General features: G+C 34.6%; 66 protein-coding genes and 1 riboswitch (2 of these 67 running past the window's edge). Of the genes, 56 read left to right on the top strand and 10 right to left on the bottom strand.

What is annotated here, in order from left to right:
• The 21 genes from G8Y84_RS02830 to gcvPB all read left to right on the top strand — a co-directional run.
• A protein-coding gene (locus G8Y84_RS02830; RefSeq protein WP_037573932.1) for a PstS family phosphate ABC transporter substrate-binding protein crosses the window boundary here: on the top strand, nucleotides 1-955 show its 3' portion. Its footprint begins 17 nt before the window's first position; 955 of the gene's 972 nt are visible here — the last part of the coding sequence; its start codon lies beyond the left edge, outside the window; its stop codon occupies nucleotides 953-955.
• A gap of 82 nt (nucleotides 956-1037) precedes the next feature.
• The gene (gene pstC, locus G8Y84_RS02835; protein WP_037573930.1) at nucleotides 1038-1964 is read left to right on the top strand and encodes a phosphate ABC transporter permease subunit PstC; all 927 of its coding nucleotides are present in this window, start codon (nucleotides 1038-1040) and stop codon (nucleotides 1962-1964) included.
• Nucleotide 1965: 1 nt separating this feature from the next.
• Nucleotides 1966-2844, top strand: coding sequence for a phosphate ABC transporter permease PstA (gene pstA / locus G8Y84_RS02840; RefSeq protein ID WP_037573927.1), 879 nt, complete (start codon nucleotides 1966-1968; stop codon nucleotides 2842-2844).
• 33 nt (nucleotides 2845-2877) lie between these two features.
• Nucleotides 2878-3750: a phosphate ABC transporter ATP-binding protein PstB gene (pstB, locus tag G8Y84_RS02845; RefSeq protein WP_037573925.1), complete on the top strand. Its 873-nt coding sequence runs from the start codon at nucleotides 2878-2880 to the stop codon at nucleotides 3748-3750.
• A 4-nt stretch (nucleotides 3751-3754) separates the two neighbouring features.
• Nucleotides 3755-4402 (top strand): phosphate signaling complex protein PhoU, encoded by a 648-nt coding sequence (phoU, locus tag G8Y84_RS02850; protein WP_037573922.1) that lies wholly within the window; start codon nucleotides 3755-3757, stop codon nucleotides 4400-4402.
• Nucleotides 4403-4457: 55 nt separating this feature from the next.
• On the top strand, nucleotides 4458-4622 hold the full coding sequence (rpmG, locus tag G8Y84_RS02855) for a 50S ribosomal protein L33 (protein WP_255201399.1): 165 nt from the start codon (nucleotides 4458-4460) through the stop codon (nucleotides 4620-4622).
• A gap of 195 nt (nucleotides 4623-4817) precedes the next feature.
• Nucleotides 4818-5357, top strand: coding sequence for a 5-formyltetrahydrofolate cyclo-ligase (locus tag G8Y84_RS02860; RefSeq protein WP_037573917.1), 540 nt, complete (start codon nucleotides 4818-4820; stop codon nucleotides 5355-5357).
• A gap of 17 nt (nucleotides 5358-5374) precedes the next feature.
• On the top strand, nucleotides 5375-6814 hold the full coding sequence (locus tag G8Y84_RS02865; protein WP_037573914.1) for a rhomboid family intramembrane serine protease: 1440 nt from the start codon (nucleotides 5375-5377) through the stop codon (nucleotides 6812-6814).
• 1 nt (nucleotide 6815) lies between these two features.
• Nucleotides 6816-7019, top strand: coding sequence for a YqgQ family protein (locus tag G8Y84_RS02870; RefSeq protein ID WP_037573910.1), 204 nt, complete (start codon nucleotides 6816-6818; stop codon nucleotides 7017-7019).
• Nucleotides 7016-8002: an ROK family glucokinase gene (locus tag G8Y84_RS02875; protein ID WP_037573907.1), complete on the top strand. Its 987-nt coding sequence runs from the start codon at nucleotides 7016-7018 to the stop codon at nucleotides 8000-8002. The genes G8Y84_RS02870 and G8Y84_RS02875 overlap by 4 nt, the downstream gene beginning before the upstream one ends.
• Entirely contained in the window at nucleotides 8003-8314 is a 312-nt protein-coding gene (locus G8Y84_RS02880; RefSeq protein WP_037573905.1) for an MTH1187 family thiamine-binding protein, read from the top strand.
• A gap of 13 nt (nucleotides 8315-8327) precedes the next feature.
• Nucleotides 8328-8951, top strand: a complete 624-nt coding sequence (locus tag G8Y84_RS02885; protein WP_037573902.1) for an MBL fold metallo-hydrolase — start codon at nucleotides 8328-8330, stop codon at nucleotides 8949-8951.
• Nucleotides 8952-9003: 52 nt separating this feature from the next.
• Nucleotides 9004-9978: a competence type IV pilus ATPase ComGA gene (comGA, locus tag G8Y84_RS02890; RefSeq protein ID WP_037573899.1), complete on the top strand. Its 975-nt coding sequence runs from the start codon at nucleotides 9004-9006 to the stop codon at nucleotides 9976-9978.
• Nucleotides 9947-11014: a competence type IV pilus assembly protein ComGB gene (comGB, locus tag G8Y84_RS02895; protein WP_103158615.1), complete on the top strand. Its 1068-nt coding sequence runs from the start codon at nucleotides 9947-9949 to the stop codon at nucleotides 11012-11014. The genes comGA and comGB overlap by 32 nt, the downstream gene beginning before the upstream one ends.
• A gap of 14 nt (nucleotides 11015-11028) precedes the next feature.
• Nucleotides 11029-11346, top strand: a complete 318-nt coding sequence (comGC, locus tag G8Y84_RS02900) for a competence type IV pilus major pilin ComGC (protein WP_037573894.1) — start codon at nucleotides 11029-11031, stop codon at nucleotides 11344-11346.
• Complete coding sequence (gene comGD / locus G8Y84_RS02905; RefSeq protein WP_051604961.1) at nucleotides 11336-11767, top strand: competence type IV pilus minor pilin ComGD; 432 nt, start codon at nucleotides 11336-11338, stop codon at nucleotides 11765-11767. The genes comGC and comGD overlap by 11 nt, the downstream gene beginning before the upstream one ends.
• Nucleotides 11768-11911: 144 nt before the next feature.
• Entirely contained in the window at nucleotides 11912-12445 is a 534-nt protein-coding gene (locus tag G8Y84_RS02910) for a competence type IV pilus minor pilin ComGF (RefSeq protein WP_037573888.1), read from the top strand.
• A gap of 164 nt (nucleotides 12446-12609) precedes the next feature.
• Entirely contained in the window at nucleotides 12610-13134 is a 525-nt protein-coding gene (locus G8Y84_RS02915; protein ID WP_103159095.1) for a shikimate kinase, read from the top strand.
• Nucleotides 13121-13214, top strand: a riboswitch (glycine riboswitch). Its footprint overlaps the gene before it by 14 nt.
• Before the next feature lie 72 nt (nucleotides 13215-13286).
• Nucleotides 13287-14378: a glycine cleavage system aminomethyltransferase GcvT gene (gene gcvT, locus G8Y84_RS02920; RefSeq protein ID WP_103159094.1), complete on the top strand. Its 1092-nt coding sequence runs from the start codon at nucleotides 13287-13289 to the stop codon at nucleotides 14376-14378.
• 12 nt (nucleotides 14379-14390) lie between these two features.
• Nucleotides 14391-15740 carry an aminomethyl-transferring glycine dehydrogenase subunit GcvPA gene (gene gcvPA, locus G8Y84_RS02925; RefSeq protein ID WP_103159093.1) on the top strand — a complete coding sequence of 450 codons (1350 nt, stop codon included), beginning with the start codon at nucleotides 14391-14393 and terminating at the stop codon, nucleotides 15738-15740.
• A complete protein-coding gene (gene gcvPB, locus G8Y84_RS02930; protein ID WP_165806099.1) occupies nucleotides 15730-17205 on the top strand; it encodes an aminomethyl-transferring glycine dehydrogenase subunit GcvPB in 1476 nt (491 codons plus the stop codon). Before gcvPA ends, gcvPB begins: the two co-directional genes overlap by 11 nt.
• 156 nt (nucleotides 17206-17361) lie before the next feature.
• Here gcvPB and G8Y84_RS02935 read toward each other — a convergent pair whose 3' ends face one another.
• A complete protein-coding gene (locus tag G8Y84_RS02935; protein ID WP_037573877.1) occupies nucleotides 17362-17748 on the bottom strand; it encodes a rhodanese-like domain-containing protein in 387 nt (128 codons plus the stop codon).
• 147 nt (nucleotides 17749-17895) lie between these two features.
• On the opposite strand from G8Y84_RS02935, the gene G8Y84_RS02940 reads away from it, so the two are divergent.
• Nucleotides 17896-18726: a lipoate--protein ligase family protein gene (locus G8Y84_RS02940; RefSeq protein WP_037573874.1), complete on the top strand. Its 831-nt coding sequence runs from the start codon at nucleotides 17896-17898 to the stop codon at nucleotides 18724-18726.
• 49 nt (nucleotides 18727-18775) lie between these two features.
• On the opposite strand, the gene G8Y84_RS02945 is transcribed toward G8Y84_RS02940, so the two are convergent.
• Nucleotides 18776-19000 carry an SA1362 family protein gene (locus G8Y84_RS02945; RefSeq protein WP_037573873.1) on the bottom strand — a complete coding sequence of 75 codons (225 nt, stop codon included), beginning with the start codon at nucleotides 18998-19000 and terminating at the stop codon, nucleotides 18776-18778.
• 11 nt (nucleotides 19001-19011) lie between these two features.
• Nucleotides 19012-19614, bottom strand: a complete 603-nt coding sequence (locus G8Y84_RS02950) for a hypothetical protein (protein WP_107367457.1) — start codon at nucleotides 19612-19614, stop codon at nucleotides 19012-19014.
• A 91-nt stretch (nucleotides 19615-19705) separates the two neighbouring features.
• Between G8Y84_RS02950 and G8Y84_RS02955 the strand changes: the two genes are divergently transcribed.
• The 20 genes from G8Y84_RS02955 to G8Y84_RS03050 all read left to right on the top strand — a co-directional run bounded on the left by G8Y84_RS02955 (nucleotide 19706) and on the right by G8Y84_RS03050 (nucleotide 39104).
• The gene (locus G8Y84_RS02955; RefSeq protein WP_165806100.1) at nucleotides 19706-20767 is read left to right on the top strand and encodes a M24 family metallopeptidase; all 1062 of its coding nucleotides are present in this window, start codon (nucleotides 19706-19708) and stop codon (nucleotides 20765-20767) included.
• 27 nt (nucleotides 20768-20794) lie between these two features.
• Nucleotides 20795-21352 (top strand): elongation factor P, encoded by a 558-nt coding sequence (gene efp, locus G8Y84_RS02960; protein ID WP_037573865.1) that lies wholly within the window; start codon nucleotides 20795-20797, stop codon nucleotides 21350-21352.
• A gap of 215 nt (nucleotides 21353-21567) precedes the next feature.
• Entirely contained in the window at nucleotides 21568-22026 is a 459-nt protein-coding gene (gene accB / locus G8Y84_RS02965) for an acetyl-CoA carboxylase biotin carboxyl carrier protein (protein ID WP_037573863.1), read from the top strand.
• Nucleotide 22027: 1 nt separating this feature from the next.
• The gene (gene accC / locus G8Y84_RS02970) at nucleotides 22028-23383 is read left to right on the top strand and encodes an acetyl-CoA carboxylase biotin carboxylase subunit (protein WP_037573862.1); all 1356 of its coding nucleotides are present in this window, start codon (nucleotides 22028-22030) and stop codon (nucleotides 23381-23383) included.
• A 22-nt stretch (nucleotides 23384-23405) separates the two neighbouring features.
• Nucleotides 23406-23780 (top strand): Asp23/Gls24 family envelope stress response protein, encoded by a 375-nt coding sequence (locus G8Y84_RS02975; protein ID WP_037573860.1) that lies wholly within the window; start codon nucleotides 23406-23408, stop codon nucleotides 23778-23780.
• 21 nt (nucleotides 23781-23801) lie between these two features.
• Complete coding sequence (nusB, locus tag G8Y84_RS02980; RefSeq protein WP_037573858.1) at nucleotides 23802-24194, top strand: transcription antitermination factor NusB; 393 nt, start codon at nucleotides 23802-23804, stop codon at nucleotides 24192-24194.
• Between the two features lie 8 nt (nucleotides 24195-24202).
• Nucleotides 24203-25549: an exodeoxyribonuclease VII large subunit gene (gene xseA, locus G8Y84_RS02985; RefSeq protein ID WP_165806101.1), complete on the top strand. Its 1347-nt coding sequence runs from the start codon at nucleotides 24203-24205 to the stop codon at nucleotides 25547-25549.
• Nucleotides 25533-25757, top strand: coding sequence for an exodeoxyribonuclease VII small subunit (locus tag G8Y84_RS02990; protein ID WP_037573854.1), 225 nt, complete (start codon nucleotides 25533-25535; stop codon nucleotides 25755-25757). The genes xseA and G8Y84_RS02990 overlap by 17 nt, the downstream gene beginning before the upstream one ends.
• Nucleotides 25735-26619: a polyprenyl synthetase family protein gene (locus G8Y84_RS02995; RefSeq protein WP_165806102.1), complete on the top strand. Its 885-nt coding sequence runs from the start codon at nucleotides 25735-25737 to the stop codon at nucleotides 26617-26619. Before G8Y84_RS02990 ends, G8Y84_RS02995 begins: the two co-directional genes overlap by 23 nt.
• 35 nt (nucleotides 26620-26654) lie before the next feature.
• The gene (dxs, locus tag G8Y84_RS03000) at nucleotides 26655-28544 is read left to right on the top strand and encodes a 1-deoxy-D-xylulose-5-phosphate synthase (protein ID WP_165806103.1); all 1890 of its coding nucleotides are present in this window, start codon (nucleotides 26655-26657) and stop codon (nucleotides 28542-28544) included.
• Between the two features lie 201 nt (nucleotides 28545-28745).
• Nucleotides 28746-29198 (top strand): transcriptional regulator AhrC/ArgR, encoded by a 453-nt coding sequence (ahrC, locus tag G8Y84_RS03005; RefSeq protein ID WP_037573850.1) that lies wholly within the window; start codon nucleotides 28746-28748, stop codon nucleotides 29196-29198.
• 12 nt (nucleotides 29199-29210) lie between these two features.
• Nucleotides 29211-30884, top strand: coding sequence for a DNA repair protein RecN (gene recN / locus G8Y84_RS03010; protein ID WP_119505152.1), 1674 nt, complete (start codon nucleotides 29211-29213; stop codon nucleotides 30882-30884).
• Between the two features lie 14 nt (nucleotides 30885-30898).
• The gene (locus G8Y84_RS03015; RefSeq protein WP_375712600.1) at nucleotides 30899-31795 is read left to right on the top strand and encodes a phosphate acyltransferase; all 897 of its coding nucleotides are present in this window, start codon (nucleotides 30899-30901) and stop codon (nucleotides 31793-31795) included.
• Nucleotides 31796-31850: 55 nt separating this feature from the next.
• The gene (gene buk, locus G8Y84_RS03020; protein WP_165806104.1) at nucleotides 31851-32909 is read left to right on the top strand and encodes a butyrate kinase; all 1059 of its coding nucleotides are present in this window, start codon (nucleotides 31851-31853) and stop codon (nucleotides 32907-32909) included.
• An 11-nt stretch (nucleotides 32910-32920) separates the two neighbouring features.
• Complete coding sequence (gene lpdA, locus G8Y84_RS03025) at nucleotides 32921-34339, top strand: dihydrolipoyl dehydrogenase (protein WP_165806105.1); 1419 nt, start codon at nucleotides 32921-32923, stop codon at nucleotides 34337-34339.
• A gap of 22 nt (nucleotides 34340-34361) precedes the next feature.
• On the top strand, nucleotides 34362-35360 hold the full coding sequence (locus G8Y84_RS03030) for a thiamine pyrophosphate-dependent dehydrogenase E1 component subunit alpha (RefSeq protein ID WP_037573846.1): 999 nt from the start codon (nucleotides 34362-34364) through the stop codon (nucleotides 35358-35360).
• Nucleotides 35353-36336 carry an alpha-ketoacid dehydrogenase subunit beta gene (locus G8Y84_RS03035; RefSeq protein ID WP_037573844.1) on the top strand — a complete coding sequence of 328 codons (984 nt, stop codon included), beginning with the start codon at nucleotides 35353-35355 and terminating at the stop codon, nucleotides 36334-36336. The genes G8Y84_RS03030 and G8Y84_RS03035 overlap by 8 nt, the downstream gene beginning before the upstream one ends.
• 11 nt (nucleotides 36337-36347) lie before the next feature.
• On the top strand, nucleotides 36348-37613 hold the full coding sequence (locus tag G8Y84_RS03040; protein WP_103159088.1) for a dihydrolipoamide acetyltransferase family protein: 1266 nt from the start codon (nucleotides 36348-36350) through the stop codon (nucleotides 37611-37613).
• Nucleotides 37614-37677: 64 nt separating this feature from the next.
• Entirely contained in the window at nucleotides 37678-38115 is a 438-nt protein-coding gene (gene brxB, locus G8Y84_RS03045; RefSeq protein WP_037573840.1) for a bacilliredoxin BrxB, read from the top strand.
• A gap of 11 nt (nucleotides 38116-38126) precedes the next feature.
• Entirely contained in the window at nucleotides 38127-39104 is a 978-nt protein-coding gene (locus tag G8Y84_RS03050) for an aromatic acid exporter family protein (protein ID WP_037573838.1), read from the top strand.
• A 51-nt stretch (nucleotides 39105-39155) separates the two neighbouring features.
• Here G8Y84_RS03050 and prli42 read toward each other — a convergent pair whose 3' ends face one another.
• Nucleotides 39156-39257, bottom strand: a complete 102-nt coding sequence (gene prli42 / locus G8Y84_RS03055) for a stressosome-associated protein Prli42 (protein ID WP_150130324.1) — start codon at nucleotides 39255-39257, stop codon at nucleotides 39156-39158.
• A 177-nt stretch (nucleotides 39258-39434) separates the two neighbouring features.
• On the opposite strand from prli42, the gene G8Y84_RS03060 reads away from it, so the two are divergent.
• On the top strand, nucleotides 39435-40547 hold the full coding sequence (locus G8Y84_RS03060) for a tripeptidase T (protein WP_037573836.1): 1113 nt from the start codon (nucleotides 39435-39437) through the stop codon (nucleotides 40545-40547).
• Between the two features lie 91 nt (nucleotides 40548-40638).
• Nucleotides 40639-42042: an NADP-dependent phosphogluconate dehydrogenase gene (gene gndA, locus G8Y84_RS03065; protein ID WP_037573834.1), complete on the top strand. Its 1404-nt coding sequence runs from the start codon at nucleotides 40639-40641 to the stop codon at nucleotides 42040-42042.
• 138 nt (nucleotides 42043-42180) lie between these two features.
• Here the strand turns inward: gndA and G8Y84_RS03070 are convergent, their stop codons facing one another.
• Both G8Y84_RS03070 and zwf read right to left on the bottom strand, forming a co-directional pair.
• Entirely contained in the window at nucleotides 42181-43038 is an 858-nt protein-coding gene (locus tag G8Y84_RS03070) for an AraC family transcriptional regulator (protein ID WP_037573832.1), read from the bottom strand.
• Between the two features lie 103 nt (nucleotides 43039-43141).
• Nucleotides 43142-44626 (bottom strand): glucose-6-phosphate dehydrogenase, encoded by a 1485-nt coding sequence (gene zwf / locus G8Y84_RS03075; RefSeq protein ID WP_037573831.1) that lies wholly within the window; start codon nucleotides 44624-44626, stop codon nucleotides 43142-43144.
• A 160-nt stretch (nucleotides 44627-44786) separates the two neighbouring features.
• Here zwf and rnz point away from each other — a divergent pair, with 160 nt between their 5' ends.
• Nucleotides 44787-45704 (top strand): ribonuclease Z, encoded by a 918-nt coding sequence (gene rnz, locus G8Y84_RS03080; protein WP_037573830.1) that lies wholly within the window; start codon nucleotides 44787-44789, stop codon nucleotides 45702-45704.
• A gap of 88 nt (nucleotides 45705-45792) precedes the next feature.
• On the opposite strand, the gene proC is transcribed toward rnz, so the two are convergent.
• Together proC and G8Y84_RS03090 are read right to left on the bottom strand one after the other, a co-directional pair.
• On the bottom strand, nucleotides 45793-46611 hold the full coding sequence (proC, locus tag G8Y84_RS03085) for a pyrroline-5-carboxylate reductase (RefSeq protein WP_037573829.1): 819 nt from the start codon (nucleotides 46609-46611) through the stop codon (nucleotides 45793-45795).
• A 328-nt stretch (nucleotides 46612-46939) separates the two neighbouring features.
• Nucleotides 46940-47848, bottom strand: a complete 909-nt coding sequence (locus tag G8Y84_RS03090) for an aldo/keto reductase (protein WP_165806106.1) — start codon at nucleotides 47846-47848, stop codon at nucleotides 46940-46942.
• A gap of 78 nt (nucleotides 47849-47926) precedes the next feature.
• Between G8Y84_RS03090 and G8Y84_RS03095 the strand changes: the two genes are divergently transcribed.
• The 3 genes from G8Y84_RS03095 to xerD all read left to right on the top strand — a co-directional run bounded on the left by G8Y84_RS03095 (nucleotide 47927) and on the right by xerD (nucleotide 49952).
• The gene (locus G8Y84_RS03095; RefSeq protein ID WP_103159478.1) at nucleotides 47927-48469 is read left to right on the top strand and encodes an NUDIX hydrolase; all 543 of its coding nucleotides are present in this window, start codon (nucleotides 47927-47929) and stop codon (nucleotides 48467-48469) included.
• A gap of 103 nt (nucleotides 48470-48572) precedes the next feature.
• Nucleotides 48573-49025, top strand: a complete 453-nt coding sequence (gene fur / locus G8Y84_RS03100; protein WP_103159477.1) for a ferric iron uptake transcriptional regulator — start codon at nucleotides 48573-48575, stop codon at nucleotides 49023-49025.
• Between the two features lie 39 nt (nucleotides 49026-49064).
• Nucleotides 49065-49952 carry a site-specific tyrosine recombinase XerD gene (gene xerD, locus G8Y84_RS03105; RefSeq protein WP_103159476.1) on the top strand — a complete coding sequence of 296 codons (888 nt, stop codon included), beginning with the start codon at nucleotides 49065-49067 and terminating at the stop codon, nucleotides 49950-49952.
• Nucleotides 49953-49973: 21 nt separating this feature from the next.
• On the opposite strand, the gene G8Y84_RS03110 is transcribed toward xerD, so the two are convergent.
• Nucleotides 49974-50477 carry a DUF309 domain-containing protein gene (locus G8Y84_RS03110; RefSeq protein WP_165806107.1) on the bottom strand — a complete coding sequence of 168 codons (504 nt, stop codon included), beginning with the start codon at nucleotides 50475-50477 and terminating at the stop codon, nucleotides 49974-49976.
• A gap of 95 nt (nucleotides 50478-50572) precedes the next feature.
• Here G8Y84_RS03110 and G8Y84_RS03115 point away from each other — a divergent pair, with 95 nt between their 5' ends.
• The 6 genes from G8Y84_RS03115 to G8Y84_RS03140 all read left to right on the top strand — a co-directional run bounded on the left by G8Y84_RS03115 (nucleotide 50573) and on the right by G8Y84_RS03140 (nucleotide 56072).
• Nucleotides 50573-51307 (top strand): segregation and condensation protein A, encoded by a 735-nt coding sequence (locus tag G8Y84_RS03115; RefSeq protein WP_165806108.1) that lies wholly within the window; start codon nucleotides 50573-50575, stop codon nucleotides 51305-51307.
• Nucleotides 51291-51836 (top strand): SMC-Scp complex subunit ScpB, encoded by a 546-nt coding sequence (scpB, locus tag G8Y84_RS03120; protein WP_103159473.1) that lies wholly within the window; start codon nucleotides 51291-51293, stop codon nucleotides 51834-51836. The genes G8Y84_RS03115 and scpB overlap by 17 nt, the downstream gene beginning before the upstream one ends.
• The gene (locus G8Y84_RS03125; protein ID WP_037573811.1) at nucleotides 51833-52576 is read left to right on the top strand and encodes a pseudouridine synthase; all 744 of its coding nucleotides are present in this window, start codon (nucleotides 51833-51835) and stop codon (nucleotides 52574-52576) included. The genes scpB and G8Y84_RS03125 overlap by 4 nt, the downstream gene beginning before the upstream one ends.
• Nucleotides 52577-52747: 171 nt before the next feature.
• Nucleotides 52748-53473: a response regulator transcription factor gene (locus tag G8Y84_RS03130; RefSeq protein WP_037573808.1), complete on the top strand. Its 726-nt coding sequence runs from the start codon at nucleotides 52748-52750 to the stop codon at nucleotides 53471-53473.
• Nucleotides 53457-55190 (top strand): ATP-binding protein, encoded by a 1734-nt coding sequence (locus tag G8Y84_RS03135; RefSeq protein ID WP_037573805.1) that lies wholly within the window; start codon nucleotides 53457-53459, stop codon nucleotides 55188-55190. The genes G8Y84_RS03130 and G8Y84_RS03135 overlap by 17 nt, the downstream gene beginning before the upstream one ends.
• A 327-nt stretch (nucleotides 55191-55517) precedes the next feature.
• Nucleotides 55518-56072, top strand: a complete 555-nt coding sequence (locus G8Y84_RS03140; protein ID WP_037573800.1) for an ECF transporter S component — start codon at nucleotides 55518-55520, stop codon at nucleotides 56070-56072.
• Nucleotides 56073-56145: 73 nt separating this feature from the next.
• On the opposite strand, the gene G8Y84_RS03145 is transcribed toward G8Y84_RS03140, so the two are convergent.
• A complete protein-coding gene (locus G8Y84_RS03145; RefSeq protein ID WP_037573797.1) occupies nucleotides 56146-56394 on the bottom strand; it encodes a ferredoxin in 249 nt (82 codons plus the stop codon).
• A 105-nt stretch (nucleotides 56395-56499) separates the two neighbouring features.
• On the opposite strand from G8Y84_RS03145, the gene G8Y84_RS03150 reads away from it, so the two are divergent.
• Nucleotides 56500-57450: a helix-turn-helix domain-containing protein gene (locus G8Y84_RS03150; protein WP_103159472.1), complete on the top strand. Its 951-nt coding sequence runs from the start codon at nucleotides 56500-56502 to the stop codon at nucleotides 57448-57450.
• A protein-coding gene (locus G8Y84_RS03155) for a RecQ family ATP-dependent DNA helicase (RefSeq protein ID WP_103159471.1) crosses the window boundary here: on the top strand, nucleotides 57443-57671 show its 5' end (the start). The gene runs 1148 nt beyond the window's last position; the window shows 229 of its 1377 coding nt (coding positions 1-229); the start codon lies at nucleotides 57443-57445; its stop codon lies off the right edge, out of view. Before G8Y84_RS03150 ends, G8Y84_RS03155 begins: the two co-directional genes overlap by 8 nt.

A 57671-nucleotide genomic window follows, 5' to 3' on the forward strand; every position in this document is an offset into this window, starting at 1 on the left:
ACTTGGTACTACAGTTGTTAGTGCATCATTATTATTAGGTGCATGTGGTGGCGCTAGTCAACAAAATAGTGATAACGGTGGCGACAAAAAAAGTGAAAACTCAAATGTAGAAGGAACTGTAAAAGGGAATGGTTCTTCAACCGTTGCACCAATAATTGAAAAATTAAATGAGGAATTTTCTAAAAATCATAGTAAAGCAACAGTAGAAAACGTAACTTCTGGTACAGGGGACGGGTTCAAACAATTTATTGCAGGTAAAACAGATTTCTCAAATGCCTCTCGTCCAATCAAAGATGAAGAAAAACAACAACTTGAAAGTAAAAACATTAAATATACTGAATTTGAAATCGCTAAAGATGGATTAACAATTGCCGTTAATAAAGACAATGACTTTGTCAAAGAACTTACACTTGATGATTTAAAGAAAATCTACTCTGGTCAAGCTAAAAATTGGTCTGATATCAATCCTAAATATCCTAAAAAACCAATTAAAGCTTTCTCACCTGACCAATCACACGGAACTTATGATTTCTTTAGTGAAGAAGTTATGAACAAACAAGACATCAAAGCTGAGAAAAACCAAAATACTGATGTTATTGTAAAATCAGTTCAAGATAACAAAGAAGGTATTGGATTCTTTGCTTACAACTTCTACAAAGAAAACCAAGATAACTTAAAAGCAGTTAAGATTAAAGGTGAAGATGGCAAAGCTATCGAGCCTGATCACAAAACAATTCAAGATGGTTCATACGCTTTAAGTCGTCCATTATTCATCTATGCAAACAACCAAAAACTTAAAGATAACAAAGCTTTCGCTGAATTTATGAAATTTACTTTAGAAGATAAAGGTAAAGCAGCAGAAGCTAAAGGTGTTGATTATGTCGCACTTCCTGAAAAAGATTATAAAGATCAACTTTCAAAATTAGAAAAATTAACTGGTAAAAGTGAGAAGTAATTAGGCAACAATTGAGTATTAAAGGGAATCAAAAGGGACTTGAATTTCTAAGTCCCTTTTTTAAGTAAAGGAGCAAACATGTATGAAATCACAGCATAACGTTCGTGAAATGATCCATAACAAAAGTAAAGTGGGATCGTCAAAAAGTGATAAAATTATGCCGATTATTTTAGCGACTATTGCCGCTATTTCCATTTTGACAACTATTGGTATTGTCATTACCTTGTTAACTGAAACTATTACGTTTTTCACAAGAGTGCCCATGTCAAAGTTCTTTTTAGAAACAGACTGGAATCCATTTAGTGCAAATCCAAAATATGGAATTTGGGCTTTAATTTTAGGTACTTTAAAAATTACACTTATCGCTACAATATTTGCAGTACCTGTTGGGTTAGGTGCAGCCATCTACTTAAGTGAATATGCATCTAAACGTACAAAAAAAATCATTAAACCGATATTAGAGGTATTAGCTGGTATCCCAACTATTGTTTATGGTTTCTTTGCCTTAACATTAGTTACACCTATTTTAAGAGCTATTTTTCCAAGTATTTCTAGTTTTAACGCTATTAGTCCTGGATTAGTCGTTGGCGTCATGATTATTCCAATGATTGCTAGTATGAGTGAAGATGCCATGTCTTCCGTTCCAAATAAAATACGTGAAGGAGCTTTAGGTTTAGGTTCAACCAAACTTGAAATGATTACAAAAGTAATTATACCAGCAGCTACTTCAGGTATTATGGCTTCTATTGTACTCGCAATTTCACGTGCGATAGGTGAGACAATGATTGTATCTTTAGCTGCAGGTTCTAGCCCGACGTTTGATTTAAATTTAACGCATTCTATTCAAACAATGACAGCTTATATCGTACAAGTTTCTCAAGGTGATGCGACAAACGGATCTGACCTTTATTACAGTATTTATGCGGTTGGATTCACATTATTCATTTTCACCTTAATTATGAACTTTATTTCACAATGGATTACGAAGCGTTTCAGAGAGGAGTATTAAAATGAGTTTAATAGATCAATCTGCTGTAGAGAAAAAGCTCTCTGGTCGTATGTCGAAAAACAAAATTTTCAAAGCTTTATTCTTCGCATGTACATTAATTGGATTAATCATTTTAGCGATTCTCATTATAGATATTTTAAGAAAAGGGCTTCCTGTAATGTCAGCTGACTTTTTCACAAATTTCTCTAGTTCATCAGCAAGTACAGCAGGTGTTAAAGGGGCATTAATTGGTACACTGTGGCTAATGATGACGTTGATTCCTATAGCCTTAGTCCTTGGTGTCGGTAGTGCGATTTACTTAGAAGAGTATGCTAAGGATAACGCTTTTACTAAATTCGTAAAAATAAACATTTCGAATTTAGCTTCTGTTCCTTCGATAGTATATGGTTTACTAGGCGCTACAATATTTGTGGCCTTACTAAAATTAGGAAACTCTGTTATTGCAGCTGCACTAACGCTTGCCTTATTAATTCTGCCGGTCATTATCGTAGCTAGCCAAGAGGCCATCCGTGCTGTTCCAAATTCCGTTAAAGAAGCTTCTTACGGTCTAGGCGCTAACAAGTGGCAAACCATCAAAAATGTTGTTTTACCGGCGGCGATACCTGGTATAGTAACAGGTGTTATTTTAGCAATTTCACGTGCAATTGGTGAAACTGCACCGCTTGTTGCTATTGGTATTCCAACGATATTATTACGTACGCCAAACAGTATCTTAGATTCATTTCAAACTTTACCATTACAAATTTATGATTGGGCACGTAAACCTGGATTAGATTTCCAAGCCTTGTCATCAGCAGCGATTATAGTATTGCTTATTATTTTGTTGATTTTGAATACTATAGCTGTAATCATTAGAAATAAATTTTCAAAGAAATATTAATCTATAACGTATAGATTGAAAAGAGGGTTTTCTATGAATAACATAAAAGAACTTGAAAAACATACAGAAAAAGTAAACGATAGTCATGAGAAACAACCGTTTATTGCAAAAGATCAAACCGAAAAACATGAGACATTAAGTGATCGTGAAAGACGTGTCGTATATTCTACACAAAATTTAGACTTATGGTACGGCGAACAACATTCTCTTAAAAATGTTAACCTTGATATTTTAGAAAAAAATGTCACTGCAATCATTGGGCCATCGGGTTCTGGGAAGTCCACATATGTAAAAGCTTTAAATCGTATGGTGGAACTTGTGCCAACAGTAAAAACTTCAGGAAAAATCTTATATCGCGATCAAAATATTTTTGATAAAAGTTATCCTGTAGAAAAATTACGTACAAATGTCGGTATGGTTTTCCAACAACCGAATCCATTTCCTAAATCCATTTACGATAATATTACTTATGGTCCACGCATTCACGGAATTAAAGATAAAAAAATATTAGATGAAATTGTTGAAAAATCTTTGCGCGGAGCTGCGATTTGGGATGAATTAAAAGACCGTTTAGACCAAAACGCCTATGGTTTATCAGGCGGTCAACAACAACGCGTATGTATCGCACGTTGTTTAGCAATTGAACCAGATGTTATTTTGATGGATGAACCTACTTCAGCGCTTGACCCTATTTCTACATTACGTGTAGAGGAATTAGTACAAGACCTTAAAAAGGATTATTCTATCATTATTGTGACGCACAACATGCAACAAGCTGCGCGTGTTTCAGATAAAACTGCATTTTTCTTAAATGGCTATGTAAATGAATACGATGATACTGATAAAATCTTTTCAAACCCTTCAGATAAACAAACTGAAGATTATATTTCAGGAAGATTTGGATAAGCCTATGGTCATTAGAAAACGCTATGAAGGACAGTTAAACGAGTTATTTAAAGATATTCGCACACTGGGTCTTCGCACTTATTCAATGATAGATCAATCTATTCGTGTTCTAACAGATAGCCAAGTCACACATGCAAGAAAAATCATAAAAAATGATACTGAAATTAATAAACTTGAATATGATGTTAATGAAAAAGTAGTCATGTTGATTACGAAACAACAGCCAATGGCGAAAGATTTACGTTTAATGATGTCAGCGTTAAAAATTGCTTCAGAGTTTGAAAGAATGGGTGACAACGCCGCAAATATTGCCAAAATCCGTACACGTGTTAAATTTTCAGACAAGTATCTCGTTATGAGATTAGAAGCCATGGGCCGACTAGCCTTATTGATGCTTAAAGATTTGAATGATGCGGCAAAAGATGATGATTTAGATTTAGTGAAAGAAATTATCGAACGAGATAAGGATATCGATGATTTGTACAAACAAATTGTCAACTCATCATACTTAATCGATAACGATCCCTTTGTGGCAGGACAAGCACATTTAGTCGCTAGATATTTAGAACGTATTGGTGACCATATTGTTAACATCGCCGAACATATTTATTATTTTATTACTGGTGAACGTTACGAATCATATGACAATTAACTCTTCCCATTTAAGTTCGAAGATGGTATGATAATAAAGTCGTATTTTAAGAAAGATGAGGAGGGTTTATATGCGTGTCAACGTAACTCTTGCTTGTACAGAATGTGGAGATCGTAACTACATTTCAACTAAAAACAAACGAACAAATCCAGAACGTATTGAAATGAAAAAATTCTGTGCTCGCGAAAACAAACATACATTACATCGTGAAACTAAATAATTTATTCTTGGGCTAGAACACCTTGTGTTCTAGCTATTTTTTTAAGTGTTTTGTACTATATTTGAAGGCTACAAAATACTGTTGTTTTAAAAATGTCTCGTGACTTCATCCTCCTCATATTTTTTAACTGTCTTTTCATGACATTGTAAATAGGGCACGCTATAATATACATATATACTAGAGGAGGGACAAAATATGAGTAAAAAAGAAATGCGAAAATCAACGCTTGCTTTGATGCGAGGACTTAATAAAAACGTTAAATCAAAAGCAGATTCCTTTTTGTTTCAGCAACTCATTGAACATGACAAATTTAAAAATGCTCAAAATATTGGGGTTGTTTTATCTATGCCTCATGAGGTTGAAACAGATTCGATAATTAAATACGCCCTTGAGCAAAATAAATCAGTTTTTGTACCTTCTACGAATTATGATGCGCATATTATGCAGTTTCAACAACTTGAAAAACTTGACCAAGTGGAACTAGATGAAAAATCTATTCGATACGTTAATGCAGATACATTAATTCATAATGAATTAGATTTAGTCATTGTACCTGGAGTTGTATTCAATCATGCTGGTTATCGTATTGGTTACGGTGGCGGTTATTTCGATCAGTTTCTTTCTAAATATCAGCCTTCAACGATAAGTTTAATATATGATATCCAATTATCCGATCAATTACCTGTAGAACCCCATGACTATCCGGTACAAGAATTAATCATTGCAAAAACATAGCACAACGGAGGCCGTATATGTTAGAAGAAAAATATCAGTGGAAAGCTGCCTATCTATGGATAAAATATTTACATTATCAATGTGTTCATTATGATAAAGAGAAAAACGAAGTGTGGTTAGCACATCACAAAAGAGGTCACATTGTCATTTTTAAATATGATGATTTTACGACTCAAGAATTAAAGTTTACTTATGAAAGACTAAAAGAACATCAGCATGACATCGATCATTTTTTAACGTTTAAAGTCCGAAAATATGATGTCTATTTACTAAATGAAAAGGAAATGGATATCAGCGCTTTTCACACGCACCATCCTGTAAAAATACAATTTCATCAAATAAAATCCAAAAAGGAATTGTTACAACTTAATAAACATCCTTTGTTAAATAGAGAATTGCGTTCTAAGGATACAAAACCACTCACATATTTTAAACAACGCACACTGAATCAAAATCCAATTGAACATGCCATGTACCGGTTCGCACCTATGACTTATAGTTTAATTGCGATAAATGTCCTTATTTGGCTATGTATATTATTATTTGTCCCACATAAAACTGATTTAGAAATCATCAGTTTAGGTGCGCTTTCACATTTTAATTTTGTACATGGCGAAATTTATAGATTAATTACTTCTCTATTTTTACATTTGAATTTTGAGCATTTACTGTTTAACATGCTTTCGCTTTTTATTTTTGGTAAACTTGTTGAATCCTTTATTGGCCACTGGCGAACACTCGTCGTTTATCTTTTTGCCGGCGTAATGGGAAACCTCTTTTCACTTGCGTTTATCAATTCAAGTTTCTCTTTAGGGGCGAGTGGCGCAATATTTGGTCTATTAGGCGCACTAATCGCTATGATGCTCATAAGTCAAAAATTCACACAAAAAATGATGTTACAGATAATAGTTGCTGCGATTATAATGGCGGTTATTACGCTATTTATGCGCAACGTAAATATTATTGCTCATCTTACTGGTCTCTTTGCCGGAGGTTTCATCGTTTACATAGGATATTACTACAAAACATATAAAAAGGGGTTTAAAATTCTTTTAATCATCTTAGGTATCCTAGTTGTTGGCCTGTTAATTCGTATTTTTTTAATCGATGATATTAACATTTATAATAAAATAGTACAGAACGAAATGAATAATGGTGAATTATCAGAAGCGAAACATATGATTCGTGAAACAATGGATAAAGGCTATGCTGACGATGAAACTTATTACCTTTCAGGATTAGTTATAGCGGCTAAAGATTCAAAAGCAGAAGCGATGGCTGAATGGGAAAGAGGATTACGAATATTCCCAAAATCTGTCCCTCTGAATTACCAAATGGCCATAGCTAACCGTTCACTCGGCGATAATAAAAGTGCCAAAAAATTTGTCAAACAAGCTTTAAATAGTAATCCTCAAAATAAAAACGCTATCAATTTAAAAAAAGAACTGGATGATTAACATGCAGACCAATCTCAAAACATTTTATGATGTTTTACAATTATTAAAACAATTCGGCTTCATTATTTACTTTGACAATGAAGATGATATGCTAGAAATGATAGAGCAAGAGATCAGAACGCTTTATAAACATGAACTAATCAATAACGAAACGTTCATACAATCAAAATTGTTAATTAATCAAAGAAGGATGAAACGCGGATGAAAAAAGATTTAATTTTAGCTGCCGATGTTGGTGGCACAACTTGTAAACTTGGTATCTTTAATGATCAACTCGAACGTATAGCAAAATGGTCAATAGAGACAGATATATCAGATCCGAGCGGACGAGTTCTTCTTGAACAAATTTATACGGCTTTCGTAAAAAAATGTAAAGACATGCACTTGGATATGAGCCGAGTGATTGGTTTAGGGATTGGTATCCCGGGCCCAGTTGAATTTGAAACAGGAATTATCCATGGTGCAGTAAATTTAAATTGGCCAAGTAAAGTCAATGTTAAGGCAATACTTTCTGAATTTGTAGGTTTTCCCGTCTATGTCGATAATGATGCAAATGTTGCAGCGCTAGGTGAAAAACACAATGGGGCAGGTAATCAAGCCGATGATGTGGTTGCCATAACTTTGGGTACAGGTTTAGGTGGGGGCATCATCTCAAATGGAGAAATTGTCCACGGTCACAATGGTTCTGGTGCTGAACTAGGACACATACGTGTCGACCATGATCAACGTTTTCAGTGTAATTGTGGCAAATCTGGCTGTATTGAAACTGTCGCCTCTGCAACAGGTGTCGTTAATTTAGTTAACTTTTATTATCCTAAATTAACTTTTAAATCCTCTATATTACCTTTAATTAAAGAAAATAGAGTCACAGCTAAAGCTGTATTCGATGCAGCTAAGGCCGGTGATCAGTTCTGTATATTTATTACTGAACGTGTCGCCCAGCATATTGCTTATTTAGCAAGTATTATAAGTGTGACAACAAACCCAAGGTATATTATTTTAGGTGGGGGCATGTCAGAAGCGGGTGACATTTTAATTGAAAATATCAAAACAGAATATCGACACCTTACTTTCACACCCGCCCAAGAAAATACAGAAATCGTAAGAGCGAAACTTGGAAACGATGCCGGTATTACAGGAGCTGCCGGATTAATTAAAACTTATGTTATTGAAAAGGAGCGTATTTAATTGGCTATTGTTGATGTTGTAGTAATACCTGTAGGTACAAATGGACCTAGTGTAAGTAAATACATTGCGGAAATTCAAGTTGAACTTGAAAAATTCAAACAACAGGGAAAAATCGATTATCAACTTACACCGATGAACACCTTAATAGAAGGGGATTTAGAAGATTTACTAGAGGTTGTTAAAACGATACACGAACTTCCATTTAATAAAGGATTAGATCGTGTATGTACAAATATTCGTATTGATGATCGAAGAGACAAAAAGCGGAAAATGAATGACAAATTAAAATCTGTTCAAAAACATTTATCATAAAGGGGAATGTAAGATGGAGATCTCATATTTACCATTAGGTTTTGTGAGTACTAATACTTATTTTGTTACGAATGATTCGTCACTTCTTTTAATTGACCCAGCAGGCGAATCTCATAAAATCATTAATAAAATTAAAGAACTAAATAAGCCCTTAGTTGCTATTTTACTTACTCATGCACATTTTGATCATATTGCCGCATTAGATGATATATTAGCGGAATATGATGTTCCAGTCTATATGCACGAAAATGAAATTGATTTTCTTCAAAACCCTGAAAAAAATGGGTCAGCAAAATTCAAAGAAATGGGACTTCCAATTATTACAAGTAAAGCATCACCAAAAACAATATCTGAAGGCAAAATAGCTTTACATGGTTTTGATATAGATGTTTTATTTACACCTGGTCATTCACCTGGTAGTCTCTCGTATGTCTTTAAGGATTTTGCTGTTGTAGGGGATACATTATTTAATAATGGTATTGGACGTACAGATTTATATCAAGGTGACTATGAAACTTTAGTCGACTCTATTAAAGAAAAACTTTTCGAACTAGACGAAACAATGCCTATTTATCCAGGCCATGGTGCAAGCACGACAATTGAAAATGAATATTTTAATCCATATTTAAATGGTTAAAAAGAAATTCCCACACCTCTTACGTGTATATCAATGTAAGGGGTGATTTTTTATGCAGTTATTATTAGACCATGTATTACAGTATGCCATAACCCATGACGCTTCAGATGTCCACTTTATTCCAACCGCTTCCCAAGTTGATGTAAAATTGAGAATAAAAGATAACTTAAAGACATTTGACACTCTGAATCTAGAGACATACCAAAGAATTTTAACTTTACTCAAGTTCAAATCAGGTTTAGATGTTTCTTCACGCCATAGAGCTCAAAGTGGGCGATACATCTATGAGTACCAAGAACTGTATTATTTGCGTGTTTCTACATTACCACTAAACTTGGGCACTGAAAGTTGTGTAATAAGAATAACGCCGCAAATATTTCAGACAGACAAACTTCAAACCACTAACGACATTCGTAAAATAATGGAGAAAAAACAAGGACTCATCTTATTTAGTGGCCCAACAGGAGCTGGTAAAAGTACACTCATGTATCAAATGGTCGTTTATGCTAAAGAAATATTAAATTTAAATATTATTACTATAGAAGACCCTGTAGAGCAGCTCGTTAATGGCATTACTCAAATTTCTGTAAATGAAAAAGCAGACATCACATATGGTAGTTCTCTTAAAGCTATTTTACGTTGTGATCCTGATGTTATATTAATCGGGGAGATACGAGACAAACAAATTGCCAAAGAAGTGACGCAAGCAAGTTTAAGTGGACATCTCGTCTTGTCAACGATTCATGCGAATGATTGTCAAGGTGTCTTATTAAGACTCATTGAAATGGGCATTACCAAACAAGATTTAATACAATCATTAAATATGATCGTTAATCAAAGACTAATCACAACTAAAAACAACGATAGAAGATTAGTCTATGAAACCATGACAAGTTTAGACATTCAATACTTTCTAAACCACAATTTTACATTGCCAGATTCATTTAAAAGTTTAAGTGAAAAACTTTATGACTTACAAAAGGAAGGGGAGATTGATGAACAAACTTTACGAAAGTATAAAAAATAAATATCAAATGTACTTACTAAAAAAACAGCATTTAACTCTAATGATTCGCTTGCACGCATTATTATCTCATGGATTTACCCTTGTAGAAGCCATGACTTTTCTATTCAAACAATTAAATGTAAAAGATAAAACACTTGTAAATAGCTTCACACTAATGCTTAAGAATGGAAGTACATGCTATGAACTTCTGAAATTCTTAAAATTTCCTAACACTATCCTCATGCAGCTGTATTTTGCAGAAAGGTACAGTACCCTTCCAAGTACGTTAAAACAATGTCACATTTTCTACAAGCAAAATCAAAAATTAGTTTCCCAATTTTATAAAAGTATTCAGTATCCTTTATTGTTATTACTCATTTTTATCTTTTTAATTATTATTTTAAATCATACTGTGATGCCTGAATTTCAATCGATGTACCAGTCTATGGACATCAAAGAAAATCCGTTGCAACATATGCTACAACGTTTTATTGCCTATTTTCCATATATTTTCCTCATAACTTTAATTATTTGCCTTTTGTTTTATTACTTATTTAAGAAATGGTTAAACCGACAATCCATGTCTCGGCAAATCAAAATTTTATCTCATTTGCCCATATTGAAAAGCTATTATCGTCTTTACATCACTTACCAAATCACTAACCAATTTGCTTTATTTTTTAAAAATGGAATATCACTTAACGATATCGTTCACATTTATATGAAACAAAAAGAAAGCCTTTTTTTACAATACCTTGGAGTCACACTACGAGATGAACTTAATGAAGGGAAACAGTTTACTGATATTATGCGTCAATTCTCATGTTTTGAACCTAGATTTATCGATTATATCGAGCAAGGTGAGAAAAGGGACAAATTGGATATTGAATTAATAATATATTCTCAATTTTTACTTGATCATATTCAAGAATATATTAGAAAGCATATTAGCTTTATCCAACCCATTATGTTTGTTTTAATTGGATGTCTTATTCTTTCAGTTTATTTAGTAATGATGTTACCGATTTTTGAAATGATTCAAACAATTGAAAAGTAAAAGGAGAAATTATGATGAAATTATTTAAAAAGTTAAAAGAAAACAAGGGGTTTACGTTAATTGAAATGCTTTTAGTTTTGTTAATTATAAGTGTACTTTTAATACTAATTATTCCTAATATTGCTAAACAATCAGAACATATTCAAAAAACAGGTTGTTCAGCACAACTTAAATTAGTCGAAAGTCAAATTGAAGCATATACTTTGAAATTTAATCGAAAACCTTCAACAATCGACGAACTTGTTCAAGAAGGTTATATCAAAGAAAATCAAAAATCATGCAAAAATGGAGACACCATCATATTACGTGGCGGAGAAGCCGTTGTTTCATAAAGAAGGATTTACTTTAATAGAATTTTTATTGGTTCTTACGATTATTTCTTTAACTTTGTTTTTAACTGTTACAAATCAGCAATCCCTCATTCCTACATTTGATTTAGAAACACAAGTAGCTAAGCTCACAAGTGAAATTGATTACTATCAGTCTCTAGCTATTAAACACAAACAACCCGTATTACTTGTATTTCGTCCGTACCATAATGACATTAAAATACAAATAGGAAATGAAAAACCTTTTTATGATTCATTGTCACCACTCATTTTATTAAATTCATCGAACCTTGATTACATTCAATTTAATACTCATGGACACATTACAAAGTTTGGAACTTTAAAGTTCTTATATCACCAGCAGAAGTTTAAACTCATTTTCCACATTGAACAAGGGAGGTATCGTGTATCTTTAGAAAACTAAACAATGGATATATTTACCTTGAATCACTTTTTAGTTTAATGATTATTACAATTATTTGTTTTTCATTTATTCCATTGATACATCAATTAGAAAGTACTTATATCTTGACCAAACAAGAGCTTGAATTAAAAAGAACACTTTTTAATGTTATTAAGGTTAACATTCCTAAAGAAAGGCAACAATTTTCAAAATATGAAGTTTATTCAACAAAGCAGCAACTCTGTATTCAAGATAAAGAAAACAATCAAAAATATTGTCGCTCAAAAAAAGGGATTCACACTCATTGAAACTACAATAGGTTTCATGATTCAATCTATACTTATTGCTATCATTCCTATTTTATTTTACGTATTAATACAATTTAAATCGCTTGTTATTTACGATGATACTTATACATTTGAATTAATGGTCAAAGAATTAAGTGATTCTATTGGTAAAGCACAATTATCTCAAATAAAAGTTGAACATCATAAAATTACATTGCCATTACAACACGAAACCATCACATACGCTTATGATAATCAAAAATTAATAAAAACAGTGAATGGTAAAGGTAATATTACTGTTTTACATCAAGTGTCTGAAGCCAAATTCAAAAAAGTATATAAACATCATCTCCTCATGAATATTAAATATAAAGTTGGTAAGGAGTGGAGATCTCATGAAGTTCTCTTCTAAACAAGGTTTTACATTGCCACTCGTATTTGCCATTTTTAGTATATACTTACTGTTTACTTCTTTTTATTTGTCGGTATATAGTCTAAAATTAAAATCATTGGATGCATTAAATTACGTATATGACAATGCAATGAATAAAATTTTAGAGGAAAGGAAAACCACAAATGATGAATAACCGTCACCCCATTCTTCTAATCGGATTTATGGGCTCAGGGAAAACAACTATTGGACAGATGCTCGCACGTGATCTTCAATTAGATTTCGTTGACTTAGATGCAGTGATAGTTCAACACGAACAAAAAACTATCCCTCAAATATTTGAAACATTTGGAGAAGAGGGTTTTCGTAAACGTGAATATAATCAATTAAAAAAACAACTAACCTCAGCCAAAATCATTGCCACTGGTGGAGGAATTGTAGAATTTAAAAAGAGTTTTCAATTGCTAAAAAGTAAAGAAATCACAATAATATGGCTAGATGCGCCATTCCAAACTCTATATAATCGCGTACATAATGATAGTAATCGACCAAATGCTCACGCCAAATCATTTTCGAGTTTAAAAAACTTGTATTTAAGTCGTATTTCAAGATATAATGAAATCGCATTCATCAAGGTGAATACTGATAAATCATTAAGTATTGTTCTTGATGAAATTAAAAAGGCACTATTTGCGAATGATCAATATTAGAGAGAATGGTTAAATCCATCGCCGAAGGAGCAAGTAATTTAAATTATGAATCTCTCAGGCAAAAGGATAATATTGTGACGCATTCCTGAAGGTATCGCAACAGGGAAGTATCAATACTTCCCTGTTTTTCATTATTAAGAGGAGGATGTTACATGGTGGAAAATTTAAAACAAACACCATTATATCAACATTACGTTGATGCAGGTGCGAAAATTGTAGAATTTGGTGGTTGGGCTATGCCAGTCCAATTCACAAGTATCAAAGAAGAACATAATGCTGTCCGTACTAAAGCAGGCTTATTTGATGTAAGTCATATGGGGGAAATTTTAGTAGAGGGTGCACAAGCAGATGACTTAGTTCAATACGTTTTAACGAACGATACAACTTTGCTTACTACTGAAAACGCACATTATACGACACTTTGTAATGAAAAAGGTGGCGTTATCGATGACCTAGTTACTTACAAATTAGATGATAAAAGATATTTACTTGTTGTGAACGCAGCAAATACTGAGAAAGACTTTAATTGGATTCAAAAACAGTCAAATGATTTTGATGTGACAGTTAAAAATGTATCAGAGGAATATGGTCAACTTGCTATACAAGGTCCTAATGCCCGTGACATTATTCAAAAGCACGTTTCAGAAGATGTAAGTCAAATGAAAATGTTTGAATTCAAACAGAACGTTGAACTATTTGGTAAAAATGTCATTCTTTCTCAATCTGGTTATACAGGTGAAGATGGTTTTGAAATATATTGTAACTCAGAGGACACAACAACAATTTGGGACGAATTATTAAAAGAAGACGTAACTCCATGTGGATTAGGTGCACGTGATACATTGCGACTTGAAGCTGGTTTACCATTACATGGCCAAGATTTAACTGAAGAAATCACGCCATATGAAGGTGGTATTGCGTTTGCCGTTAAACCACTTATTGATGCTGACTTTATTGGTAAATCCGTATTAAAAGAGCAAAAAGAAAATGGAGCGCCTCGCCGTACTGTAGGTCTAAAAATGATTGATAAAGGTATTCCTCGTACAGGTTATACAATTTTAAATACAGAAGGCAAAGAAATTGGCGTTGTAACTTCTGGTACACAATCACCATCCACAGGTAATTCTATCGGTTTAGGTATTATTGACCGTAATGAGTTTGAAATGGGCAAAGAAGTTGTCATTCAAGTGCGTAAACGTCAAGTTAAAGCACAGATCGTTAAGAAAAATCAAATTAAAAAATAAGGGGTGGACAAATTGAGTCATCGTTATATTCCATTAACAGAGAAAGACCAAAAAGAAATGCTAGACACTATTGGTGTTAGCTCAATCGCTGAACTTTTTGGAGACGTTCCTGAAAATGTTTACTTAGATAGAGATTTAAACATTGCAGATGCAGAGGCTGAAACGCAACTATTAAAAAGATTAAATAGAGTAGCTAGCAAAAATATAACAAAAGAAACACATGCGAGTTTCCTTGGGGCTGGGGTTTATGACCACTATACGCCATCAGTTGTGGACGCAATGATTTCTCGTTCTGAGTTCTACACTGCATACACACCTTACCAACCTGAAATTTCACAAGGTGAATTACAAGCGATTTTCGAATTCCAAACAATGATTTGTGAACTAACAGGAATGGATGTTGCGAACTCATCTATGTATGATGGTATTACAAGTTTCGCAGAAGCATGTATCCTCGCATGGGACAAAACTAAAAAAAGAAAACTTGTTGTTTCTAAAGGAATGCACTATCAAGCCCTTCAAGTACTTCACACTTATTCACAAAGTCGTGAGCAATACGAAGTTGTAGAAGTTGATTTAGATGGTACAATTACTGATCTTGCTAAATTGGAAGAAGTCATTGATGATGATACTGCAGCAGTTGCAGTTCAATATCCAAACTTCTATGGATCTATTGAAGACTTAGAAAAAATCAAATCTTTCATTGAAGGTACAAAAGCCTTATTTATTGTCTATGCAAATCCTTTAGCACTTGGATTATTAACACCTCCTGGTGAATTTGGTGCTGATATTGTAGTTGGTGATACTCAAGTATTTGGTATTCCATCACAATTTGGTGGACCACACTGTGGTTACTTTGCAACAACTAAAAAGTTAATGCGTAAAATTCCAGGTCGTTTAGTAGGTCAAACTCAAGATGATCACGGAAATAGAGGATTTGTATTAACATTACAAGCACGCGAACAACACATTCGTCGTGAAACTGCGACATCAAATATTTGTTCAAACCAAGCACTTAATGCATTGGCATCATCTATTGCAATGTCTGCCTTAGGTAAACAAGGACTCCAAGATATCGCAATCCAAAACATCGAAAACGCCAACTATGCTAAAGAACAATTTAAATCTAATGGTTTTGAAGTTTTAGAGGGAACTTCTTATAATGAGTTCGTTGTCAAATTTGACTCTTCAATCGAAGAAATCAATAAGAAATTATTAGATGAAGGTTTTATTGGTGGCTTTGATTTAGGTGCTGTAGATGACCAATTCAAAAATCATATGTTAGTTGCAGTTACAGAACTTCGTACTAAAGACGAAATTGATACATTCGTGAAGAAAGCAGGTGAGCTTAATGGTAAGTAAATCAAGTCCATTAATTTTTGAACGCTCTAAAGAAGGTAGATTTGCATATTCATTACCACCAAAAGAAATTGACAACGGGGTCGCAGAAAAAATATTAGATGATAAATTTATTCGTAAAAGCAAAGCTGAATTCCCAGAAGTGGCAGAACTTGACTTAGTACGTCACTACACTGAACTTTCTAATAAAAACTTCGGTGTCGATACTGGTTTTTATCCTTTAGGTTCTTGTACAATGAAATACAATCCTAAAGTCAACGAAAAAGTAGCTAGAATCGGTGGTTTTGCTGAAGCTCATCCATTACAAGATGTTGATCAAATTCAAGGTTCATTAGAAATCATTTATAGTTTACAAGAAGAATTAAAAGAAATTACAGGTATGGATGAAATTACGCTTCAACCTGCTGCAGGGGCACATGGTGAATGGACAGCACTTATGGTATTTAAAGCTTATCACCTTAAAAATGGTGATACGCAACGTGATGAAGTTATCGTACCTGACTCAGCACATGGTACGAACCCAGCTTCTGCTCACTTTGCTGGCTTCAAATCGGTAACGGTTAAATCTAATGAAAAAGGCGAAGTAGATATCGATCACCTTAAAGAATTAGTAGGTGATAAAACTGCAGCCATCATGTTAACAAACCCTAATACTTTAGGTATTTTCGAAACTAACATTATGGAAATTCGTGATATTGTACACGAAGCTGGCGGTCTTTTATACTATGATGGCGCAAACTTAAATGCGATTATGGATAAAGTACGTCCTGGAGATATGGGATTTGATGCGGTTCATTTAAATCTTCATAAAACATTCACAGGTCCACATGGCGGTGGCGGTCCTGGTTCAGGTCCAATCGGTGTGAAAAAAGAATTACGTCAATTCTTACCGAAACCTCTTGTTGTGAAAAATGGAGACCGTTTTGTTTATGATAATGATATCGAGTATTCTATCGGACGTGTTAAACCGTTCTATGGTAACTTTGGTATTTATCTTCGTGCTTACACTTATATCCGTACAATGGGATATAAAGGTCTTAAAGAAGTGTCAGAAGCGGCAGTACTTAATGCCAACTACATTAAAGCACGCTTAAAAGACACATTTGTCATTCCATTTGATCAATACTGTAAACATGAATTTGTACTTAGTGGAACGAAACAGAAAAAACTTGGTGTCCGTACTTTAGATATGGCTAAACGTCTTCTTGATTTTGGTGTTCACCCACCAACAGTCTACTTCCCATTAAATGTTGAGGAAGGTATGATGATTGAACCAACAGAAACAGAATCTAAAGAAACTCTAGATTATTTCTGCGATGCGTTATTGCAAATTGCTAAAGAAGCGGAAGAAGACCCTGATAAAGTTTTAGAAGCACCACACACAACAATTATTGATCGTCTCGATGAAACAACTGCTGCACGTAAACCAATCCTTAAATTTGAAGGACTCAAAGCAGAAAAAGAATAGTGATATATGTATTAAAAATGCCTAGGCTCCTTTGCCTAGGCATTTTTATGTATAAGACCACAAAAAAGGGATGGATGCCAATCATCCAATCCCCATAAAAGTACGTCTATTTAGATGCTATAAAGGTTTTAGTAAAAGTTTGTTTCAAGGAACCTCTTATTTTTTAGATTTAATCTTTCCTGTCCACTTTTTATAGCCGCCTTTAAGCATATATAACTCTTTATATCCTTTTTTCTTCAACGTACGTGCGGCTCTATAGCTGGCTATCCCATTCGCATCGATTAAATAAATTGGCTGGTCTTTACGTAACCCTTGATATCTTTGTCGAAACATCGTCATTGGAATATTACGTGCGCCATTGATATGGCCATAATCATAATCTGCTTTTTCTCTTAAATCAATCACTTGCGCTTTACGTAGCCCTTGCTGGAAATCTTCTTGATTAAGTTCTGTCACTGCTTTTTTGTTTAAGAAAAAGTTTAGAAGCATCCATGCAATGACAGCTACAAGAACAATTATAGCGATTATCATAACGTTGCTCATCTTGCATCCTCCCTAAATTACCGATATTATTATTATAAAGGTGATATGCAAATTTATCAAAATTTTTTAACGATAAATCAATTACTTTTAAACAGATTCAATTTTAAGGATCTCTTTAAATTTTTAGACAATGAGGGAGTTTTTCACATGACTGAAACATGGCATTTTATTAATACAGGGAAACGTGATCCATATTATAATATGGCTTTTGATGAGGCATTATTAAATTTCGTTTCACGAGGTGAAATAGATCCGGTCATCCGCTTCTATACATGGAATCCACCAACGTTATCCATAGGATATTTTCAACGTCTTGAAAAAGAAATCGACATTGCCAAAGTAGAAGAAAAGGGGTACGGCTTAGTTCGTAGACAAACCGGGGGGCGTGGTGTCCTTCATGACAAAGAACTCACTTATAGTGTTATTGTTCCAGAATCACATCCAGCTATGCCTAAGACGGTTACTGAGGCTTATAGAATCATATCTACCGGTTTACTAGAAGGGTTCAAACTTCTAGGCTTCGATGCTTATTTTTCAGTACCACGTTCAAAGGAAGAGCGTGAAAAATTGAAACAACCGAGAAGCTCTGTTTGTTTTGATGCACCAAGTTGGTATGAGTTGGTCGTCGAAGGTAAGAAAATTGCTGGAAGTGCTCAGACTCGCCAAAAAGGTGTCATCCTACAACATGGCTCTATTCTACAAGATGTTGATATCGATGATTTATTTGATATGTTTATCTTTAAAAATACGCGACTAAAAGATAAAATGAAAGAGGCTTTTGTAGATAAAGCGATTGCCATTAATGACCTTTCTGATAAAAAAGTAAGTTTAGAAGAAATGGAGCATGCCTTTTATGAGGGTTTTAAAAAAGGGTTAGATATTGAATTTAAACCTTTAGAACTTTCAGAGGCACAATTACAAGAAGTGGAAGAACTATGTGAAAAATATCGTTCTAAAGAATTTTTATATCGTAAATAAACAAAAAAGCACTGTTTGTCTCAATCAAAGAGATACAGTGCCTTTTTTATTAACGTCGACGTCGTATTTTATTTTTCCATACGGCTTTTTTATATTTTCGTTGATCCGGTGTTAAAAAGAAAAAGAAATAAATCAAAAAAATAATCCCTAAAAATATAATTACCACTATAAGGGTGTTCACCAAACTAAACAAAACAGCGTCTAAGTTAAATAATAGCCCTATAATAGCAACAGCTATAATAATCCCAAAAAATATATTCTGTAATGCTTTCATGATTTTCTCCTTTACTGATTCTCAGTTGAATTTACGTTGACTTCCAAATTAACGAGTTCCTGTCTTCCTTTATTAATTTGTTTAAGATCTTTTTTATCGTATCCTTTTTTAATGTCATTGAAAGATGACTTAATTTGTTGTTGTAGTTTTTGGACCTCCTTGTCTTGTTTTTTAATTTCACTGTTCTTTTTGATTTCTGAGGAATCTATGTTGTCTTTATAGGTCGAAACAGCCTCTTCATGGTCACTGATAATAGCATCCAATTGGTCATTTACATCATTATTTTTCTTGTTTTTGAGTACTTCTTTATCAATCTTTTGATATTCATTAATCAAGTGAGTGAGTTCATTATAATAATCAGAGGAAACTTTTAAATAATCAGACATGGTTTGATTCTTTTTCGCTTGCCTTTTATTTTGATTATCTTTATCCAATGCTTCCAATTGTTTTTGCTTTTGCGCATTTTCATTCTTAATTTCTTGGTTTTCTAGTTTGAGATCATGATTTTTATCGCTTAATTTAGTACTTTTTTCTTCTAAAGGCAATAAATTTTGACTCCCACAGGCTGTTAATAAAATTGAAGATACGAGAAATAGACTTGCTACCTTTTTCATAACTGACTCCTAATCCAAAGTTTTTCACTATACAAGTATTTATTTTACGGTATCATAGAAGTAATCACAAATAAATAAGGGGGCAAATTTTATGAATATAAGACTCAAAAAAGTCAAAGCATTGTTAGAAAAAAAACAACTTGATGGTATTGTGATTTTAACAGACTTCAATCGTCGATACCTTTCAGGGTTTACTGGCTCTAGTGGTGGATTGTTAATCACTAAAGATAAAAATATTCTTTTGACAGATTTTAGATATATAGAACAAGCAACAAAACAAGCACCTGATTTTCAAATTATTCAACATACAAAACCTTTATTAGATGAGATGGTTGAGCAATTTAAAACATCTCATTTGTCAAACATTGGTTTTGAGAGTCATCTCGTTTCTTATGATACATTTTTAAATTTAAATAGAGGGCGCCATGACCTTATTACTTTAGGAGACGAAATCGAAAAAATTCGCATGGTCAAAGACGATAACGAAATTCAATCCATTGATAAAGCCGCAAAAATTGTTGATGATGCATACCACTACATATTAAAAATTGTCGAACCAGGCATGACTGAAAAAGAGGTTAAGGCCCATTTAGAAAGTAAAATGTTACACTTAGGCTCTGAAAAAACATCATTTGATACGATTGTTGCTTCAGGCTATCGGGGCGCATTACCACATGGGATTGCCACTGATAAAGTTATTGAAAAAGGCGATATGGTCACTTTAGACTTTGGCGCTTATTATGATGGTTATGCTTCTGATATCACGCGCACATTTGCTGTAGGTGAGCCAAGTGCTAAAATGAAAGAAATTTATGAAATTGTGTTAAAAAGTCAAGAAACAGCTGTAGCTCAAATTCGCCCTGGCATGACAGGTAAAGAAATAGATTCTATTGCTAGAAAAATAATAGAGGACGCTGGATATGGTTCAAATTTCGGTCATTCTCTAGGTCATGGCGTAGGGCTCAATGTACATGAAATGCCAAACCTATCTCAAAAATCGCATCAAGTACTGGAGCCTAACCATGTTGTCACAATTGAACCGGGGATTTACGTGGAAGGTGTAGGCGGAGTCAGAATAGAAGATGACATTTTAATTACTGAAAATGGAGGTCGACGCTTTACTAATTCAACAAAAGACCTTATTATTTTATAAGAGAGTGATACTTGAGGAGGAAAATGCATGATTTCTGTAAATGATTTCAAAACAGGTTTAACAATTTCAGTTGATAACGGGATTTGGAAAGTAATTGAATTTCAACACGTTAAACCAGGAAAAGGATCTGCATTCGTAAGATCTAAATTACGTAATTTACGTACGGGTGCTATCCAAGAAAAAACTTTTCGTGCAGGTGAAAAGGTAGAACCTGCTATGATTGAAAATCGTCGTATGCAATATTTATATGCTGACGGGGACAACCATGTATTTATGGATAATGAATCTTTTGAGCAAACTGAATTAACAACAGCTTATTTAGAACATGAATTAAAATTCCTTAAAGCAAATATGGATGTTCAAATTCAAACATACGAAGGTGAAACAATTGGAGTAGAACTCCCAAAAACTGTTGAACTTCAAGTGACTGAAACAGAACCTGGTATTAAAGGTGATACAGCAACTGGTGCTACTAAATCAGCGACAGTTGAAACTGGTTACACACTAAATGTGCCGTTATTCGTAAACGAAGGTGATACGTTAGTGATTAACACTACTGACGGTAGTTATGTATCACGTGCATAATTTTCTCATTAATAAGAGCGTTTTTATCTTTATTCAATGTAGAATAATTAAGCATTAATAAGTTAGTTGTAATAAAATAATCAATTTGGGGTTGGACATGAATGGATGTGCCAACCCCGTTTTACTGTATCATCCACTGGTATTTGCTTGAATTGGTCCATTTCCTCAAGTAAAATAGTATGATAGAAATAATTCAATCATAAGGGAGAAACATTATGAATTTTAAAGAGATTAAAGAGTTAATTGAAATTTTAAGTGACTCTAATTTAACTGAAATTAATATTGAGGATAAAGGGACAGTTGTTAATCTGAAAAAAGAAAAAGAATTGGTGACACAACAAGTTACAGCAGTTGCACCGACAAACATTGCACCTGCTAGCGCTGAACCTCAAGTGGTACAATCTGATGTTTCGAATAATGAAGTAAAACAAGATGATAATTTACAAACAATTACAGCTCCTATGGTAGGGACTTTTTATAAATCTCCTTCACCAGAAGAAAATCCATATGTACAAGTTGGAGACCAAGTTTCTGCAAATACAACAGTATGTATTTTAGAAGCAATGAAACTTTTCAATGAAATTCAAGCAGAAGTTTCAGGTGAAATCGTTGAAATTCTTGTAGAAGATGGACAAATGGTTGAGTATGGCCAAGCATTGTTTAAGGTGAAATAATATGAAAAAAATACTTATTGCGAACCGTGGCGAGATTGCAGTGCGCATTATTCGTGCATGCCATGAATTAGGAATTCAAACAGTGGCAATATATTCAGAAGGCGATAAAGACGCTTTACATACTCAACTAGCCGATGAAGCATACTGTGTGGGGCCTAAGCAATCAAAAGATTCATATTTAAACATTCCAAATATATTATCTATTGCCACTTCTACAGGTTGTGATGGCATACATCCGGGTTACGGATTTTTAGCAGAAAATGGGGACTTCGCTGAATTATGTGAAGCTGTACAATTAAAATTTATTGGTCCTAGTTATAATTCCATTCAAAAAATGGGGATTAAAGATATTGCTAAAGAAGAAATGAAACGTGCAAATGTACCTGTTGTTCCAGGCAGTGAAGGACTTGTTGAGAGTATTGAGCAAGCCATCGAAACAGCTAACACTATTGGCTATCCAGTCATTATAAAAGCAACTGCCGGGGGCGGTGGTAAAGGGATACGAATCGCGCGAAATGAAGATGAGCTCGTTAATGGATATAAAATGACACAACAAGAGGCTGAAACAGCGTTTGGTAACGGGGGACTTTACTTAGAAAAATTCATTGAAAATTTTCGCCATATTGAAATTCAAATCATGGGAGATGAACATGGTAATGTCATTCACCTCGGTGAACGTGATTGTACGATACAGCGCCGAATGCAAAAGCTTGTCGAAGAAGCGCCTTCACCTATTCTCTCAGAAAAGATGCGCCAGGAAATGGGCGAAGCAGCTGTTCGGGCAGCAAAAGCTGTTGAGTATTATAATGCAGGAACAATTGAATTCATTTATGACCTAGATGAGGATAAATTTTATTTCATGGAAATGAATACTCGAATTCAAGTTGAGCATCCAGTCACAGAAATGGTGACGGGGGTAGATTTAGTTAAATTACAAATCAAAGTAGCTATGGGAGAAAAGCTCCCTTATACTCAAGAAGATATTCAAATCAATGGTCATGCGATAGAATTTAGGATAAACGCTGAGAATCCTTATAAAAACTTTATGCCATCTCCTGGAAAAATCACTCAATATTTAACACCTGGCGGATACGGTGTACGTATAGAATCAGCTTGTTACAATAATTACATGATTCCTCCTTACTATGATTCTATGGTAGCAAAATTGATTGTTCACCAACCTTCAAGGGATGAAGCTATAATGACAGGATTACGTGCGTTGAATGAATTTGTCGTCATGGGCATTGATACAACCATTCCATTCCATATACGTTTGTTAGGTCATCCAGTATTTAGAGAAGGATTTTTTAGTACCAAATTTTTAGAGATTTACGATATTATGAACGAAGAAGGATAATTTAATATGGAGGCGAAGCAATATGGCTAAATCTGTTGGAAATTTCAATCCAAATCTTGGAACAGTCGAAATTGTACCTGAAGTCATTTCAGTAATTGCCAGTATCGCTGTTTCAGAAGTTGAAGGCGTACAAGGTGTTTTTACTGACATGAGAAACCAAACTTTGGAAAGATTAGGTGTAAAAAATTTAAGTAAAGGCGTTAAAGTTGAAATCATCGATAATGAAATCTATCTTAACGTGTATTGTGCACTAAAGTATGGTTCAAAAATTTCTGCAACAGCGTTAAGAATTCAAGAAGCCATCCATAGCGCAATAAAAAATATGACTGCGTTAACCCCAAAACAAATCAATGTGCATATTACACATTTAGAAATGAACGAAAATGGGCAACATTAATGATGAAACGGAGAAGATGTAATGAGTAGAAAACAAGCTAGAAGTCAAGCGTTCCAAACCTTATTCCAATTGGAAACTAAAAATTCAGAGTTAACAATTGACGAGGCGATTCATTTTATTAAAGATGAAGATCCTAATCTTGATTTTGACTTTATTTACTGGCTCGTTTCTGGGGTGAAAGATCATGAATCTGTAATTGACGAAACGATTGCACCTCATTTAAAAGGTTGGTCAATTCCTCGTCTATTAAAAACAGATCGAATTATTTTGAGAATGGCAACATTTGAGATGTTACACAGCGACACACCTAAAAAAGTGATTATGAACGAAGCGATAGAATTAGCCAAACAATTTAGCGACGATGATCATTATCGATTTATCAATGGCGTATTAAGTAATTTAAATAAAGATTGAGTGATACTATGACTACTTATTTAACTGTCTCTGCATTAACAAAGTATATAAAATATAAATTCGATAAGGATCCACACTTACAAGCAGTGCTTATCAAAGGGGAACTTTCAAACTTTAAAAAGCATAGTAGTGGTCACCTTTATTTTGCTATTAAAGATGAAAATAGCTTGATAAATGCCATGATGTTTAAAGCTCAAGCCCAACATCTTGATTTTGATCCAAAAGAAGGGGACCAAGTTTTAGTGGAAGCGCGTGTGTCTGTCTATGAACGAAGAGGCACTTATCAAATTTATGTTAACACTATGCAATTAGACGGTATCGGCAATCTCTATCAAAAATATGAACAATTAAAAAGTAAATTAGCAAAAGAGGGGTATTTTAATGAGGAACATAAAAAAGCAATTCCTAAATACCCTTCAAGAATTGCTATTCTGACTGCGCAAACCGGTGCTGCCATTCGAGATATCCAAAATACACTAACTTCCAGATATCCACTTGCTGAACAAATTAAAATTAGTACGCTCGTCCAAGGTGAAGCCGCAAAGGCGGATATCATTGAAAAGCTCAAATATGCTGATAGTTTAAATGTAGATACCATCATCCTTGGTCGTGGTGGAGGTTCTATTGAAGATTTATGGAATTTTAACGAAGAAGAGGTCGTCAAAGCCATATATCAATGTCAGACTCCTGTCATCTCGGCTGTAGGACATGAAACTGATACAACGTTAAGTGATTACGTCGCTGACATTCGTGCTGCAACCCCAACTCAAGCCGCTATGATTGCGACACCAGATCAAAATGACTTACTTCAAATGATTCAACAAAGTCGTGTCTTCATGACCCGCTTTATTAAACAGTATCTTAAACATGCACGGCAATATATCAATCAATATACGTCTTATTATAAATTTAAACAACCTACACTTTTATACGACCAACACATTCAAAAACGAGATGATTTAGATCGTATTCTACATGAAACGATGAAACAAAAATTGTTAAGTGAACAACAACGATTAACAATATTACAACAAAACTTTCATCTTAAACATTTTCATCAAAATATAATAAGACAACAAGAGCACCAACATCAATTAGCCTCCCAACTTATAAAGTTAACAAGTTCAACTTTAAGAAATAAAGAACAACAATTGATTCAAAAAATTGAAAGCTTAAACAATCTGAGTCCAACGCAAATCATGTTACGCGGATACTCCATAGTAAAAAAGGATAATGAAATTGTTTCTAGCCCAAAAGCTCTTAAAAACGGGGATGATATTGAAATTATGATGAAAGATGGACATGTAGAAGCAACTATTACAAAGGTAAGGTGTAAAAATGGCGACAGAAAATAAAAATTTTGAAGAAATGATGAAAGAACTCGAAACAATTGTTAATAAACTAGATAATGATAGTATCTCTTTAGAAGAAAGCATGGAATTATATCAAAAAGGGATGGCATTATCAAAGTCTTGTGAAAAGACATTAAAAGAAGCTGAAGAAAAAGTAGCAAAATTAATGGAAAATGAGGCGGTTTCTAATGATGAATCCGAAGTTGAATAAAATTTTAACTGATTTCAACGTAGCACTTAATAATAGTGTGACATCTTCTCCACTACAAACAAAATTAGAAGAAAGTATGCGCTATTCTCTAGAAGCTGGTGGCAAACGTATACGTCCGTTATTATTGCTATCCACGTTAGACATGTTATCTGAGAAGAGCTACCAAAGTGGTATGACTACAGCCATTGCACTAGAAATGATTCATACGTATTCATTGATTCATGATGATTTACCAGTCATGGATAATGACGACTATAGACGTGGAAAACCGACGAACCATAAAAAATATGGGGAGTGGTTGGCTATTTTAGCGGGAGATGCTTTACTCACTAAAGCCTTCGAACTTATTTCTAAACCTCAATCTTTGCCACCACATATACAAATAGAAATCATTCATTTACTATCTACGGCTAGCGGGCATTTAGGAATGGTAGGCGGTCAAACATTAGATATGCAAAGCGAGGGAGAAAAACTACAACTCCATCAATTAGAGACCATTCATAGCCACAAAACAGGGGCTTTAATTCATTTTGCAATTGAAAGTGCAACAATCATCTCCGAAGCACCTTCACATGTCAAAAATTTACTTTCAAACTTTGCAGAACAATTGGGTATCATTTTTCAAATTAAAGATGATTTGCTAGATGTCAATGGTGATCAAGAAAAATTGGGTAAACCTGTAGGAAGTGATATTCTTAATGATAAAAGTACTTACGTTTCATTGCTAGGTGAGGCAGGTGCAGAGAAACAACTCTCGTCACATGTATCTAAGGCAACTGAAATTTTAAATACTTTATTAAAAGATTATGATACTACAAATTTAAACGAACTATTAAAATTATTTTATCAGCGTCAAAAATAAATACGTTGATGATACAATGATTTAGGGTGATAAAAATGGATGTACGTGAAATTAAAGATCCCTCATTTTTAAAAAATTTGAGTGTGAAAGAATTAGAAGCTTTAAGTGAAGAGATACGGCAATTCCTAATACAAACATGCTCAAAAACAGGGGGGCACATTGGTGCTAACCTTGGCGTCGTTGAGCTAACCATTGCACTTCACAAGCATTATAATAGCCCACAAGATAAAATTCTTTGGGATGTAGGACATCAAAGTTATATACATAAAATTTTAACTGGTAGAGGACATCAATTCGACACTTTACGTCAATATAAAGGACTCTGTGGTTTTCCGAAACTCAGAGAGTCAGAACACGATGTGTGGGAAGCGGGACATAGTTCCACTTCGCTTTCTGCTGCCATGGGTATGGCAAAAGCGCGTGATATCATGAATCAAAATCACCATGTGATACCTGTTATAGGAGATGGCGCGCTTACAGGTGGTATGGCATTGGAAGCACTTAACAATATCGGTCATGACCGCACAAATATGACTATTATCTTAAACGATAATGAAATGAGTATCGCACCAAATGTTGGCGCGATGCATAATATGTTAGGTCGTATTCGGATGAATCAAGGTTATAACAAGCTCAAACTTGATGCTGAAACAGTATTAAGTCGTCTACCCGGAGGAAGCAGAATCCGTGAATCTGCTGATCGTATAAAAGATAGTTTAAAATATCTTGTTGTAGACGGTGCCTTTTTTGAAGAACTTGGTATTCGATACATTGGACCAGTAGATGGTCACAATTACGAAGAACTTGAAAATGCCCTTCAAACTGCAGATTCTATCAATAAACCTGTGCTCATACATGTGGTGACCAAAAAAGGAAAAGGTTATCAACCTGCTGAAAATGATAAAATCGGGACATGGCATGGATTAGGACCTTACAAATTAGAAACCGGCGAACAAATTAAAGGCCAACCAACGGGTCCTTCTTGGAGTCAATTTATGAGTGATGAAATTCTATCTTATGCTAAACAAGATAAGCGTGTTGTCGCAATTACACCCGCGATGCCTGTCGGTTCTAAACTTACAAAATTCCAATCTGAGCTTCCGGAGCAATTTTTTGATGTTGGGATTGCTGAACAACATGCAGTAACGATGGCTGCTGGATTAGCAGTAGAAGGATTCAGACCTTATGTTGCTATCTATTCAACATTTTTACAACGGGCGTATGATCAAGTCCTTCACGATGTGGATCGTCAAAAACTTAACGTTATATTTGGCATTGACCGTTCAGGATTAGTGGGGGCTGACGGTGAAACGCATCAAGGGGTATTTGATGTGGGATTTTTAACTCAATTTCCTAATATGACGGTAACTATGCCTAAAGATGAAAATGAGGCACGCGATTTAGTTTACACTGCAATGCAACATTCACAAGGTCCCTTTGCTATCCGCTACCCAAGAGGTAACGGTTATGGTGTCCCTTTAAATAAGAAAAAAAGCTTAATTGAATTAGGGACTTGGGAACAGTTATCCACTGGCCAAGATGTCACTTTGATTAGTTACGGACCTACTGTTCATACAATTATTGAAGCTGCTGAATTGTTAACGAAAGAGGATATCTCTGCAACCGTTCTGAATGCGCGCTTCATTAAACCTATGGATATCAAAAAATTACATGAAGTGGGTCGTTCAAATCAACCCGTGCTTATAGCTGAAGAAGGAATGCTCAATGGCGGGTTAGGTAGTCAAATTGCAACATTTTTCATGGAACATGGCTATACGAATTTAATAAAGCGTATTGGTATTGAAGATGAATACATTGAACATGGAAATGTTGATCAAATTTTAGAAGATTTGAATTTAACCGCAAAACCTATCGCGCAAGAAGCAAAAAAGTTGGTCGACCGTAAAAAATCTAATTCACAATAAAAAAATATCTTCCCTTCAAAGTAAAAAAACAAGTTACTTTGAAGGGTTTTTTACTTTATTTGTATCATTTATAGTGAATTGGCAACATTTTTATACAATAAATGAATAGGTTATTGCTCTTTAGGAAATAGGTCCTAACTAGGTTATTAAATGATTGTATGGTAAAATCAATGTATAAATATTCGTTACGAGGTGTCTATTATGCCTAAAAAATCTGTTAGACATATAAAAATCAGAGAAATTATTTCTAATGAACAAATTGAAACACAAGATGAATTAGTCAAGCGCTTAAATGATTATGAAATGAATGTCACACAAGCCACAGTTTCTAGGGATATTAAAGAGCTTCAACTCATAAAAGTACCCGCGCCAACAGGTCAATATGTGTACAGTTTACCTAATGATCGACGCTATCATCCATTAGAAAAATTAGGCCGTTATCTCATGGATTCTTTTGTGAAAATTGATGGCACAGATAATTTGTTAGTCTTAAAAACCTTACCAGGAAACGCCCAATCTATTGGAGCTATCTTAGATCAAATCGACTGGGATGAAGTTCTTGGAACGATTTGTGGCGATGATACGTGTCTGATTATTTGCCGTACATCACAGGACGCTGATGAAATTAAAACACGTATTTTTAATATGTTATAAGGAAGCGATGCTATGTTACAAAGTCTATCCATTAAACAATTTGCAATTATTGACGAACTTGAAATTCAATTTGGTGAAGGTTTAACCGTTTTAAGTGGTGAAACAGGAGCTGGTAAATCTATCATCATCGATGCAATAGGTCAATTAATTGGGATGCGTGCTTCATCAGATTTTGTAAGACACGGAGAAAAAAAGGCGATAATTGAAGGCATTTTTGATATCGACCATGCAAAAGAAGCCTATATTGTTTTAGAACAAATTGGAATTGATTTATCCGAAGACTTTCTCATTGTCAAACGCGAAATTTTCAATTCTGGAAAAAGTATGTGCCGTATCAATAACACAACAGTCACGCTCCAGGACTTAAGAAAAGTGATGCAACAATTGCTTGACATTCACGGTCAACATGAAACACAATCCTTATTAAAGCAAAAATATCATATAGAGTTATTAGACCGTTATGCAGAAGGTCGCTATCAACAAGCACTTGATAACTACGAAAATACTTATTCACAACATAAAGAAAAAGTAAAAGAACTTGAAGAATTAGAATCAGCCGATCAAGCTCTGTTACAGCGTTTAGACTTAATGAAATTTCAGCATGATGAGCTTAAAGAAGCGCACCTACAAGAAGGAGAAATAGAGCAACTTGAAATCGATATTAAACGAATTCAGAACTCTGAAAATTTGAGTCATGCACTAAATGCGGCCTATGCTACTTTAACTGACGAACATGCGATTACCGATCGACTATATGAATTAAATAGCCAATTACAAATTATTGATCAAATTTTGCCCGAAACTTACCAAAAATTAAAAGAAGATGTAGATCAGTTTTATTACACATTAGAAGATGCAAAACATCAAATCTATGATGAAATAAATCAAACAGATTTTGATGAACAATATTTGAACGAATTAGAATCAAGAATGAATCTTCTTAATAATTTAAAACGTAAATATGGAAAAGATATTCCGGAGCTTATTAAATATACAGACAAAATTGAAGACGAAATCAATAAAATAGAGAACTATGAAGAAAGCACATCCCAATTAAGAAGTGAAATTAGTGACCTCAAACAACAACTTCAAAAAGATGGCGAAGTCTTATCTAAAGAACGGCGTATTGTTGCGCGCACATTACGTGACCACATTGTAGAAGAAATTCAAAACCTACAAATGAAAGACGCAAACTTAGAAATCGCTTTTACCCGCTATGATGCACCACAACAAGATGGTTTAGAACGGGTTGAATTTTTAATTAGCCCAAATAAAGGAGAACCACTCAAAAGTTTAAATAAAATTGCGAGTGGAGGGGAACTTTCACGAATTATGTTAGCTTTAAAAAGTATTTTCGTAAATGCCCGAGGTCAAACTGCTATTTTATTTGATGAAGTCGATTCCGGCGTTTCAGGTCAAGCGGCACAAAAAATGGCTGAAAAAATGAAACAAATCGCGTCCGTTATACAAGTCATCTGTATTTCGCATTTACCTCAAGTTGCATCAATGAGCGATCATCACTTGTATATTTCAAAACATGAAAAAGATGATCGTACGACAACACAAGTTCAAGAACTCAGTGGAGAGGAACGCGTTCAAGAGGTGGCACGGATGATCTCAGGAGCGACAGTTACAAAATTGACTTTACAAAATGCCAAGGAAATGATTGAACAAAATCAACATTAAAGAGGTGTAGCCAGTTGGATTTTAACTTGTTATTTCAACATAAACAGAACTTCACAGGACATATTGCGATGATTAATGCCATTAACGAATCGTCAATTCAAGTTATACGAGAGATATTAACTCAAACCAATGCATCATTTTCACTTTATAATCATCAAGATGTTTCCGAACTGATTCGCTCCTATGAAATGCCTGCCGCACTGTTAGAACGCATTCATATTCATACGTTTGATAGTGTGCATGAGGCAATTGCGCAATGTTTGCAAGACTTGGATAATCAGCGTATAGACATACTGATGAAAGGTTTGATTTCAACTGCGGAATTATTATCAGCGGTTTTAAAACATTTAAACCAAACTATGAAAATTCCTTTTTTCATGAATCACCTTGCGTGTTGTGAGATACCTGACTATCATAAACTGTTATTTATATCAGATGTTGCCTTAAATGTGCAACCTACAGTAGAAGAACATCAAAAAATAATAAAGAACATTAAGCACTTTGCCACACAACTAGGTTACCAAAAATTAAAGGTCGCCATGTTGTCTTCAGTGGAGACAGCTAGTTCCAAAATCCCATCTTCAACTCAAGCAGTGGAACTTAAACAAATATTCTCTAGGGAAAATGATGAGATTCAAGTGGAAGGTCCATTAGCATTTGACAACGCAATTAACAAACAAAGTGCAATATTAAAAGGTATTGATTCACCAGTAGCTGGAGATGCCGATGCCTTAATCGTCCCACAAATTGATGTAGGCAATGTATTATATAAATCACTCACATATTTTGGTCGTGCACGAGTGGCAAGCTTGATTATTGGGGCACCTTATCCAATCATTTTGACTTCACGCGCAGACTCTGTCTCAAATAAAGTCAATTCAGTTTTGCTCGCTTTAAAAGCTTTATCATAATGTAAGGTTCGAATCTCAAACATCTTTGAAAATAACTTTAGAAAGAGAGGATTTTATGAGCCGCATACTTGTTTTTAATTTAGGAAGTACGTCAAGTAAACTTGCCCTTTACGAAGACGATACCGAAGTTGTGGGTACGAATATCGTTCATGATTCTGAAATAACAATTTTAAATATAATGGATCAAAAAAAACCTAGACGTGAAGCTATGATGCAATGGTTATCACAAAATGAAATATCCATGTCAACCATTGATGCTATAGCATGTAGGGGTGGTTTACTCAAACCTATCCCCGGTGGAACATACAAAGTTAATGAGGAAATATACAAAGATTTAAAGACAATTAAATATGGCGTCCATGCCTCAAATTTAAGTGCAGTCCTTGGTTATGAAATAGGCGAACAGTTTCACCTTCCTGTCTTTATTTCAGATCCTGTCGTCGTTGATGAACTCATTCCTGAAGTTAGATTCACAGGTTTTCCTGAAATTCAAAGAAAAAGTATCTTTCATGCACTCAACCAAAAAGCGGTTGCTAAAAAATACGCAGAAGAAATACACAAAAACTATGAACAATTAAATTTAATTGTGATACATATGGGTGGGGGTGTCAGCGTCGCGGCCCATAAAAATGGAAAAGTCATTGATGTGAATGAAGCACTTTATGGAGAAGGCCCTATGGCTTTAAATCGTTCGGGAACTCTACCGAATGATGCGCTCATCGATTATCAAAAAAACTATCAATTGAGCAATAACGAGATGAAAAAACGTTTTGCTTCAAATTCAGGGTTACAAATGTATACTGGATCGACAGATTTTAAATGGATAATGGCAAATTATGAGGCCAATCCTAAAATAAAATTAATCATAGATACGTTTGCCATTCAAATTGTAAAGACAATTGGTGAGCGGGCCACTTTATTACAAGGAAATGTAGACCAAATCATCTTTACTGGTGGTATGAGCTATAGTAATACGTTTATTCAATTGTTAAGACCCTACATAGAGTGGATTGCCTCAATCAGTGTTTATCCAGGAGAATTTGAAATGCAAGCCCTCGCTGAAAATGCGCAACATGCTTTAAATGGTATCATTCCTATAAATAGGTATAGTTAGGAGAATCATAAATGACAAAAGAAAAATATGATTTAGTTGTATTAGGCGGAGGTATCGCTGGCTATTCTGCCGCCATCCGAGCGAGTCAACTCGGAAAAACAGTAGCACTTGTGGAAGAAGAAAAACTAGGAGGCACTTGCTTACACCGTGGATGTATCCCTACAAAATCATTTTTAAAATCTGCAGAAATATATCATTATATACAACAAGCTAGTCAATACGGTATTGAAGTAAATGAACCTACTTTCCATTTTGAATCTATACTTAAGCGGAAAGATAAAATCGTTCATCAAATGCATCAAGGCGTTGAGCATTTAATAATGCAAAATAAAATTGATGTATTTAATGGTAAAGGCTGCTTATTAGGGGCATCTATCTTTTCCCCTCAAAGCGGCACAGTATCTGTAGAATACGCATCGGGAGAATCAGAGTTATTGCCAAATGATTATGTTCTTATTGCTACAGGGTCACACCCTATAGAACTTCCTATGATACCCTTTGATCATCATACGGTTTTAAATAGTGATGATATGATGAAACTCACAAACTCACCTGAAAGTATACTGATTATCGGAGGAGGTGTTATTGGGTTAGAGTTTGCACATCTCTTAAACGTTCTGGGCGTAAAAGTCACTATAGTAGAAGCTTCTGAGCGCATACTGATACATGAAAGTGAACAGGTGAGCCGTTTGATGAAGCAAAACTTAACAAAAGAAGGCATTACCATTTTAGAAAATACTGCAATCACAGAAGAAATGATACAACGTTCAAATGATAGCATTACATTTAATCTCGATGAGCCTTTAACTGTCGAGAAAGTTTTAGTCGCTGTTGGCCGTGAAGCGAATACAGATCATATTGGTTTAAATAATACGAAAGTTGAATTATCAAACCGTAAAACAATTCAAACAAACGAATTTATGCAAACGGCTGATGCTCATATTTATGCTGCTGGAGACGTTATTGGGCAATTGCAATTAGCGCATGTAGGGGCTAAAGAAGGGATTATTGCAGTTGAACATATGTTTAACGCACAACCTTTAGCGATAGATTATCACCAAATGCCACGGTGTATTTATACACAACCAGAAGTGGCTTCAATTGGAATGACAGCGAAAGATGCAAAAGCGAAAGGAATTGAAACATCTGTGGTAAAAGCTCCGTTTAAAGCGAATGGTAAAGCGTTAATTGAATCTTTGGATCAACCCCAAGGTTTTGCAGAACTTGTATTTGAGAAAACCTCAAATACATTTTTAGGTGCTTCTCTCGTTGGACCACATGTCACTGAACTTATCAATGAACTCAGCTTATTAAAATTTATGGATGGGTCTGCCATAGAACTCGGAAGTACGGTTCATGCGCATCCGTCAATATCAGAACTTTTAATGGAATTGGGATTAAAATCAGAAAATCAATCCATTCATATTTAGGAACCTTGAGGAGGAGAAGGCAATGAAAGATTATAGAGAAGCCCATCTCACAGTCGAAGATTTAAAAAATATTTATGTAGCCATGGATTTAGGCCGCAAATTAGATGAACGCATGTGGTTATTAAACCGTGCTGGAAAAATTCCGTTTGTGATTAGTTGTCAAGGCCAAGAAGCCACACAAATAGGTGCAGCATATGCGTTACAAAAAGGGGATATTAGTGCACCATATTACAGGGACCTCGCATTCGTGACTTATTTAGGAATGACGCCTTTAGAGACAATGTACTCAGCTTTTGGAAAACGTGATGATATCAGTTCAGGTGGGAAACAAATGCCGTCTCATTTCAGTAAAAAAGAAGTAGGTATAATGTCTCAAGGTTCATCAGTAGCCACGCAAATTTTGCATGCGGTAGGAGCAGCATTATCGCTTAAAATGGATCGTAAATCAAATATCGCATTTGTTACACTTGGGGAAGGAAGTTCGAATCAAGGAGATTTTCATGAAGGTCTTAATTTCGCGGGAGTTCATGATTTACCTTTCATTTGTCTGATTGAAAATAATAAATACGCTATCTCAGTCTCGAAAGAGTTACAATATGGTGCTGAATACTTGTCAGACCGAGCGAAAGGGTATGGTATGTTTGGTGAGACAGTAGATGGTAACGACCCTATAGCTGTATATCAAGCGGTGAAAAAAGCACGTGAACGTGGGGTGAATGGTGAAGGAAGCACATTAATAGAAGCCATGTGTACGAGATTAACTGCACATTCATCAGATGACGATGATCGTTATCGCACAAATGAAGAAAAAACAGAAGATAAAAGCAACGACTGTAACGCTCAATTTAAAAAATATTTAATTGAGGAAGTTAAAATAGATACCGCTTGGTTTGAAGAAATAGAGAAAGAAAATAAACAACATGTACATGAAGCCACTAAACAAGCTGAAGCATCACCTTATCCTGATCCTTCAGAAACGTATACTCATGTTTATGATCAGGAGGGTGAAAAAAATGCCTAAATTAACTTATTTAGAAGCGATTAAAAATGCACTGGATTTAGCGCTTGAAAAAGATGATCAAACCTTTATTTTAGGTGAAGATGTCGGGAAAAAAGGTGGCGTTTTTGGTGTCACAGCTGGCCTACAACAAAAGTATGGCTTGTACCGTGTTTTAGATACGCCTTTAGCAGAATCAAATATCGTAGGTTCAGCGATTGGTGCGGCAATGATGGGAAAAAGACCTATAGCAGAAATTCAGTTTGCCGAATATATTTTGCCGGCGACAAACCAAATTATGAGTGAAGCTGCAAAAATGCGCTATCGTTCAAACAACGATTGGCAAGTTCCCCTTACTATTCGTGCGCCTTTTGGTGGTGGGATTCATGGTGCATTGTATCATTCTCAGAGTATTGAAAGTGTTTTTGCTTCAACACCTGGATTGACTGTCGTTATCCCATCTACGCCATATGATGCAAAGGGATTATTGCTTGCGTCTATTCAATCTAATGATCCAGTGCTTTTCTTTGAACATAAAAAAGCCTACCGTTTATTAAAAGAAGACGTGCCAGAAGAGTATTATACAGTTCCGTTATATAAAGCCGACGTCAAACGTGAAGGAAATGACATTACTGTTTTCACTTATGGTTTAGCAGTGAATTATTCACTTCAGGCTGCAGATTTATTGGCTGAGGAAGGGTTTGATGTTGAGGTTGTAGATTTAAGAACCGTCTATCCATTAGATAAAGAAACAATCATTGAACGTGCGAAAAAAACAGGGAAGTGTTTATTAATCACTGAGGATAATAAAGAGGGTAGTATCATGTCAGAAGTAGCCGCCATCATTGCAGAACATTGTTTGTTTGATTTGGATGCGCCTATTATGAGATTAGCTGGCCCTGATGTGCCTGCCATGCCATTTGCACCACCTCTTGAAGATGAGTTTATGATAAATCCTGAAAAAATTAAAAATAAAATGCGTGAACTCGCAACATTTTAAGGAGGCCTACTATGGAAATTAAAATGCCGAAATTAGGTGAAAGCGTTCATGAAGGGACGATTGAGCAATGGCTAGTTCAAGTCGGAGATACTGTTGAAGAGTACGATCCATTATGTGAAGTGATTACAGATAAAGTGACAGCCGAAGTCCCTTCCTCTTTTTCAGGTAAAATTACTAAAATCCATGTTGAAACGGGTGAAACGATTTCAATAGGTACAGTAATATGCGAAATGGAGGTAGAAGAAGGTGCTTCGCCTACATTAGACACTGATGACAATGAGAAATCCAATAATGAAAATGCTTCTACAAAAAATGGACAGCATTCACTTAACACCCACACAACTGAAGGGTCTAAAAATAACGGACGCTATTCACCCGTGGTATTTAAAATTGCGTCCCAACATCAAATTAATTTAGAAGAAGTTCCGGGAACAGGTTTTGAAGGGCGTGTGACAAAAAAAGATATTGAAGCTTTTATTCAATCAGGGAAAGAACACTTACAGGCCTCAAGTCATCAAAATTCAGAATCAGTTGCCCCGTTAAAAGCCATTGATAATGAAGTTTCATCTTCAAATGAATTAACTTCCATGATTCCAGTCAAAGGCGTAAGACAGCAAATTGCGCAAAAAATGGTTCAAAGCGTTCATGAAATTCCGCATGCCTGGATGAAAATTGAAGTTGATGCGACTGAACTTGTAAAAACACGACAACACTATAAAGATCAATTTAAAGCTAAAGAAGGATATAATCTTACATTTTTTGCGTTTTTTGTAAAAGCCGTTGCAGAAACGTTGCATGAATTTCCAATGTTAAACAGTTCTTGGAAAAATAACGAAATACATGTACATAAAGATATTAACTTATCTATAGCTGTCGCTGCGGAGGACAAACTATTTGTCCCTGTAATTAAAAATGCCGACGAAAAATCAATAAAAGGTATTGCAAAAGAAATCGCAACACTTGCTAAAAAAGCACGTCAAAATCAATTAACCAATGCGGATATGCAAGGGGGGACATTTACTGTTAATAATACAGGTAGTTTTGGCTCTGTAAGCTCTATGGGCATTATTAATCACCCTCAAGCTGCTATTTTACAAGTTGAATCCATCGTGAAGCGACCAGTTGTAATTGATGATATGATCGCTATTCGTCATATGGTAAATCTATGCTTATCCATCGACCATCGAATTCTTGATGGTTTACAAGCAGGACAATTTTTAAACAAAGTAAAATCACGTATTGAACGCTATACGATTGATAGTACACAAATTTATTAATATCGATATATTGAATTGATGTAAAGCCTCTAGTAAAATAAAACTATCTTAGGAGGTTGGTCAAATGGATTTAAACTTTGATTTATATATGAATGATGTTGTGAAGCAAGCACGTAAAGATATGGATATTGCTGGTTATGAACAACTCACTACTGAAGAAGAAGTAAATAGTGTATTTTCAAAAGAAGGAACAACACTTGTGATGATTAATTCCGTTTGTGGTTGTGCTGGAGGAATTGCACGTCCAGCTGCAGCACATGCGCTTCATTACGATGTACTTCCAGATCGACTTGTAACTGTATTTGCTGGTCAAGATAAAGAAGCTACTCAACGCGCTCGTGATTACTTTGAAGGTTACGCACCTTCAAGCCCTTCGTTTGCACTCATGAAAGATGGTAAAATCACAGAAATGATTGAACGTCATCAAATCGAAGGACACGATACAATGGATGTCATCAATCAATTACAACGTTTATTTGACAAATATTGTGAAGAAAAGTAAGGAGCCGTTAAATGTTACGTTTAAATCCCTATAGAATAGGATTTAGAACGATTAAAACTGCGGTCGGTATGGCACTAGGCGTCATTGTTGCTAAACTCTTAGGTTTAGATAATTATGCCTCTAGTGCCATTTTAGTTGTATTATGTATTAAAGATACGAAAATGCATTCTGTTAATGCTATTGTTTCGCGTTTTGTTTCTTGTTTAATTGCCATTGCCTTTGGTGCACTCATTTTTCCGATTTTAGGACAACACGCACTCGTCTTAGGTTTAATCGTTTTATTATTTATTCCACTTACCGTTGTTATTAATATGCAAGAGGGTGTGGTCACAAGTATAGTCATCCTACTACACTTTTTCAATGCCACACATATTAATCTATCCCTAGTCATCAATGAGATATTACTCATTATTGTTGGCTTGTCCATTGCTTTTTTAATGAATGCAATAATGCCAAGCTTAGATAGAGATTTACAAAAATATAAGTATGATATTGAATCACAAATAAAATCTATTTTTTATCAATTTAGTCATGCTTGCGATACTCATGATAATAAGTTAGAAATATCTTTTCATCCACTTAATCAGTCTATTCAAAAAGCAAAATCAATCGCATTTAGAGATGTCAAAAATCATTTTGTTCGTAATGAAAATAGCTATTATCATTACTTCGATATGCGAGAGGATCAAGTTGAAATTTTAAAACGCATTAATCATCATATTCATCATATCGATGCAGATGATCCTATCTCCAGTCGAGTAGCAGAAGTTTTTAGAGAAATGGCTGAAAACGTTAATGAAAACAATTACACAGCACAGCGATTATATTTGGTATACCAAGTTCGACTAGAAATTGATCAAGAACCTTTACCAACAACTCATGAAGCGCTTCATACACGTTCAAGTATGATTCAAATACTATATGATACCGAAGAATATTTAACCATTAAGTCAAAATTCGGAAATTTAAAAATGCATCATGAAGTATAAAATTATAAACCCCTTCACGTTTGATTCAATCACGTGAAGGGGTTTATTAAACTACATACTTAAAATAGGTGCTATACCTGTGAGTATCAATGAAACGATGATAGCAACAAGCATCACAATAACTAAGATTTTTCTTACCTTTTGGTTTAACACAATTGACGCCTCCAACTCATAAAATGACTCATTGTATTTATATACAGTTAAAGCAAATTATAACATTGTGTTTCATGCACCACAACTTTATTTTTACAAGATAATCACAACTTTAGCATTTGAAATGTTTTATAAATACCTTAAAATATAATTATACGAATTTGGGAAGGTGAGAACATGATTAATCAAGAACGATTAGTACAAACATTTATTGAACTCGTGAAAATCGATTCTGAAACCGGTCACGAAGAAAAAATTCAACCTATTTTAAAAGATAAATTTTTATCTTTAGGTTTAGAGGTTAAAGAAGACAATGCTAAAGCACTCACAAACTTTGGTGCTAACAATCTAATTTGTACTTTAAAAGCGAATGAGGATGGACACGATAAAATATATTTCACCTCTCATATGGATACCGTTGAACCAGGTCAAAATATTCAACCTATTATTAAAGATGACGGTTATATATACTCTGATGGTACCACTGTACTAGGTGCAGATGATAAAGCAGGCTTAGCCGTGATTTTAGAAGTTTTGACACTTATAAAAGAAAATAATCTCCCACATGGTCAACTTCAATTTGTAATCACAGTAGGTGAAGAATCCGGGCTTGTGGGGGCCAAAGCATTAGACGCTTCACTTTTAGATGCCGACTACGGATTTGCTATTGATGCTTCTGTTCCTGTAGGCGACATTACAATTGGCGCGCCTTACCAAATGAAAATGCATGCGCAAATTAAAGGTAAAAAAGCACATGCGAGCACACCTGAAGAAGGGATAAGCGCAATTAATATTGCTGCAAAGGCCATTAGCCAAATGAAATTAGGTCAAATTGATGAAGAAACTACCGCCAATATAGGTTCTTTTAATGGAGGAGGCCCAACAAACGTCGTGACTGACCTCGTCAATATTTGGGCTGAGGCTCGCTCCCATGATAAAGCAAAAATAGAGGCTCAAACCCGTCATATGAAAGAGACTTTTATTCAAACTGCCGAACAATTTCAATCTCATGCAGAGGTTACATCAGAGATTGCCTATCCTGGATTTAAAATTGATGAGCGTGAAAAAGTTTACCAAATCGCACAATCTGCATCACTTTCACTCGGATTTAATGCTAATACAACTATAGGTGGTGGCGGATCTGATGGCAACATTATCAATGGGCTAGGAATCCCAACTATAATTTTAGGTGTCGGTTATGAATTTATTCATACAACTGATGAACGAATTTCACAAAAATCTTTAATCGATTTAACGAAATACCTATTAAAAATTATTGAAAGCGCTTAATGAAATCCCTCAAGTGTTTATACTTGTAGAATGTGGTACAATGAGTGCGTAATTGATATTAAGAGAGTTTAGATTAAGAGAGGTAATTATAATGACACAACAAATTGGTGTAGTAGGACTTGCGGTAATGGGTAAAAACCTAGCATGGAATATTGAATCTCGTGGCTATACAGTTTCAGTATTTAACCGCTCATCCGAAAAAACAGACATCATGGTCGCAGAATCAGAAGGTAAAAATATTGTTCCAACATATTCTTTAGAAGAGTTCGTAAATTCTTTAGAAAAACCACGTAAAATTTTACTTATGGTTAAAGCAGGCGCAGCGACTGACAAAACTATTGAAAGTCTTTTACCATTACTTGATAATGACGATATCTTAATTGATGGTGGTAATACAAATTATTTAGATACAATGCGTCGTAATCAAGCATTAGCTCAAAGCGGTATTAATTTCATTGGTACTGGAGTTTCAGGTGGGGAAGTAGGCGCATTAACAGGCCCTTCTATGATGCCAGGTGGACAGCGTGAAGCCTACGATAAAGTTTCACATATTTTTGAGGCCATTGCTGCTAAAGCTGACGATGGAACGCCTTGTGTAACATATATTGGTCCAAATGGAGCAGGTCATTACGTTAAGATGGTTCATAATGGTATTGAATATGCGGATATGCAATTAATTGCTGAAAGTTATTTCATGATGAAACAACTTCTAGGTATGTCCCATGAAGAAATTTCTGAAACGTTTAAATCATGGAATACGGGAGAGCTTGAAAGTTATCTCATCGAAATTACTGGGGAAATCTTCACGAAATTAGATGAATCAGGAGAACCACTTGTCGAAAAAATCATGGATAAAGCAGGACAAAAAGGGACTGGTAAATGGACTTCTATCAACGCATTAGAATTAGGCGCACCATTAACGATTATTACCGAATCCGTATTTGCTCGCTTTATTTCTTCAATTAAAGATCAACGTGTCAATGCCTCTAAACATTTAACAGGTCCCTCTGCTACATTTAAAGGGGACAAAGACGCATTTTTAGAACAAATTCGTCGTGCGTTATATATGAGTAAAATCTGCTCATATGCACAAGGTTTTGATCAAATGAAAGCAGCAAGTGATGAAAATGATTGGAATTTACAATTAGGCGAATTAGCAATGATTTGGAGAGCAGGTTGTATTATTCGTGCACAATTCCTCCAAAAAATTAAAGATGCTTATGATAAAAACAATAAACTTGAAAATTTATTATTAGACGATTACTTTAAAGAGATTGTCAATGAATACCAACATGCATTACGTGAAGTTGTCGCGACTGGCGTACAAAATGGCATTGCGGTACCAGGATTCGCAGCAAGCATTAACTATTTTGATAGTTATCGTACTGCTGATTTACCAGCGAACTTAATTCAAGCTCAACGTGACTATTTTGGGGCACACACGTATGAGCGTAAAGATAAATCAGGCGTTTTCCATACACAATGGACTGAATAATCCTCATAAAATTAAATGCACTTCGTCAATATCCATTGGTGAAGTGCATTTTAAAAATCACGGTCAGTGATAGAGTGATCAACCGTTAGAAGTATAGAACCCAAAAAACCAAGGTGGCTTTTAAAGCAACCTTGGTTTTTAAATGTTTTCTTGTTCAAAAGGGATAGCGAGTTGGATTTTAGTTAATGCATCGTCAAAAGAAAAGTTGAATGGATAAATTTCTAGATATAACGTATTTTTTTCGTAAGGAATTGAAAATTGTAACGTTGTCTCAATATAATGCCACGCTTCAGAAACGACATAGTCGAGCTCACCCTGTAGATTAAATAGCGCATATTGCTTTCGGTCTAAATAACGATACTCTAAATGGGAGGGCATGCGCTCACTCGGGACGCCAACAAAAATTTCCATGCCCTGTTCGAGAGGACATCTCACTACGAATAACTCGTGTGGACTACAATCGTTGTACTTTATCATTTCTTCTATACGGCCATCCGATTTTAAATCATCTAAAAAGTCAGGCACAATAAATGGGTTTTCAAGTGCATTAGAAGAAATGAATCGTGAATATCCCACCATGGCAAAATCTCCAACATCTTCAAGTCGATAAGCAGGGGCTTCTTTTGTCGTTGTTGTCAACTTTAAATATATTTGCGATTGCATATTCAATTGTTCAGATTTGGTTTTAACTTGTAAGGGTGAAACCCCGTGATAGTCACTAAAATCATGTGCAAACGCATTAACATCATCATAGTGATAGCGCTTAGCAATATCAATTAATCTAGTATTACCCTGTTTTAATTCGCGTGCTGCTAATGTTAAACGTCGAGCAGTATAATAAGCGTGAGGGGATAGTCCAACAATCATTAAAAATGTTTGTGATAAGTGATAAGGTGACATTTCAACGTAATCACTTAACTCTTGTAGATCATATGTATCGTATAAATGATCCTCAATATAAACAATCGCTTGCTGTATTTGTTTGATAACGTCCAAAATGGTCACTCCTAAATTGCATTAACGAAAAGCATTCCTTAATCATATATTATAAATCAAAAAGAGCCAAGTATCATCAAAAAAATACTTGGCTCGTTATATATTATTGGATATCGTCCCACCATTTGAAACCATCTCTACTTAATAGTAAGTCACTCTCTAATGGTCCATTGGTACCTGCTTTATAGTTAGGGAATTCTGGTTCAAATTTTGACCATGCTTCAGAAATAGAATCCACAAATTTCCATGTTGATTTTAATTCTTCCCAATGTGTAAAGTTCGTCGCATCACCATTCAATGCATCATATAATAAGTTTTCATAAGCATCCACTGTGTTCATCTTATCTTGAGCACTCATTGCATATGACAGTTGAACAGGTTCAGTTTCAATTCCTTGTACATATTTTTTTCCATTTAAATGTATAGATACACCTTCATTAGGTTGGATATTTATCACAAGTAAATTAGAATCTAAATGTTTATCTCTTTCATAGTACAGATTCATTGGGACTTCCTTAAATTCGACGACAACTTGAATAGATTTACGTTTCATACGTTTTCCTGTACGAATATAAAATGGAATACCCGCCCATCTAAAGTTATCAATCATGACCTTTCCAGAAACAAATGTGGGCGTAACTGAATCTGAAGCCACTTTATCTTCATCACGATAAGCTTTAACTTTTTGACCTTCAATTTCGCCAGTATCATATTGCCCACGTACAAATTGATGTCTTACTTCTTCTGTAGGTAGGATACGTAAAGATTTTAATACTTTCACTTTTTCAGAGCGTATATCATCACTGTGTAAACTAATTGGAGGTTCCATGGCGAGTAGAGCAACCATCTGTAACATATGGTTTTGTACCATATCTTTTAAGGCACCACTGGATTCATAATAACCCCCGCGATCTTCAACCCCTAAAATTTCAGAGGAGGTTACTTGAATATTAGAAATATATTTATTATTCCATAAAGGTTCGAACATGGCATTACTAAAACGTAACACCTCAATATTTTGAACCATGTCTTTACCTAAATAGTGATCGATACGGAAAATTTCTTCTTCTTTAAATGAACGACGGATTTGTTGATTTAACTCTTCGGCTGATTTTAAGTCACTACCAAAAGGCTTTTCAATCACGAGACGTTTAAATCCTTTTGTATGTGTAAGGCCTGAAGATTTTAGATAATCTGTCACTGTTCCAAAAAATTGAGGTGCCATGGCAAGATAAAATAAACGGTTACCCTCAAGTGAAAACTCTTGATCTAAAGATTCACTCAATTGCAGTAAATCTGCATAACTTGCTTCATCGTTGACATCGTGTGGTTGATAAAAAATGTGTTGCATAAATTTATCTAAATGTTTCGTATCTTGGACGTGGGCTTGAATCGAAGCTTTTACTTGTGCTCTAAAATCATCATTCGTCAACTGACGACGTCCGATACCAATAACTGCGATACGATCGTCTAAGTTGTCTTGTTGGAATAAATGAAATAGGGAAGGGAATAATTTTCGGTGACTTAAATCGCCCGTTGCCCCAAAGATGGTAATCAATGCTGGAATTTGCTTTTTAGATTTATTCAAGATTCAAAACCTCAATTCTTATTTTATATCATATTTGTTATTATAAAACATTCCTCTCATTTAGGTCATACAATCTGCATTTTTAATATAGATATTGTCATAAATTCTGTCCCGCTTAGCGACATTTTTATGATACTATAACGCTAAGGAGGCTCACGCCATGGAAATCACGTTTTTTGGAACTAGTGCTGGATTGCCGACAAAAGAACGTCATACGCAATCCATTGCTTTATCACTCGAACCCTATGCCAAAGATATTTGGTTGTTCGATGTCGGTGAGGCTACTCAACATCAAATTCTACATCATTCAATAAAACTAGGTAAAGTTAGTCATATTTTCATCACACATATGCATGGGGATCATGTGCTTGGGTTACCAGGTGTTTTATCTAGTCGATCTTTTCAAGGTGGAGAATCTAAAGCACTTACCGTCGTTGGACCCGTCGGTATAAAAGCTTTTATCGAGAACACAATGACTTTAACACATTCACATTTAAATTATCCTTTACATATTATTGAACTTAATCAACAAATTGATTTATCATTTAATCAATTTCAAGTAAAAGCGATGCCATTGAATCACGGCATTCCTTGCTTCGGTTATCGAATCGAAGCACCAAGTACACCTGGAAAACTAGATGTCGCTCAACTTCAATCAATAGGCATCCCACCTGGACCAATTTATCAACAAATTAAAACTCAAGATACTTTTGAATTTAACGGTCAAATATTTGATGCATCGCCATTTAAAGGGCCTGAAAAACAAGGACCCATTGTTGGTATTTTTGGTGATACTAAACCATGTGACAATCAACTTAAAATTGCTCATAATGCCGATGTCATTGTACATGAATCTACATATATAGAAGGAGATAAGTCGCGTGCAAATAGTTACCATCATAGTCATATCGATGACGTGCTAACTTTGTTAGAACAAGCGCATGTGAAGCATGGTCTTCTTACACATTTAAGTAATCGATATACACTTGAAGACATTCGAAAAATTGAAGAACAACTTAAAGAACAAACATCTTTATCGTTCCAGTTTGTTAAAGATTACGATGCTTACACTTTTTAAAGGTTAAGAGAGTGTCATAACTGCAATGCATTATACACATAGAAAATACATTGCAATTATGACACTCTTTTAAAATATTTCTCGACGATTAGTCATTATCTTCTTGCATTGAAAGCTCGACACTTCGATTCACTGCCGCATTTAAACAGTCTTCAAAAATACCTTCTATGTCATAATCCGATAATTTATTCAAACCTGCTTGAGTGGTACCACCTTTAGACGTAATATTCTTACGAAGTTGCTCTAAACTCAAATCTGAACGCTCAATCATTTTTCCAGTACCAATAATAAGTTCACGAATAGATTCTTCCACTTCTGATTTTTCCAAACCCAACTTAGTTCCTGCGTTCACATACTTTTCAAATACATGATATAAAAATGCAGGACCGCTTCCAGTAATTGCAGTGACTTGATGTAAATGGTCTTCTTTAACTTCAATTGCAGAACCAAATGCATTTATCAGTGACAACACTTCATCTTTAGAACGTGGACCAAAATTACGTGAAAAACTAACACCTGTCACTGAATGACCTACTTGTGCATTTGTGTTCGGCATAATACGTGCAATGGGATTGTCCGGATTCAGCTTCTCTCTTAAATAGCTGATAGGTAATCCCGCCATAATAGAGATAAATTTATTTTTATCATCAATATGATTTTGAATTCTTTCCGCTAATTGGTCAAAATCATGCGGTTTTGAACCAAGAAAAACATAATCCGCATCTTTCAATAAAACTTCATCATCGTAGCTATATTGCACGCCCAATTCACGGTGATAATCTTCTAACATTTGTTGATTGGAACGATTGGTGAGATAAATGTTTTCTGCTGGAATAATTTTTGAACTGATTATCCCCTTAAAAATCGCATTAGCCATGTTTCCAGCGCCATAAAAAACAATTTTCATCTGCATTTCACTTCCTATATCAATAGTCTAAGTTTATATTAACACAAAAAATGTTGCCTACACGTAAAAATAGAGTAAGCAACGAAAAGTTTCGTCATCAAGAATATAAAAATTTGCGTCATTACGATTTACTAATTAAACACATTGTCTATTATTTTTCTGATAACCAAATATAGTTTAATTATAGATAAAATGATGGACTACGTTTAGTTTATGAATCATTGCAGAATATTATTCAATAAGTAGAAAGCCATCAAAATTTACACTCAGATAAATTTTGATGGCAAACTTTTTTAACAATAAAAACTCATTCATATCCCCATCTTTTTTAGATGGTATGTTGTTGGTATTCAAGATTTTTCACCAGTTGTCGTGCTTCTTCTGATGTTTTTGTAGAAATAGGGGTAGCCATTTGTTGAACATTTTCTTTAATTTGTTCAGGCGAACTTGCTCCAGTAATAACGGCTCCTAATACATCAAATGATTTCAGATAGTTGAATGATAAAGCAGCAAGTTGGGGTTCAAGTTCATAGAGTGCCTGAATGGTTTCTTTAAGTTCTTCATATGTGTATTCGAAAATGCCCTCATTAAATTTATGATGAAGTGCTTCTTGATAATTTTGAGTAAGTAACCCTTTGAAAACAGGACCTCGCGCTAAAACTTTAACTTGTTTTTCACTGATTTCTTTTAGAAGGGCCTCAGGACGATTATCAATTAAACTAAATTGCGACATAATTGTTTCAATTTGACTGTGCTCCAAATAATATCGAATGACATTTGGACGAATTGACGAAATACCGTAAGCTTTGACTAGTCCTTCTTGTTTAAGTTCATCAAACGCACTGATTGTTTCCTCAAGCGGATCATCAATCGTTCCTCCATGCAACATATACAAATCTAAATACTCTAAATTTAATCGCTTTAAAGAATGCTTAATATTCTCTTTTATATATTTTTTTGAAGGATCCCAAAACGTTTCGCCGTTGTCCTTTAAATGATTACCTACTTTCGTTCCGATGATGATATCCTCACGATTTTGATAAGGTTTTAAAGCCTTTCCAACAATTTCTTCGTTGACACCTTTATCATATATATCAGCAGTGTCAAAATAGGTGATGCCAGACTCTAAAGCTGTTTCAATTATCGATTGTGCTTTCTGAAAGTCTGTACCTAGGCTCATACAACCAAGACCTATCTCAGATAATTCAAGCCCGCTTTTTAAAGTATTCTTTTGCATAGGACCACACCTTTCGTTAAAATTTAATCATATTCATCATAGCAAAACCACGGGATAATTGAAAAGGAGAGGTCTATTATGAAATTTGAGGAAAAAACATTATCTAAAGAAACAATATATAAAGGTAAAGTCATTGATGTTGAAAAACACTTCGTTGAATTACCAGACCAACAAACCTCTTATCGAGAGATTGTAAAGCACAATGGGGCAGTTGCGATTTGCGCAGTCACACCTGAAAATAACGTATTGTTAGTGAAACAATATCGTAAAGCTATGGAAAAAGAACTGTTAGAAATCCCAGCAGGAAAGCTGGAACCTGGTGAAGACAGAGAGAGTGCGGCAAAGCGTGAGTTAGAAGAAGAAACAGGCTATATTGCAGATTCATTAACACTTATAGGTGAGGTCTATGGTTCTCCTGGCTTTTGTAATGAATTGATTTCTATTTATTTCGCTGATAACTTAAAAAAAGGCAATATGAAACTAGATGAAGATGAGTTTGTTGAGAATATCAATTACACAATGGAAGATATTGAAAAAGCTGTAAACGCTCGATCTATTAGTGATGCAAAAACACTTATCGCTTTCCAGTATCTATTATCAAATTATAATCATTCTAAATAAACAGCTTTTTGGGTTGCTTTTTTTCTCAATTACTGGTAATTTAATACAAGTAATTCATGTACTTAATAATGATTTTAAATTTCAGTAGAGGGGTGAAGCTTCCGTGGAAGATCGTTTAAATCGCGTGAAGCAACAATTACAACAATCTTCATACAAACTTACACCACAAAGAGAAGCAACAGTAAGAGTTTTAATCGAAAATGAAGCAGACCATTTAAGTGCTGAAGACGTCTATTTAAAAGTAAAAGAAAAAGCACCTGAAATTGGTCTTGCAACCGTTTACCGTACACTTGAGCTTTTAGCCGATTTAAAAGTCGTTGATAAAGTCAGTTTCGGCGATGGTGTGGCTCGCTTTGACTTGCGTAAAGAAGGGTCTGAACATTTTCATCATCATTTAGTTTGTATGGAATGTGGACGTGTGGATGAAATTGACGAAGATTTATTACCGCAAGTCGAAGAACGTGTTGAAAAGGAATTTAACTTTAAAATATTAGATCATCGGCTTACTTTTCATGGCATTTGTGAAACGTGTCAGAAAAAAGGAAAAACGAAATAAATCACTTGAAACTAAGCGATGATAAGTAGGTGATTTTTTATGCAAGACGTTGTTGATGAATATTTAAGATTTATTCAAATTGAAAAAGGATTATCAGAAAATACTATTGCGGCTTATCGTAGAGATTTAAATCATTATCTAAATTATTTAGCGGCTCAAAAAATATCAAATCTTGACTTTATTGATCGCCAAATCGTTCAGCAATGGTTTGGTGTTTTGCATGATGAAGGGCGTTCTACGAAATCCATCGCACGATTTACATCTACCATTCGTAGCTTTCATCAGTTTGCTTTGCGAGAAAAGTATGCTGCAAAAGATCCAACAGTTTTAATCGAAACACCAAAGTATGAACGTAAATTACCCGATGTATTATCCATTGATGAAATCGATCTTTTGTTAACGACACCTGAAACTTCTAAAAATAATGGTTATCGTGATAGAACAATGCTAGAGTTGCTATACGCTACTGGTATTCGCGTATCAGAGCTTATAAATATTGAAGTAGAAGACGTCAATCTTTTAATGGGTTTTGTTAAGGTATTTGGTAAAGGTAATAAGGAGCGTATCATTCCGCTAGGAGAAACAGTGATTGAGCTTTTAAAAACATATATAGAGAACGTAAGGCCTCAACTTTTAAAAAAGCAAGTTACACATACTTTATTTTTAAATATGCAAGGAAAACCGTTGACGCGGCAAGGCATCTGGAAAATTATAAAACAAACTGGGGCGAAAGCAGGTATTCAAAAACGACTGACTCCCCATACATTACGACATTCCTTTGCAACGCATTTACTAGAAAATGGTGCTGATTTACGTGCTGTTCAAGAAATGCTCGGGCATTCCGATATTTCGACAACACAATTGTATACACACGTGTCTAAAACTCAAATTAGAAAGATGTATCAACAGTATCATCCACGTGCATAAAACGTTAACTTAATTTATAAGCTAACGTTTTTTATTTTTTTGCGCTAATTGTCTTGCATGAACGACCTCAGTGCGATCACGTAATTTATGATGGTTGAGTATGAGGGGAGTTGTAACAACGGTTGTAGTTGGATTGTAGTTTGGCTCATATTTTAAAATAGCCTCTGTCATCTCTTTTGTGAGGGGTAACATCAAAGGTGCAAAAGGGCGTTTTTGAGCTGTGTTTTCTACCATGCGAGCGATTAATTGTTGCAATTGATCTTGGTGAACCCCTAGTTGCCTAAATGTTTCTGCGCGATGTTGTTGTATTAAATGCAAGGCTTTTTGAAACGAACGATACGCACCATTAAAGTTTTCTCTACGGTAATGATAACATCCTGTCGCAATTAGAATTAAGGCTACAATAGGGTCCTTTTTACAATATTTTTTTTGTGACTTCCACACTTCTTCTAAAATATCATGACATAGAAAATAATGCTGTTGCTGATGAAATTGTACATAAAAATCGACGAATTGCTTTTGCAATTGTTTCACCTCAAAATTTATTGTTACATGTAAACATGCTATAATACTTTAGGATACAATGCATCCAACTTGCAATAGAAATGAGGCAAAAATTCATGTACGAGGTGAAATTAGACGCCTTTAATGGCCCTTTGGATTTGCTATTACATTTAATTAAAGAATTCGAGATTGATATTTATGATATTCCAATGAAGGCGCTCACAGAACAATATATGCAATATATTCATGCGATGAATAAACTTGAAATTAATTTGGCAAGCGAGTATTTAGTCGTCGCTTCAGAACTTTTAATGATTAAAAGTCGTATGTTACTGCCAGATAAAAATCAATCAGATTTTGAGGAAGAGGATCCTCGTGATGAATTAGTTGAAAAATTGATTGAGTATCAAAACTTTAAAGCCTGTGCCGTCTTACTCAATGAAAAAAAAGAGAAACGCGCACACTTTTATACGAAAACGCCTACAGATTTGTCTCATTATGAAAAATCTGAAAAAATGTCTGATAACACAACTATTGATTTAACGGAATTAATCGTTGCTTATCAAAAAATGAAAACACGTGTGGCATTAAAGAAGCCAAAACAAGTTCAAATCAAAAAAGAGACTTATACCATTCAACAATCGACTCAGCATATTTATTCAAAGTTACAACATCGATCTTCAATTACATTTTTCGATTTATTTAATTTTAATGAAACAATTGAACATGTAGTCACACATTTTCTTGCATTGCTCGAAATGGCCAAAACTGGCATGATTCAAATCCAACAGACTAAAGCCTTTCACAACTTCGATATTACGAAAGGGGTTAATTATGACATCCAACCTTAATGCTATCATGACAGCCATTTTATACACTGTAGGAGAAGAAGGTATTGAGAGAAATCAACTCAAAGACATTTTAAATGTGGATGAAGATACGTTTAGTACACTATTAGAAACGTTTCAAATCGATGGCTTATTATTACAACAATTCGGCAACACATTGGTTTTAACCACCACAGAAGATGTAGAATCCTATATTGAGACATTGATTGTCCATAAAGGTGCAACCAAATTATCACAAGCTGCGATGGAAGTCCTTGCAATCATTGCTTATAACCAACCTATGACACGTAGTGATATAGAAATGATTCGGGGAATAAATTCAGATGGCCCCGTAAAAACATTGATTGCAAAGGGCTTAGTTGAACCGAAACAGCAAGCGGACACAAGAGGTCAACACCTTTATACTACAGATTTATTTTTAAATGTCTTTGGATTGACATCATTGGAAGATTTGCCGACGACAGATGAAGATGAAGAAGAAATCGAAAGCTTCTTTAGCGAACTTGTAAACCAGAAAGGGGCAGCAGAATGACACAACAATTTGAACGATTACAAAAAAGAATTGCAAATAGTGGCTATACTTCTAGAAGAAAGGCAGAAACCTTAATTACTGAAGGTAAAGTTTCAGTCAATGGAAAAGTTGTCACAGAATTAGGCACAAAAGTAGGACCCTCAGATCAAGTGAGCGTGGAGGGGATACCTTTAGAACTTGAAGATAAATTATACATTTTATTTTATAAACCCGCACAGGTCATTACGAGTGTTTCTGACGACCGGGGCAGAACTGTTGTCACTGATTATTTTGATGATTTAGAAACGCGTATTTATCCAGTCGGTCGTCTTGATTATGACACTTCAGGATTATTACTTTTAACTAATGATGGTGAATTTACTAATTTAATGACCCATCCAAGATACAAAATCCCAAAAACATATATTGCCAAAATTGAGGGGTATATTTTACGAGAACAGGTGAAAGCACTTGAACATGGGATTGAACTTGAAGATGGCATGACTCACCCGGCGAAAGTAAAAGTTAAAAAACAAGATAAAACAAAAAACACTTCATTAATTGAAATCACAATAACTGAAGGTAGAAACAGACAAGTACGTCGAATGTTTGAACATTTTGGCTTTAAAGTGACTAAACTTTCGCGTGTATCATTCGGACCTTTAGATTTAAAGGGTCTAGGTGCTGGTGAAGGGCGTGTGTTATCCCCACATGAAGTGAAAACTTTACGTCAACTCGCGACTCAAGGAGCTACAAAATAAAGTTTAGCGTTTAGAACATCACTTATAGTTACTCACTCCTAATCAGGAGTTTTATGGAACTGATGAGAAAGTAAGTCCTTCAGTTATAATGTATAAATTATCTATTAAACATTCGTTATGCTATACTAGGCATATCAATGAATTGTCACTAAGTGTGGGAGGTATTACACAATGACTAACGAAATTTTAGTCGTGGACGATGAAGAACGTATCAGAAAGTTATTAAAAATATATCTTGAAAGAGAAGGCTATGGTGTAATTGAAGCTACAGATGGAGAAGAAGCACTCCATTTAGCTCAAACTCATGATTACGCCTGCATTTTATTAGATTTAATGTTACCTAAACTTGATGGTATTGAAGTCGCCACAACGTTACGTGAATCTAAAGAAACACCTATCATTATGTTAACTGCAAAAGGTGAAGAAAATAACCGTGTCGAAGGCTTTGAGTCTGGGGCAGACGATTATATCGTCAAACCTTTTTCACCACGTGAAGTAGTTCTCAGAGTTAAAGCGCTACTACGTCGTACACAAGCACACATCACTGAACATAATGAACCACATGCACGTGATGTCATTTCTTTTAAACATTTAGTTATCGATAATGATGCACATAAAGTTTTAGCAGATGATACTCCAGTAAACTTAACGCCAAAAGAATATGAACTTTTAATTTATCTTGCTAAAACACCAAATAAAGTTTTTGACCGTGAGCAACTTTTAAAAGAAGTTTGGCACTATGAGTTTTATGGTGATTTAAGAACTGTTGATACACATGTTAAACGATTGCGTGAAAAGTTAAATCGTGTGTCTAGTGATGCTGCACAAATGATTCAAACCGTATGGGGCGTTGGTTACAAATTCGAATTAAACGAGCAAAATGAAACGCCTGAATAGCGTCGTAATAAAACTGTGGTTAACTATTTTATTAATAGTAACGACAGTTTTAATTTTATTAAGTGCAGCCCTCATCACCTTTATGCAATATTACTTCACGCAACAAACGGAACAAACCCTTTTTGAAAACGCTAAAAGTATTAATCATGTTTTAGATGAAAGTAACGATCGACAAAGCGCTATACGTCTTAGTGATGCAATGCTCGAAAAAAACAAAGGGATGATTATTGTTCCTGATTTTGTAAATCATGGTCATCAAAACTCTATTAAAGAAAAAATGCTTGAAGAAATTAAAGAAAATAAAGCTTTTGATAAAGTATTACAAAGTCAAAAATCAGAACTACAACATATCACGGTCAATGTTAATGGTATCGATCGTACCTTTGTACTGCTCGGATATCCATCAAAAGCATACAAAGGTCAGCCATCAGCCGTTTTTATTTATCAAGATTTAAAAAGTATTGAAGATACGAATAATGTGATTACAATCATTATTTTAATCACAGCCCTCATTTTTCTTGGCATTACAACTGTATTTGCATTCTTTCTCTCTACTAGAATTACCAACCCATTACGTCAACTTAAAACGCAAGCGAGTGAAGTAGCAAGAGGAAATTATGCCAAACGCGTTCCTGTCCAAACCCGTGATGAAATTGGTGCATTGGCCATGACATTTAACAAAATGAGTCGTAGTATTCAATCACATATTAATGCTATAACAACATCTAAAAATATTCGTGACACTTTAATAGATGCAATGGTTGAAGGGGTTATTGGGATAAATCATCGTCGTGAAACGATTTTATCTAATCAACTAGCGACAAAATTATTAAATGAGATGTCAGAAACACTTCAACACAAGTACGATGCCCAAGTCAATCAAACATTTCAAACGAAGCGAACAGAATATGAAGAATACGAAATAAATAAACGTTATTACGTCATTATTATGAGCTATATTGAACGCATTCAACCTACTGGTGAGAGTGGCCTTGTAGTTGTTATGCGGGATATGACAAATGAACATCATATGGATCAAGTGAAAAAAGACTTTATTGCCAGTGTCTCTCATGAGTTACGAACACCGATTTCATTATTACAAGGTTACACAGAATCTATTGTAGATGGTGTAGTGACTGAACCAAGTGAAATCAAGGAGTTTCTCAATATTGTATTGGACGAATCTAAACGTCTGTCTCGTCTGGTAAATGAATTGTTAAACGTCGCGAGAATGGATGCTGAAGGTATTACCGTTTATAAAGAAGAACAACCCATGATGGAATTAGTTAACAAAATGTCAGCAAAATATAAACAAGAACTTTCAGAGCTCGGTTTATCACTTAAAATTGAAGATAAAATGATAATGGAAAAGTTCTGGCATTATGATTTCGATAGAATGGAACAAGTGTTAACCAATCTTGTCGATAATGCAGCGCGACATACAAAACCAGGTGATGTCATTACAATTTCGGCTTATGAATCGGAAACAGAAGATATTCTTACAGTTTCTGACACTGGTGTAGGCATCGCTCCAGAACATTTAGAAAATGTGTTTGACCGTTTTTATAAAGTGGACGCCTCAAGAAAACGTGGAAAACAGGGGACTGGGTTAGGCCTCTTTATTACACGTATGATTGTCGATGCACATGGGGGGCATATTTCAGTAGACAGTACGGTTAATGTTGGAACCAAATTCACTATTAAATTGCCCAAATAGATGTAAAACGACTATACAAAAACACATAGATAAATAGTGAGATACACCTTCTTTGATTCACGTACGACATCATTTTTCGCGTATTTCTCTAGATTAATATGGCCCTCTTTTGATAATCTTGGTAAATACTTTCTAAACAATTTCTATTGTCACAAATGAAAAAGTATTATAATCTAACTCATATACAATTCGTCTAGTAAATAGGGTTCATTTTCAAAATGATTGATATTAAGGGATAGATGTAAAATATTTCACACAAATAATAGTTATTTTATCAAATCATACAATTCTACCTCCATATTAGATGAATAGACAAGGAGGTCTATTATGAAGCAACGTCAAACACGCCGAATTATTTTGGTTGGGATGTTAAGTGGTATCGCATTTGTATTAATGTTCCTAAAATTTCCTTTACCATTTTTACCACCATATTTAACGGTGGATTTTAGTGATGTGCCAGCACTCATCGCTACATTTAGCTTTGGTCCTATTGCTGGCATTATGGTTGAGTTAATTAAAAATATACTCAATTTCTTTTTTAATATGAGTGATCCAGTGGGGCCAATCGCTAACTTTTTAGCAGGAAGTAGTTTTTTATTAACCAGTTACTTTTTCTATCGGAAGCGTAGAACACAAACTGCTTTAATCGTTGGTTTAGCGGTGGCAACAATTGTGATGACGCTTGTGTTAAGTATCTTGAATTATTTCATATTATTGCCTCTTTATGGCATGATTATGAACCTTTCAGATGTAGTCAATAATTTAAAAGTTATCGTGACAGCAGGGATTATTCCATTTAATCTTATTAAAGGGGTGCTCATTGCTATCATCTTTTTACTTTTATTCCCAAGAATTAAAAATGCACTGCATTTAAAATCATAGCAAAAAACACTCGGTATGTTATTGAACATCACCGAGTGTTTTTACATCTATTTATTGAACATCTTGTATATCTTTATTCAAATTTAAGTGCATCGCCATCAAAAGATTCTTCTTCTACTTTAATAGAATCAGTAGGGCAGCCTTCAAATGCATCTTCAAGATCCTCATATAGTTCTTCTGGTACTGCTTTCGTCCCTTGGTTGTCGTCAAGAATGACGTATGCGATACCTTCATCATCGTAATCATAAATGTCAGGCGCTGCTGCACCACACGCTCCACATGCGATACACGTATCCATATCAACGATTGTGTATTTAGCCAATTTTTTCGCCTCCCTTTTCAAAGTACCACATTCACATTATAATTTTATTTTAGATGGGTGTAAAATAATTTTCAATATTTTCGTCTAAAGAATGAGGTTATCTCAATGAAAACATTAATTCAATTCGCTTATCATCAAGCCTCTCCTTATAAAACAGAAAAAAGCATATATAATATTATCACAGGTAAAAAATCTCATCAAACCTTTTTTGATGCGGTATCACTAAATCTATTTACGTTATTTGGCATACAAAAAAATTTGAGTTGGGAAACATTTTTAACTTACATTACGCATGAGCCAAATGATTTACGCATACCCACAAATAATCAAGCGACTTTTCAGACACTCAACCAAACTTTTGAGAACATACAGCTATTAATACAAACCCTTTCACATTTGAAACATCAATCGACTTCATTTATGCCGGTTTCTTCTCAAATTGACACACATTTAAAAGTTAAACAAGTGTACCATCAAATCAAACATCAACATCTTGAAGAAAATGTATATCGTGAAATCCATCACCTTTTTAAAAAATTAAATCAGCAACAGCCTCAATCTGTCATTCATTATTTTTTAACCGGTTATGAGGAAGGGATGTATACAGCACATCAAGTCGCACTCATCGAAAAAGTACATCCTGAAGCGCTCACAGTTTTAATTTATAAAGATTTGTATTATTTACATTCGCTACTTGGAGAGACAGAGGAGTTTCCCATTTTAACTCAATGTCGAACCACTTTAAAAGTATCTCAAGCTGTCTATCGTACATTTTTACTTATCAAAGAAGGTCACTCGATTGAATCAATATCACAAAAGAATCGTATTTCTGTGAATACAGTCTACGATCACATCATCGACTTATTTATTAATGACTATCTTGAAGATTATCGGTTACTTATTAACGAAACTCAACAAATTCAAAGCTTTGCAAAATATTATGAGCGATTTCCTAAACAACGTTTAAAATTTTATAAAAATGAATTTGATATGTTTACTTATTTTGAAATTAAACTCATCATCATCTGTATCACAAAAGGAGTATTACATGCTTAAAAAAGCACTAAAAGAAAAATTTGGATTTGACACTTTTAAAAAAGGACAAGAAGAAATTATCACGAGCATTTTGCAAGGAAATCATACTTTAGGCGTTCTACCCACAGGAAGTGGAAAAAGTTTATGCTATCAACTTCCCACTTATATCTTCAAAAAACCAACATTAGTAATTTCTCCATTGATTTCTTTGATGGATGATCAAGTAATGCAAATGAAAATGC

The organism is Staphylococcus sp. 11511212, from assembly GCF_011394755.1.
In the GTDB taxonomy this organism is placed as follows: domain Bacteria; phylum Bacillota; class Bacilli; order Staphylococcales; family Staphylococcaceae; genus Staphylococcus; species Staphylococcus chromogenes.

What these genes read in the sequence shown, in the direction of transcription:
- pstC (WP_037573930.1), top strand. Translation starts at nt 1,038, where the DNA reads ATGAAATCACAGCATAACGTTCGTGAAATGATCCATAACAAAAGTAAA.
- pstA (WP_037573927.1), top strand. Translation starts at nt 1,966, where the DNA reads ATGAGTTTAATAGATCAATCTGCTGTAGAGAAAAAGCTCTCTGGTCGT.
- pstB (WP_037573925.1), top strand. Translation starts at nt 2,878, where the DNA reads ATGAATAACATAAAAGAACTTGAAAAACATACAGAAAAAGTAAACGAT.
- phoU (WP_037573922.1), top strand. Translation starts at nt 3,755, where the DNA reads ATGGTCATTAGAAAACGCTATGAAGGACAGTTAAACGAGTTATTTAAA.
- rpmG (WP_255201399.1), top strand. Translation starts at nt 4,458, where the DNA reads ATGAGGAGGGTTTATATGCGTGTCAACGTAACTCTTGCTTGTACAGAA.
- G8Y84_RS02860 (WP_037573917.1), top strand. Translation starts at nt 4,818, where the DNA reads ATGAGTAAAAAAGAAATGCGAAAATCAACGCTTGCTTTGATGCGAGGA.
- G8Y84_RS02865 (WP_037573914.1), top strand. Translation starts at nt 5,375, where the DNA reads ATGTTAGAAGAAAAATATCAGTGGAAAGCTGCCTATCTATGGATAAAA.
- G8Y84_RS02870 (WP_037573910.1), top strand. Translation starts at nt 6,816, where the DNA reads ATGCAGACCAATCTCAAAACATTTTATGATGTTTTACAATTATTAAAA.
- G8Y84_RS02875 (WP_037573907.1), top strand. Translation starts at nt 7,016, where the DNA reads ATGAAAAAAGATTTAATTTTAGCTGCCGATGTTGGTGGCACAACTTGT.
- G8Y84_RS02885 (WP_037573902.1), top strand. Translation starts at nt 8,328, where the DNA reads ATGGAGATCTCATATTTACCATTAGGTTTTGTGAGTACTAATACTTAT.
- comGA (WP_037573899.1), top strand. Translation starts at nt 9,004, where the DNA reads ATGCAGTTATTATTAGACCATGTATTACAGTATGCCATAACCCATGAC.
- comGB (WP_103158615.1), top strand. Translation starts at nt 9,947, where the DNA reads ATGAACAAACTTTACGAAAGTATAAAAAATAAATATCAAATGTACTTA.
- comGC (WP_037573894.1), top strand. Translation starts at nt 11,029, where the DNA reads ATGAAATTATTTAAAAAGTTAAAAGAAAACAAGGGGTTTACGTTAATT.
- G8Y84_RS02910 (WP_037573888.1), top strand. Translation starts at nt 11,912, where the DNA reads ATGTTATTAAGGTTAACATTCCTAAAGAAAGGCAACAATTTTCAAAAT.
- G8Y84_RS02915 (WP_103159095.1), top strand. Translation starts at nt 12,610, where the DNA reads ATGATGAATAACCGTCACCCCATTCTTCTAATCGGATTTATGGGCTCA.
- gcvT (WP_103159094.1), top strand. Translation starts at nt 13,287, where the DNA reads ATGGTGGAAAATTTAAAACAAACACCATTATATCAACATTACGTTGAT.
- gcvPB (WP_165806099.1), top strand. Translation starts at nt 15,730, where the DNA reads ATGGTAAGTAAATCAAGTCCATTAATTTTTGAACGCTCTAAAGAAGGT.
- G8Y84_RS02935 (WP_037573877.1), bottom strand. Translation starts at nt 17,748, where the DNA reads ATGAGCAACGTTATGATAATCGCTATAATTGTTCTTGTAGCTGTCATT.
- G8Y84_RS02940 (WP_037573874.1), top strand. Translation starts at nt 17,896, where the DNA reads ATGACTGAAACATGGCATTTTATTAATACAGGGAAACGTGATCCATAT.
- G8Y84_RS02945 (WP_037573873.1), bottom strand. Translation starts at nt 19,000, where the DNA reads ATGAAAGCATTACAGAATATATTTTTTGGGATTATTATAGCTGTTGCT.
- G8Y84_RS02950 (WP_107367457.1), bottom strand. Translation starts at nt 19,614, where the DNA reads ATGAAAAAGGTAGCAAGTCTATTTCTCGTATCTTCAATTTTATTAACA.
- G8Y84_RS02955 (WP_165806100.1), top strand. Translation starts at nt 19,706, where the DNA reads ATGAATATAAGACTCAAAAAAGTCAAAGCATTGTTAGAAAAAAAACAA.
- efp (WP_037573865.1), top strand. Translation starts at nt 20,795, where the DNA reads ATGATTTCTGTAAATGATTTCAAAACAGGTTTAACAATTTCAGTTGAT.
- accB (WP_037573863.1), top strand. Translation starts at nt 21,568, where the DNA reads ATGAATTTTAAAGAGATTAAAGAGTTAATTGAAATTTTAAGTGACTCT.
- accC (WP_037573862.1), top strand. Translation starts at nt 22,028, where the DNA reads ATGAAAAAAATACTTATTGCGAACCGTGGCGAGATTGCAGTGCGCATT.
- G8Y84_RS02975 (WP_037573860.1), top strand. Translation starts at nt 23,406, where the DNA reads ATGGCTAAATCTGTTGGAAATTTCAATCCAAATCTTGGAACAGTCGAA.
- nusB (WP_037573858.1), top strand. Translation starts at nt 23,802, where the DNA reads ATGAGTAGAAAACAAGCTAGAAGTCAAGCGTTCCAAACCTTATTCCAA.
- xseA (WP_165806101.1), top strand. Translation starts at nt 24,203, where the DNA reads ATGACTACTTATTTAACTGTCTCTGCATTAACAAAGTATATAAAATAT.
- G8Y84_RS02990 (WP_037573854.1), top strand. Translation starts at nt 25,533, where the DNA reads ATGGCGACAGAAAATAAAAATTTTGAAGAAATGATGAAAGAACTCGAA.
- G8Y84_RS02995 (WP_165806102.1), top strand. Translation starts at nt 25,735, where the DNA reads ATGATGAATCCGAAGTTGAATAAAATTTTAACTGATTTCAACGTAGCA.
- dxs (WP_165806103.1), top strand. Translation starts at nt 26,655, where the DNA reads ATGGATGTACGTGAAATTAAAGATCCCTCATTTTTAAAAAATTTGAGT.
- ahrC (WP_037573850.1), top strand. Translation starts at nt 28,746, where the DNA reads ATGCCTAAAAAATCTGTTAGACATATAAAAATCAGAGAAATTATTTCT.
- recN (WP_119505152.1), top strand. Translation starts at nt 29,211, where the DNA reads ATGTTACAAAGTCTATCCATTAAACAATTTGCAATTATTGACGAACTT.
- buk (WP_165806104.1), top strand. Translation starts at nt 31,851, where the DNA reads ATGAGCCGCATACTTGTTTTTAATTTAGGAAGTACGTCAAGTAAACTT.
- lpdA (WP_165806105.1), top strand. Translation starts at nt 32,921, where the DNA reads ATGACAAAAGAAAAATATGATTTAGTTGTATTAGGCGGAGGTATCGCT.
- G8Y84_RS03030 (WP_037573846.1), top strand. Translation starts at nt 34,362, where the DNA reads ATGAAAGATTATAGAGAAGCCCATCTCACAGTCGAAGATTTAAAAAAT.
- G8Y84_RS03035 (WP_037573844.1), top strand. Translation starts at nt 35,353, where the DNA reads ATGCCTAAATTAACTTATTTAGAAGCGATTAAAAATGCACTGGATTTA.
- G8Y84_RS03040 (WP_103159088.1), top strand. Translation starts at nt 36,348, where the DNA reads ATGGAAATTAAAATGCCGAAATTAGGTGAAAGCGTTCATGAAGGGACG.
- brxB (WP_037573840.1), top strand. Translation starts at nt 37,678, where the DNA reads ATGGATTTAAACTTTGATTTATATATGAATGATGTTGTGAAGCAAGCA.
- G8Y84_RS03050 (WP_037573838.1), top strand. Translation starts at nt 38,127, where the DNA reads ATGTTACGTTTAAATCCCTATAGAATAGGATTTAGAACGATTAAAACT.
- G8Y84_RS03060 (WP_037573836.1), top strand. Translation starts at nt 39,435, where the DNA reads ATGATTAATCAAGAACGATTAGTACAAACATTTATTGAACTCGTGAAA.
- gndA (WP_037573834.1), top strand. Translation starts at nt 40,639, where the DNA reads ATGACACAACAAATTGGTGTAGTAGGACTTGCGGTAATGGGTAAAAAC.
- rnz (WP_037573830.1), top strand. Translation starts at nt 44,787, where the DNA reads ATGGAAATCACGTTTTTTGGAACTAGTGCTGGATTGCCGACAAAAGAA.
- proC (WP_037573829.1), bottom strand. Translation starts at nt 46,611, where the DNA reads ATGAAAATTGTTTTTTATGGCGCTGGAAACATGGCTAATGCGATTTTT.
- G8Y84_RS03090 (WP_165806106.1), bottom strand. Translation starts at nt 47,848, where the DNA reads ATGCAAAAGAATACTTTAAAAAGCGGGCTTGAATTATCTGAGATAGGT.
- G8Y84_RS03095 (WP_103159478.1), top strand. Translation starts at nt 47,927, where the DNA reads ATGAAATTTGAGGAAAAAACATTATCTAAAGAAACAATATATAAAGGT.
- xerD (WP_103159476.1), top strand. Translation starts at nt 49,065, where the DNA reads ATGCAAGACGTTGTTGATGAATATTTAAGATTTATTCAAATTGAAAAA.
- G8Y84_RS03115 (WP_165806108.1), top strand. Translation starts at nt 50,573, where the DNA reads ATGTACGAGGTGAAATTAGACGCCTTTAATGGCCCTTTGGATTTGCTA.
- scpB (WP_103159473.1), top strand. Translation starts at nt 51,291, where the DNA reads ATGACATCCAACCTTAATGCTATCATGACAGCCATTTTATACACTGTA.
- G8Y84_RS03125 (WP_037573811.1), top strand. Translation starts at nt 51,833, where the DNA reads ATGACACAACAATTTGAACGATTACAAAAAAGAATTGCAAATAGTGGC.
- G8Y84_RS03130 (WP_037573808.1), top strand. Translation starts at nt 52,748, where the DNA reads ATGACTAACGAAATTTTAGTCGTGGACGATGAAGAACGTATCAGAAAG.
- G8Y84_RS03135 (WP_037573805.1), top strand. Translation starts at nt 53,457, where the DNA reads ATGAAACGCCTGAATAGCGTCGTAATAAAACTGTGGTTAACTATTTTA.
- G8Y84_RS03140 (WP_037573800.1), top strand. Translation starts at nt 55,518, where the DNA reads ATGAAGCAACGTCAAACACGCCGAATTATTTTGGTTGGGATGTTAAGT.
- G8Y84_RS03150 (WP_103159472.1), top strand. Translation starts at nt 56,500, where the DNA reads ATGAAAACATTAATTCAATTCGCTTATCATCAAGCCTCTCCTTATAAA.